Annotated in this window: 43 protein-coding genes and 2 pseudogenes (1 of these 45 only partly in view); 26 read left to right on the top strand and 19 right to left on the bottom strand. The window is 39.8% G+C overall.

Translation table 11 applies throughout. From position 1 onward, the window contains the following. The 4 genes and pseudogenes from AMD27_RS10995 to AMD27_RS10980 all read left to right on the top strand — a co-directional run. Window positions 1-7,543, top strand: partial view of a deaminase domain-containing protein gene (locus AMD27_RS10995; RefSeq protein WP_067660360.1) — the 3' portion only. 5,327 nt of this gene lie to the left of the window's left edge; only the last 7,543 of its 12,870 coding nucleotides appear in the window; its start codon lies beyond the left edge, outside the window; it ends in the stop codon at window positions 7,541-7,543. Window positions 7,544-7,546: 3 nt separating this feature from the next. Then, entirely contained in the window at window positions 7,547-7,921 is a 375-nt protein-coding gene (locus AMD27_RS10990; RefSeq protein ID WP_067660357.1) for a hypothetical protein, read from the top strand. An 80-nt stretch (window positions 7,922-8,001) separates the two neighbouring features. Beyond that, window positions 8,002-8,421, top strand: a complete 420-nt coding sequence (locus tag AMD27_RS10985; RefSeq protein WP_067660354.1) for a DUF6911 family protein — start codon at window positions 8,002-8,004, stop codon at window positions 8,419-8,421. Window positions 8,422-8,434: 13 nt separating this feature from the next. Beyond that, a pseudogene (locus tag AMD27_RS10980) lies at window positions 8,435-9,960 on the top strand (hemagglutinin); the annotation flags it as partial. Window positions 9,961-9,979: 19 nt separating this feature from the next. Here AMD27_RS10980 and AMD27_RS18165 read toward each other — a convergent pair. Further along, complete coding sequence (locus tag AMD27_RS18165) at window positions 9,980-10,528, bottom strand: IS630 family transposase (RefSeq protein ID WP_081405914.1); 549 nt, start codon at window positions 10,526-10,528, stop codon at window positions 9,980-9,982. Continuing rightward, window positions 10,525-10,899 (bottom strand): IS630 transposase-related protein, encoded by a 375-nt coding sequence (locus AMD27_RS10965; RefSeq protein WP_067655598.1) that lies wholly within the window; start codon window positions 10,897-10,899, stop codon window positions 10,525-10,527. Before AMD27_RS10965 ends, AMD27_RS18165 begins: the two co-directional genes overlap by 4 nt. 67 nt (window positions 10,900-10,966) lie before the next feature. On the opposite strand from AMD27_RS10965, the gene AMD27_RS10960 reads away from it, so the two are divergent. The 18 genes and pseudogenes from AMD27_RS10960 to AMD27_RS10875 all read left to right on the top strand — a co-directional run bounded on the left by AMD27_RS10960 (window position 10,967) and on the right by AMD27_RS10875 (window position 28,623). Beyond that, window positions 10,967-11,152 (top strand): hypothetical protein, encoded by a 186-nt coding sequence (locus tag AMD27_RS10960; protein ID WP_067660345.1) that lies wholly within the window; start codon window positions 10,967-10,969, stop codon window positions 11,150-11,152. Beyond that, window positions 11,149-12,006 (top strand): immunity 49 family protein, encoded by an 858-nt coding sequence (locus tag AMD27_RS10955; RefSeq protein ID WP_067660342.1) that lies wholly within the window; start codon window positions 11,149-11,151, stop codon window positions 12,004-12,006. The genes AMD27_RS10960 and AMD27_RS10955 overlap by 4 nt, the downstream gene beginning before the upstream one ends. A gap of 46 nt (window positions 12,007-12,052) precedes the next feature. Further along, a pseudogene (locus AMD27_RS10950) lies at window positions 12,053-13,676 on the top strand (hemagglutinin repeat-containing protein); the annotation flags it as partial. A 147-nt stretch (window positions 13,677-13,823) separates the two neighbouring features. Then, window positions 13,824-14,318, top strand: coding sequence for a hypothetical protein (locus AMD27_RS10945; RefSeq protein WP_067660335.1), 495 nt, complete (start codon window positions 13,824-13,826; stop codon window positions 14,316-14,318). A gap of 112 nt (window positions 14,319-14,430) precedes the next feature. Beyond that, window positions 14,431-15,288, top strand: coding sequence for a hypothetical protein (locus AMD27_RS10940; RefSeq protein WP_150115773.1), 858 nt, complete (start codon window positions 14,431-14,433; stop codon window positions 15,286-15,288). Window positions 15,289-16,377: 1,089 nt separating this feature from the next. Then, window positions 16,378-17,010, top strand: a complete 633-nt coding sequence (locus tag AMD27_RS10935; RefSeq protein ID WP_067660329.1) for a paraquat-inducible protein A — start codon at window positions 16,378-16,380, stop codon at window positions 17,008-17,010. After that, window positions 17,010-17,903, top strand: coding sequence for a paraquat-inducible protein A (locus tag AMD27_RS10930; RefSeq protein ID WP_150115811.1), 894 nt, complete (start codon window positions 17,010-17,012; stop codon window positions 17,901-17,903). Before AMD27_RS10935 ends, AMD27_RS10930 begins: the two co-directional genes overlap by 1 nt. Further along, window positions 17,900-19,567: an intermembrane transport protein PqiB gene (locus AMD27_RS10925; protein WP_228140656.1), complete on the top strand. Its 1,668-nt coding sequence runs from the start codon at window positions 17,900-17,902 to the stop codon at window positions 19,565-19,567. The genes AMD27_RS10930 and AMD27_RS10925 overlap by 4 nt, the downstream gene beginning before the upstream one ends. Further along, window positions 19,557-20,357, top strand: a complete 801-nt coding sequence (locus AMD27_RS10920; RefSeq protein WP_228140655.1) for a PqiC family protein — start codon at window positions 19,557-19,559, stop codon at window positions 20,355-20,357. The genes AMD27_RS10925 and AMD27_RS10920 overlap by 11 nt, the downstream gene beginning before the upstream one ends. A 209-nt stretch (window positions 20,358-20,566) precedes the next feature. Next, window positions 20,567-21,226: an amino acid ABC transporter permease gene (locus AMD27_RS10915; protein WP_067662967.1), complete on the top strand. Its 660-nt coding sequence runs from the start codon at window positions 20,567-20,569 to the stop codon at window positions 21,224-21,226. Beyond that, entirely contained in the window at window positions 21,216-21,881 is a 666-nt protein-coding gene (locus tag AMD27_RS10910; RefSeq protein ID WP_067660325.1) for an amino acid ABC transporter permease, read from the top strand. The genes AMD27_RS10915 and AMD27_RS10910 overlap by 11 nt, the downstream gene beginning before the upstream one ends. Before the next feature lie 11 nt (window positions 21,882-21,892). Next, the gene (locus tag AMD27_RS10905) at window positions 21,893-22,624 is read left to right on the top strand and encodes an amino acid ABC transporter ATP-binding protein (RefSeq protein WP_067660322.1); all 732 of its coding nucleotides are present in this window, start codon (window positions 21,893-21,895) and stop codon (window positions 22,622-22,624) included. A gap of 14 nt (window positions 22,625-22,638) precedes the next feature. Further along, the gene (locus AMD27_RS10900; RefSeq protein WP_067660319.1) at window positions 22,639-23,508 is read left to right on the top strand and encodes a transporter substrate-binding domain-containing protein; all 870 of its coding nucleotides are present in this window, start codon (window positions 22,639-22,641) and stop codon (window positions 23,506-23,508) included. 84 nt (window positions 23,509-23,592) lie between these two features. Further along, window positions 23,593-24,462, top strand: coding sequence for a cysteine ABC transporter substrate-binding protein (locus tag AMD27_RS10895; protein ID WP_067660316.1), 870 nt, complete (start codon window positions 23,593-23,595; stop codon window positions 24,460-24,462). Between the two features lie 142 nt (window positions 24,463-24,604). Continuing rightward, window positions 24,605-25,672, top strand: a complete 1,068-nt coding sequence (locus AMD27_RS10890; protein WP_067660313.1) for a 4-phosphoerythronate dehydrogenase — start codon at window positions 24,605-24,607, stop codon at window positions 25,670-25,672. A 5-nt stretch (window positions 25,673-25,677) separates the two neighbouring features. After that, a complete protein-coding gene (epmA, locus tag AMD27_RS10885; RefSeq protein WP_416202817.1) occupies window positions 25,678-26,655 on the top strand; it encodes an EF-P lysine aminoacylase EpmA in 978 nt (325 codons plus the stop codon). 237 nt (window positions 26,656-26,892) lie between these two features. Then, on the top strand, window positions 26,893-27,969 hold the full coding sequence (locus tag AMD27_RS10880; RefSeq protein WP_171254799.1) for a winged helix-turn-helix domain-containing protein: 1,077 nt from the start codon (window positions 26,893-26,895) through the stop codon (window positions 27,967-27,969). A gap of 21 nt (window positions 27,970-27,990) precedes the next feature. Beyond that, window positions 27,991-28,623: a LysE family translocator gene (locus AMD27_RS10875; protein ID WP_067660308.1), complete on the top strand. Its 633-nt coding sequence runs from the start codon at window positions 27,991-27,993 to the stop codon at window positions 28,621-28,623. Between the two features lie 2 nt (window positions 28,624-28,625). On the opposite strand, the gene AMD27_RS10870 is transcribed toward AMD27_RS10875, so the two are convergent. The 7 genes from AMD27_RS10870 to ahcY form a co-directional block, all read right to left on the bottom strand. Then, the gene (locus AMD27_RS10870) at window positions 28,626-29,471 is read right to left on the bottom strand and encodes a DMT family transporter (protein ID WP_150115809.1); all 846 of its coding nucleotides are present in this window, start codon (window positions 29,469-29,471) and stop codon (window positions 28,626-28,628) included. A 309-nt stretch (window positions 29,472-29,780) separates the two neighbouring features. Then, window positions 29,781-31,022: a multifunctional CCA addition/repair protein gene (locus AMD27_RS10865; RefSeq protein WP_067660305.1), complete on the bottom strand. Its 1,242-nt coding sequence runs from the start codon at window positions 31,020-31,022 to the stop codon at window positions 29,781-29,783. Window positions 31,023-31,102: 80 nt separating this feature from the next. Beyond that, on the bottom strand, window positions 31,103-33,382 hold the full coding sequence (locus AMD27_RS10860; protein ID WP_067660302.1) for an NADP-dependent malic enzyme: 2,280 nt from the start codon (window positions 33,380-33,382) through the stop codon (window positions 31,103-31,105). A gap of 134 nt (window positions 33,383-33,516) precedes the next feature. Continuing rightward, window positions 33,517-36,384 (bottom strand): putative bifunctional diguanylate cyclase/phosphodiesterase, encoded by a 2,868-nt coding sequence (locus AMD27_RS10855; protein ID WP_228140654.1) that lies wholly within the window; start codon window positions 36,382-36,384, stop codon window positions 33,517-33,519. 173 nt (window positions 36,385-36,557) lie between these two features. Continuing rightward, on the bottom strand, window positions 36,558-37,268 hold the full coding sequence (locus tag AMD27_RS10850; RefSeq protein ID WP_067660297.1) for a 16S rRNA (uracil(1498)-N(3))-methyltransferase: 711 nt from the start codon (window positions 37,266-37,268) through the stop codon (window positions 36,558-36,560). An 87-nt stretch (window positions 37,269-37,355) separates the two neighbouring features. Then, entirely contained in the window at window positions 37,356-38,192 is an 837-nt protein-coding gene (gene metF, locus AMD27_RS10845; protein WP_067660295.1) for a methylenetetrahydrofolate reductase [NAD(P)H], read from the bottom strand. Window positions 38,193-38,389: 197 nt separating this feature from the next. Next, window positions 38,390-39,772, bottom strand: coding sequence for an adenosylhomocysteinase (gene ahcY, locus AMD27_RS10840; protein WP_067660292.1), 1,383 nt, complete (start codon window positions 39,770-39,772; stop codon window positions 38,390-38,392). Window positions 39,773-40,429: 657 nt separating this feature from the next. Between ahcY and AMD27_RS10835 the strand changes: the two genes are divergently transcribed. Then, window positions 40,430-41,782: a hypothetical protein gene (locus AMD27_RS10835; RefSeq protein ID WP_067660289.1), complete on the top strand. Its 1,353-nt coding sequence runs from the start codon at window positions 40,430-40,432 to the stop codon at window positions 41,780-41,782. Between the two features lie 89 nt (window positions 41,783-41,871). Here AMD27_RS10835 and AMD27_RS10830 read toward each other — a convergent pair whose 3' ends face one another. The 8 genes from AMD27_RS10830 to lipA all read right to left on the bottom strand — a co-directional run bounded on the left by AMD27_RS10830 (window position 41,872) and on the right by lipA (window position 51,217). Then, a complete protein-coding gene (locus AMD27_RS10830) occupies window positions 41,872-42,390 on the bottom strand; it encodes a tetratricopeptide repeat protein (RefSeq protein ID WP_067660286.1) in 519 nt (172 codons plus the stop codon). A gap of 103 nt (window positions 42,391-42,493) precedes the next feature. Continuing rightward, the gene (locus AMD27_RS10825; protein ID WP_067660283.1) at window positions 42,494-42,832 is read right to left on the bottom strand and encodes a DUF3325 domain-containing protein; all 339 of its coding nucleotides are present in this window, start codon (window positions 42,830-42,832) and stop codon (window positions 42,494-42,496) included. Further along, the gene (locus AMD27_RS10820; protein WP_067660280.1) at window positions 42,832-44,586 is read right to left on the bottom strand and encodes a PepSY-associated TM helix domain-containing protein; all 1,755 of its coding nucleotides are present in this window, start codon (window positions 44,584-44,586) and stop codon (window positions 42,832-42,834) included. Before AMD27_RS10820 ends, AMD27_RS10825 begins: the two co-directional genes overlap by 1 nt. Before the next feature lies 1 nt (window position 44,587). Continuing rightward, window positions 44,588-44,947, bottom strand: a complete 360-nt coding sequence (locus AMD27_RS10815; protein WP_067660277.1) for a hypothetical protein — start codon at window positions 44,945-44,947, stop codon at window positions 44,588-44,590. 252 nt (window positions 44,948-45,199) lie between these two features. Beyond that, a complete protein-coding gene (locus tag AMD27_RS10810; RefSeq protein WP_067660274.1) occupies window positions 45,200-45,589 on the bottom strand; it encodes a carboxymuconolactone decarboxylase family protein in 390 nt (129 codons plus the stop codon). Window positions 45,590-45,641: 52 nt separating this feature from the next. Beyond that, window positions 45,642-46,823 (bottom strand): thiolase family protein, encoded by a 1,182-nt coding sequence (locus tag AMD27_RS10805; protein WP_067660271.1) that lies wholly within the window; start codon window positions 46,821-46,823, stop codon window positions 45,642-45,644. A 405-nt stretch (window positions 46,824-47,228) separates the two neighbouring features. Further along, window positions 47,229-49,853 (bottom strand): acyl-CoA dehydrogenase, encoded by a 2,625-nt coding sequence (locus AMD27_RS10800; protein ID WP_081405966.1) that lies wholly within the window; start codon window positions 49,851-49,853, stop codon window positions 47,229-47,231. Between the two features lie 350 nt (window positions 49,854-50,203). Beyond that, entirely contained in the window at window positions 50,204-51,217 is a 1,014-nt protein-coding gene (gene lipA, locus AMD27_RS10795; protein ID WP_067660269.1) for a lipoyl synthase, read from the bottom strand. Window positions 51,218-51,427: 210 nt separating this feature from the next. Here lipA and sthA point away from each other — a divergent pair, with 210 nt between their 5' ends. Beyond that, window positions 51,428-52,843 (top strand): Si-specific NAD(P)(+) transhydrogenase, encoded by a 1,416-nt coding sequence (gene sthA, locus AMD27_RS10790; RefSeq protein WP_067660266.1) that lies wholly within the window; start codon window positions 51,428-51,430, stop codon window positions 52,841-52,843. An 89-nt stretch (window positions 52,844-52,932) separates the two neighbouring features. On the opposite strand, the gene chrA is transcribed toward sthA, so the two are convergent. Further along, window positions 52,933-54,195 (bottom strand): chromate efflux transporter, encoded by a 1,263-nt coding sequence (chrA, locus tag AMD27_RS10785; RefSeq protein WP_067660263.1) that lies wholly within the window; start codon window positions 54,193-54,195, stop codon window positions 52,933-52,935. A 356-nt stretch (window positions 54,196-54,551) separates the two neighbouring features. On the opposite strand from chrA, the gene AMD27_RS10780 reads away from it, so the two are divergent. After that, the gene (locus tag AMD27_RS10780) at window positions 54,552-55,652 is read left to right on the top strand and encodes an AAA family ATPase (RefSeq protein ID WP_067660260.1); all 1,101 of its coding nucleotides are present in this window, start codon (window positions 54,552-54,554) and stop codon (window positions 55,650-55,652) included. Window positions 55,653-55,752: 100 nt separating this feature from the next. On the opposite strand, the gene AMD27_RS10775 is transcribed toward AMD27_RS10780, so the two are convergent. Continuing rightward, entirely contained in the window at window positions 55,753-56,616 is an 864-nt protein-coding gene (locus AMD27_RS10775) for a pirin family protein (RefSeq protein WP_067660257.1), read from the bottom strand. 102 nt (window positions 56,617-56,718) lie between these two features. Between AMD27_RS10775 and AMD27_RS10770 the strand changes: the two genes are divergently transcribed. Continuing rightward, the gene (locus tag AMD27_RS10770; protein WP_067660254.1) at window positions 56,719-57,642 is read left to right on the top strand and encodes a LysR substrate-binding domain-containing protein; all 924 of its coding nucleotides are present in this window, start codon (window positions 56,719-56,721) and stop codon (window positions 57,640-57,642) included. Window positions 57,643-57,671: the final 29 nt, after the last annotated feature.

Here is a 57,671-nt window from a genome sequence, read left to right as displayed (position 1 = left end):
TAACCAATCAGGTTCGATCAGCAGTTTAGATACCCTGAGTATTGGTATACCCAATAAAACTCTCAATGTAAATAATACTGGCGGTGAATTACTCGCTAAAAACCAACTCAATCTCAAAGCCAATGAACTGATCAATACAGGCAAGATTATCAGTGAAGGCAATGTTGATATAGATCTGAAGCAAAGTTATACCCACACCAAAGATGATCAAATTGCTGCCAATGGTACATTAAAGCTCAACACTGACAACGATTTGATTAATCAGTCAGAACTGACCGCTGGGCAAAAACTAGAACTCAGTGCAAAAAATATTAAAAATGAAACGGGTGCAAGCATTTCATCGAATGAAACGCATCTTACTGCTCAAGATACAGTACACAACCAAGGTTTAATCAACGGTGAGTTAACCCATATTGAAGCGGATCGTGTATGGAACGATGGTGCTCGTATTTATGGAACAAATGTTGCGATTCAAGCCAATACACTGGATAACAAGTCGAACTCTGCTGGCACAGGCGCTGTGATTGCATCACGTGGGGATATGGATTTAGGGATTAAAATCTTAAACAATCAGTCCGGTGGTACAGTGAAAGAAAGTGCTAGAGACAACGCTTGGATTTTCAGTGCAGGTAATTTAAATGTGGGTGGGAATTTAGATGCAGACCTAAAGGCTCAAGGTAGTGCGGATACAATTAATAACTTAAGTGCTCGTATTGAATCACTGGATGATATGACACTTTCGGCAAAAAATATTAACAATACCAATATGATATTTGAGGTTAAGGAGTTTCAAGTCGGTGGGGTTACAGACAAACTCTACATTCAACCTAAAGATAAAACCACCAAGATTCCCGTTGAAAATTTAATAAGACAAAATTGGAGCAGAACATATTTATATAAATATGATACGACTCCTTCAGTTCTACCCGAAAATGTCATTTTAGGTGAAACCCCTATTCCAAACGTTGAATCGATCAATTGTATCGGTACAGGAGATGCTCAGACTTGTAATGTAAATTATAAAAAATCTGATCCAGTTTGGGCCTATTTTAACATCACGCCACCTGCAAAAAATGCACCTGACGCACCCACATTATTGGAACCAGTTGTACCTACAGGACAAGCAAGCTGTGAAACTGGAGTAGGTTATGATGCTGTAGCGTGTTCAGCATATCAAGTAGCATTTTCACAATATGAAAATGATAAAAAAGCATATGATCAAGCTCAGAAAAAGTATGCTGATGATTTAACTGAATGGGCTGATAGTGATGAGACTGCATATCAGGAATTAGCAGATGCGATTCAAGAATATAATACACAATTTAATGATAATGAATTTAAAAAGTGGACTCAATATCAAGTTAAAGAAACCAAGCTTGAAAGTCAGGTCGTAAAATCATCTCCTGCAGAAATTATTGCAGGTGGCAATATGAATCTGTATGCAGACGTGTTTGCCAATAATCAAAGTCAGGTTCTTGCTGGAGGTGTACTTAAGACAGAGCTCACTGAAGATTTGGTGAATAATGAGGGGAAAGGTGTACAGATTTTAAAACAATCAGGAACCAGTCAATTCACTCAAGAGCGTTGGAGAGGAGGTTTTAAACGATACTATCAACGATCATGGGGTGATTTGGTAGATTACAATCCAGCGGATGAAATTACGCCGATCGATATAGTCGTAAACAAATGGTTAGGCAATGTTAAAAACCATACTTCTAATCAAAACATATCTCCAGTAACTTCAGGTGCTACAGCTGATATTAATGCAAGTGTTGTAGAGACGCCTGAGCAGCAAACGGATCGTCAGCAGCAAAGTCAGCAAGCCAATGTCAATGTGGACGCAGGTCAATCTGTTTCAGCCAGTGGACAGAAGGCTAATGTCGCATCTCCAGATCAGTTGACTGTGAAAAGCCAAGACAACAGTGATGTAAATACGCAACAACAACACATCGACAAAGTGGATGCAGCAAAAAACTTACAGGCGGGTGTGCATCAGGTTGCGGGCGTGAAGGGAGCTGATGATGTTGAAATTCGTTCGGTTTCTATAGATTTTATCAACGTACCAAGCAATGCCTTATTCAGTACCAATCAAGATAGTCAGGCAAAATACTTAGTCGAAACTGATCCTGCATTTAGTCACTATAAAAATTGGTTGTCTTCCGATTACATGATGGATGCGCTTGGAATTGATCCAGCGATGAAGCAAAAACGTATGGGGGATGGCTATTACGAGCAACGCTTGGTCCAGGATCAGATTGCACAATTGACAGGACAGCGCTTCTTACAAGGCTATGCCAATGATGAAAACCAATACAAAGCGCTCATGAATAATGGCTTAACATTTGCCAAACTTTATAATTTACGTCCAGGTATCGCTTTAACTGCTGCACAAATTGCACAGCTGACGACGGATATTGTTTGGTTGGAAGAAAAGACCGTCAAGCTTGCAGATGGTACAACGACAAAAGCCCTTGTACCACAAGTCTATGTCAAAGTTCGACAAGGAGACTTAAAAGGAGATGGAACCCTGATTAGCGGAGATCAGGTCAATCTGCAGGTCAAAGGAGATGTCCTGACCAGTGCAACTATAGCTGGACGTGAGGCTTTACAGATTTCAGCAGACTCGATCAATTTAATGGGTGGACGACTTCAAGCCAACCGTGTTGGATTGGATACAGTAAAAGATCTGAACAATATAGGGGGAAGCATTACAGCGATTGAATTTGCAAATCTGAATATTGGTGGGAATTTCAACCAGCACAGTACGACGGTATCTACTGAAAATAAAATAGGTGAGAGTGTCTTTACCCGTGAAGGGTTGGAACGCAAAGCGGGGATATATATTACAGGTACCCCCTTAAATCAGGCCAATAATAATACGGAAAATTTAAGCACCACACTGAGCATACGAGTGGGTGGCAATACATCATTGAAAGGTGCTGAAATCATTAACAATAATGGTTCAAGCAGTATAAAAACCGAGGGTGATCTGAATATTGAAGGTGTGAATACTTCGGTCAATAACCGTGGTTATGCCAATAAAGATAATTTCAATTACGAGAAAAAGCAGGAAGATATTGGGTCAGTCATACAAAGTAAAGGCGATACACGACTACAGGCTGAAAATATTACGGGGAAAGCGGTTAATTTAAATAGTCAACAGGGAGATGTTGTATTAATTGCCAAAAATAATATCACTTTGGAAAATGGTGAAAACTATCATGAAATAGATCAAGCAAGTTTTACCAAAAGTAAAAGTTTCCTAGGTTCAACAAGCGTAGCAACTAAAATAAAAAATAGTTCAGAACACTCAATTGCTAATCAAATACAGGCAGGTGGCAATATTATTGTTCAAAGTGAACAAGGCAATATTAATGCTACGCATCTCCTTGCAAATGCAGGAAAGTCGATAGAGATTAAAGCGAGTCAAGGTGATGTAAATCTTCGATCAGCTATAGATACAGAAACTCGTAGTATTGATCAGGCAAAAACCAGTGCGATTAAATACAGTAATAGTCAGAAGGGATATATCGATCAAGAAGTTGCCCAAACCAAGCTGATTGCCGGAAAAAATGTTGATATCAATGCAGGTAAAAATATAGAGCTAGAAGCCAATGATGTCAAAGCTGGGCAAAGTATCTTTGTAGGGAATACCCTAATGCAACGCCAAGCTGATGGTACATTGAAATCGGCTGACGGTTCATTGATGCCTGAAAATGTAAAACTGAGCACGTTGGAAACCCATGATCAGCAGTGGGATGAACAGCAGAAAGGTTATCGTGGTATTGCTAAAGAGTTGATGAAAATCACCGAAGTTGGTTTAGCGGGTGTTCAATCTTTATTTCCGGGTGTTAAAGTCGATACTAAACTCACGGTCGGGGAGTCCAACAGCAAACGTGAAGAGCAAATTAAGCAAACAGGTACAAATTTAACGGCCAACAATGCTTATGTAGGATCATCAGGTCAAACTACACTCACAAGTGCCGATATTAGGGCAAAGAACACAATACTTTCAGGTCAAAAAGTGACATTGAATGCTGCCGAAGAACAAAACATTTCAGTGACTTCGCACAGTAAAGAAACAATTGAAGGCTTAGGCGTTAAGCTGAATAAAGATAACGTGCGTTTAGGTGGTTTTGTGTCAGAAGATACAACACAAAGTACCAAGACGACAGAAACAACGCATAAAGCAGGTTCAATCAACACCGAAAATTTAAAAATCCAAAGTGCTGATGGTATTGATATTTTAGGTCAAAATATCAAAGCCACAGGAGATACGGTATTTGATCACGGACGTGGTGCACTTAATACTGGTGGTTATGAAAATAAAACGACAGTCGAAGAAAAAACACATACAGAAACGATCAGTGCAGAAGTGGGTGTGCGTAATGCATACCTAGATGCAGTTCTTGCAGTTGGTGCAGTCAAAGATGCAGCCGAGGCAGTCAAGCAAGCCAAAGATCAATATAGTCAAGCGCAACGTGATTATGCTTCAGGCAAGATAAGCAAAGAAGCCTTGGATGACACAAAAGCAAACGTTACGATGGCGACTGCTAACCTCGCAAATGCGCAGATTGCAGTTGGAGCAGCAGCGGCAACTGCTGCTGCAAGTTCAGCAACCTATGGCTTTACCATTGGAGCGAATGGTGAACGTATAGAAACAACCACGAGCACCAATACCACCCAAGGCAAATGGCAAGGAAGCCAACTTGACTTAAACAACCTGACCTTAAAATCAGAAGGTCAAGATGTAAACCTACAAGGGAGTCGATTAACTGCAACAGGCACAACGACTTTCGATGGGACAAAAGATTTTAATGTAAGTGCAGGAAAAGAACAGAGTCAACAAGAGACCAGCAGTAAGACCAATAACCAAAGTGTGAGTTACACCTACGGTGGTGGTGGAAGTGTATCGGTGGGCAAACAAACATCGAAATCACATGATGAAAGTCTGACAAATGTGAATAGTCAAGTTGAACTCAACAAAGTTTCAGGGTCACTGAATAAACTCAATATCCAAGGTGGAGAAGTGAGTATTGCGGATCGTGGTGATCTCAAAGTCAATGAGATCCATGTAGAAAGCTTACAAGATACAGCATCAGGCAATAACAACAGTAAAGGCGGTTCGGTGGGTGCTGGTTTTGGTTCTAGTGGTTTGAGTAATATCTCAGGCAGTTATAACCAAGGCAAAGGGCAAAATGACAAAGCGTGGGTGAATGAAACCAGTAAACTATTGATTGGTAATGCACAAAACGGTGCAGACCTAGATGCGATGGGCGTGCAAAAGATCAGTAATATTGGCGGAGTGATCGCCAATGCAAGCAAGAATGAAGATGGAACTCTGACTGATCACAAAAAGCTAAATTATACAGGTCAACTTGAGCTCAAAGATATCCAAGACCATAGTTCTGAAAGTAATCGTGGCTTTAATGTTTCAAGCAGTGTAGGCACATCGATTAAAGGTGAGAGCAAAGAAAGCGCATTCCATCCGAGCGGTAGTACAACAGTTGGCTTACAAAGTACAGGGAACGAAAAAGAGCAGTTGACCAAAGCCACGATGGGACAAGGCACGGTTAGTAATACAACCACAAGCACCAACCGAGATATCAACAATACGCAAGAAATCACCCGAGACCAAGTGACAGGATTATTGAATGGTTCAGTGACTGTAGACAATCGTTTACTGACGGAAAGTGGACGAGAGCAGATTATAAAAGAGCAGAAAGATTTACCGCAGAATGCTGAAATCATCGGGAAAATGACAGCAGCCGGTGTTACGAGTTTAGGTGTGGCGACGGCTTCTTTGGCAAGTGGAGATCAAAATGTAGGGCAAGCATTTAAAACATTAATGAACCCTGCTAATACATTTGATTTTATTCAAAAAAATCCAGAAGCGGCCGCAATTCTGAATAAGTTTGGTAATGGCGAATTTAATGATATTGAGTCAGCAAAAAATGCCATGAATCAACTTGCTTCCGCATTGGGTGTAGATGTTGATGTGTTGACCACGACTATTACAGATGTCTACGGGTTAAAAGGAACGACAGATAAAAATATCATTGCGATAGATGTCAATGGAGATAATCGTAAAACGAATATCGAAGTTCTTGAACACGAAATTAGTCATAATCAAGGGCTATCAAATGAATTGTTAAGTAACTTATCAGGTAAAGCAGGAGAATTAGGTTTTACATCTGGAATTGCCTATAACAAAGAAGCTGTTGATTATTACCAAAAACAAATCGGTGATGGCAATGATGCAAAAACACAATTCAATAATGAGGCAATATTAAATAAAGACAATCAAAGTTTCTTTGATAAGATTAATAATGATCCAAAATCATTTGAAAACTATACAACGACCAATATGGCAGTGGCTTTTTCAGAAAAGATCAATTCTGCATTAAAAGCTAATAATCCAAATGAAGCGAAAAAGTTATTAGGGATTTTTTCTAACTATATGACTTTACAATATAATCAATATCAAAAAGAAGATGCAAAAAGCAAATTTGCTGTACCCAATGTAAATATTGATGCAATGGCACAAAAAGCGAAATTGCCAACATTTTTAAATGGGGATCAGTTGAGTCAACTATTTAGTATGTTTCCAAAAGGGTCAAAAGAATACAACGAAGTACAAAAGTTAGCAGGAATGCAACAAGAGATTTATAAGAAAGTCGATTGGGATTTATATCGAGGGTATTATAATGGAAATGACAAGGATAAATGGTTGTATCCAGGAGATAAAAACTATGGCATGTTACCCGATTATTATAAAAAATTAGGCTTAGATGCTGCATCAGTTCCCAAGATTAAAGCAGATGAAAGTCGTGGAGCAAATGCGATATTAGCGACAGGAGGCAGTGCTTTAGCAGGACTTGCTTCAGCTTCAAGACTTGTCGGAGTAAGTGATAAAACAGCAGACAATTTAGCGATAGGAAGTGGCTTGATTAGTTCAGTGGTTGGTTCTGGTATGGCTACTAAATATGGCGCATTGAATGATACTCCTTTGGGGAAGAATGAAATAATTGTACCAATTAGAGATATTAACCCGACTATTTCAAATGGAAAATATGATGCTAATACAGTAAATATGTTTAAAGATCTAACAACTTCATTAAGATCTGAATTAAATTCAAAAATGAAAAATTCTGGAAATTTTGGTGTAGCTGTAATAGATATAAATGGTGTTCAACCGTTGATGGCATCATCTTCAAAATTGGAGTCTCCAAAACCACAATTAGTTGATAAAGGATTCGTTGGAAAGGTAGAAAAACCTATATTTGAAAGTATGACAATTAATAACTCAAAAGGAATTCCTATTAACCGTAGTACTGATACTGAGGCAAAAATTTTAAATAATATTGCAAATCAACTTGGTAATAATGTTAATGCGAAAGGTACAATTACTTTATTTACTGAGCGTGAACCATGTGCTAGTTGTACAATAAATATAGATCAATTTAGAAAGAAATATCCAAATATTAATTTGAATATTGTAGATAGTAATGGCTATTTGTATACACCTAATAAAAGGAAATAATTGATGGATAAAATAAGTTATGATGATCTAAGATTAGGCGTGTTGGATGATTTTTATCAAGAAATGCTTAATCATGGACATCAATGTAATATTCAATATGAAACAGTTTTAGGGCATCTAATTTATGAATATGAAGAGGGATTTTCCAATATTGAAATTATTATTATTGAATTTGTGATTTATGTAATAGCTGGAAAATTTGTTTCTGAAAAAGTATCCGATAAACTCAGGGGGGATTTAGCTGATAAATTAAATAAAGTGGAATTTAAATTACTTTTACAATTATTAGATTTTGATGAGAAAACAAATTTTTTACATGATTTATTTTTGCTGAAGTTTATTGATGAAGAAACTAGAGCTAAATTAACTAAAATTTAAGCAGTGTTATCAAATGAAGATTAACATTTTAGACAAACTTATGATACAGCTCAGGAGTAAAATCATTAAAAGAGGTAAAAATGAAGCGAATTGAGATGGGAGGGTATTACTCAGGTGCTATTAATCAAGGGAGACTGTATTTCCCTAAAATATTAGATCCAAATACTATAGATATTTTAATGATTCTAAACCTTATCGAAAATCAGAAATATGGCGTATTAGAATTAGAAAATACGTTAGCAAAGGATGAAGTTGAACCACAAAAATTAACTTTATATTTTGAAGATGACAACTATTTACTAATGTTATTAGATTTTGACGAAGAAGGTTATATTGATGTTAGAACACCATATAATCCTGATGCTCCAAAAGGTGTATTTCAAAATATATTAGGAGAGCCGTATGGTGCAACAACAATTGTGCAAGATATAGAATTAGTAAAAAAATGTTTTATTGAATTTAATCAAACAGGAAATGTATCAAGAGATTTATTAAATTGAAAAAAGTAGTACTACCCGAGACCAAGTGACAGGATTATTAAATGGTTCAGTGACTGTAGACAATCGTTTACTGACGGAAAGTGGACGAGAGCAGATTATAAAAGAGCAGAAAGATTTACCGCAGAATGCTGAAATCATCGGGAAAATGACAGCAGCCGGTGTTACGAGTTTAGGTGTGGCGACGGCTTCTTTGGCAAGTGGAGATCAAAATGTAGGGCAAGCATTTAAAACATTAATGAACCCTGCTAATACATTTGATTTTGTACAAAAACACCCAGAAGCCGCAACAGTTTTAGAGCAGTTTAAAAACGGCAATTACGATGGTATTTTAGCAACCAAAGGCAGCATTCAATTACTGGCACAAGCACTTGGGAAAGATGTAGATGTCCTCACAACTTCAATGACTACATTTCTGGGTATAAAAGGCGCTTATGACCATCAAACTGATACGATTATTTTAGATGTCAATAATGAAAATCGTAAAACAATTGTGGATACATTGGGACATGAAATAGCACATGGACAAGGGATTAAGAATGAAACTTCTGCTGATTTGATTGGTAAATCTGTAGATTGGGCTTTTGATTCAGGTGTTAAAAATAACCAAGACACGATTGAACAATATAAATCTCAATTGGGTGATGGTAAAGATGCAGTTACCCAAGCTCAAAATATAGCTGAATTAGAAAAAGACAATACAACTGTTGTTGATGCTATATCGGATCATGGAGATAAGATCGATGAAAAAACGTCATACTGGCAGGACATAAAGCACCTAGGTTGCTGGAGTGATGAATGTTTAACAGCATATAAGCAAATGGATGCAGCACAAGAGAAAGCTTATAGGCTAGGTCAATCAAAAGCGACAACAAAATTTATAAATGATATTAAGAATTTACCTAATGTTCCGAAAGAAGTTTATGAAGCATTGACGAAAGATCCAATAGGAACAATGTCAGCGATTTGGGCAGGTGTAAAAATGTTCCAGGCGAGTTATGGGACACAGGAAAGACTATAACAAAAGGTAATTTAGCTGGCAGCAGCCCAGCAGAATTTGAAAAGATGGGTAATGCTGAGATGACGACAGTGCTTAATGGTCTCTCAGTTGCGATAAGTGCAGGAACGGTAATGGTTGCGAAGAAAGGTGGTGGTATAGTTATTGAGGCTGCCAAAAGTACTAAACGTATTTTACAAAATGATCCTGCGAAATTGCCAACAATTACGACAAGTGCAGGCGGTTATATAAAGGCAAGCATAATTACAGAAAATGGAAAGATCATTGATCCACCGAAGGAGGTTTTAAATAAACAAAAAGAATTAATAGGCAATAAAGATAAGAATGCAACTGGTGTACTACGAGAGGAAATCGCAGATAGTTATTTTAAAAATAGTGGTTACACCAAACTTGAAAGTAAATGTGGAAGCAATTGCTTTGATGGTGTTTATATTAAAAATGGAGAACTTTATGTTGTGGAAGTTAAGCCTTTAAGTCGCAATGCTATTAATCTAAGTAGTAATAAAAATTCACCTAATGATATAGCTGGATTTAAATTTTAAGCTACATTGCCTTCAAGCCTAAATCGAGCGCTTCTTCTATGTTTTTGTCAAAACGGACAGCGATACTTTTAACTTTGGATTTTAGCACTGACCATGCTTTTTCAATTGGATTTAAATCTGGACTGTAAGCAGGCAAGTACATGATTCTACAGTTAAAGTCTTTGGCTAGTTTTTTGATATCTCCGTTCTTATGAATCGAAGCGTTATCTAGAATCAGCAGATGTCTTTTGGTCTTATCTTGATTATCTTTGGTTAAATTTTCAAGTAGATATCTCAACCATCCCGTGAACATTGCTCGATCGCATGAACCTTGAAAAATCAAAGGGTAAAGGAACTGATACGCTGAATTAGACCTCACAGCACTGATGATACTTAATCTTTTACCATGACCACCCAATTTTAAAGCAGCGCAACGACTGCCTAGTTTAGACCAACCATATTGCGCTGTATCTGTGGTGTTTATCCCAGACTCATCAATATAAAGAATCTGATCTTCCCCAAACGCCTCTTTCCATTGCGGAAGAAACCAGTTGAATACAGCCCTTGTTATTTTGTCGGCTTGCTTATAGAGAAAACTCTTTTTTTACGTGTCCAACCAAGTCTATGAATGGCTTTTAACAGGGTTGAGTAAAGGATTGGATACCCAAACTTTTGTTCAAATAAAGGGATGAGATCTTTCACTTGAGAAAATTCAGTAGTTTCAATAAAGTGTTTGAAAGCATCCATATCCTTGATTTTAGTGGGTCGACCTGCATTGATTTTAGGCTGTTTCAATTCTCCAGTGGTGTTTTGAAGAAGAATCCAATCATCCAAAGTGGTTCTAGATATTTTAAAGGTTTTACATGTATATGATTTGTGATTATTTTCTTCATAAAACTGCATGACTTTTTCACGTAAATCCACTGAATATACTTTAGGCATGATCTTGAACAAATTAATTTTTTATCATTGTATCCTAAAATAAGATTGCAGCTATATTGGCGTACAAATGTCAGATAAATGGATTAAAAGTAGAGTTTTAGCATTGAGTGATACAGGAAACATTGAAGCAATAAATACAGCAAAATTAATTGATCAAGCTGTTAAGCAAGGGAAGCCAATCAATAAAATTGTTGTTGGTGTTAGTGATAGTCGAGCTATTACATTGAATTTGGGAAATAAGGTTGCAAAATGATGAAAGATACTTTACTAACTAAATTTCAAGGTAGAGATTTGTTCTATGAAAATCAGGAAAAAGAGAATATAGACCTAATTGTTGAAAGGTTGAAGAAAAATCAGCCTCAAGCTGCTGTTTATGAATCTTTTGCTGTGTTGGCTACATTTAATGGCTTTAAAGAATGGTTATTTAATGCAAATTTAGATTGTCTAAAACAATGGTTTTATGTATCCAGTTTATTAAGAATAGAAAGTGCAAGATATTCTGGCGGTTTCTCTTATACAATGTCTACTCCTGATGAATTTATCTTTCCAATTTTATCTGATAATACAGAGGTAATTGAAAAGTTTGCTCATCTTGATACAGTTCATTTACTTTGGGGAGAGTATGAACCTAGTTATCAAGAGGCTAAATTCAAACCATCTAAAGATGATCCAAGATATCGTACACATGCTTTACAAGCAGTACTTCGACATGATTGGGAGGACTATCAAAAAATTAAAGAAGTTGCTAATAAGAAAATCAATAAATTAAGAGAAGTGGTGCAATTTGAATTTGGAATCTATGATGCAATTTATGAAAAGGATAAAGATAAAATCATAGAGATAGTACAAACTTTATTAAAACCAAAAGTACACAAAGCTTATAATAAAGATTTTAGTGAAGAATTTAATGGAGATATTTGGTCGCATCATCCAGTCATGTTTACTAAGCTTGCTTGGATGAATGGGTTAGAAATTGAAATTGATAATCCTTTAGTTCCTATGGAGCTAATGCCAGTAAAACCATTGGATCACTATGAATACCATTATGACTTTTTAGATCCGAACTGGAAGCCAAAAAGCTTTTGGTCAAAGTTATTTGGTAAATAGAGATATCAAAAATAATATTGATATTAATGGCTTATGGCTATCAGTATTAAGTGGCTTTGTATCAGAAGATACAACACAAAGTACCAAGACGACAGAAACAATGCATAAAGCAGGTTCAATCAACACCGAAAATTTAAAAATCCAAAGTGCTGATGGTATTGATATTTTAGGTCAAAATATCAAAGCCACAGGAGATACGGTATTTGATCACGGACGTGGTGCACTTAATACTGGTGGTTATGAAAATAAAACGACAGTCGAAGAAAAAACACATACAGAAACGATCAGTGCAGAAGTGGGTGTGCGTAATGCATACCTAGATGCAGTTCTTGCAGTTGGTGCAGTCAAAGATGCAGCCGAGGCAGTCAAGCAAGCCAAAGATCAATATAGTCAAGCGCAACGTGATTATGCTTCAGGCAAGATAAGCAAAGAAGCCTTGGATGACACAAAAGCAAACGTTACGATGGCGACTGCTAACCTCGCAAATGCGCAGATTGCAGTTGGAGCAGCAGCGGCAACTGCTGCTGCAAGTTCAGCAACCTATGGCTTTACCATTGGAGCGAATGGTGAACGTATAGAAACAACCACGAGCACCAATACCACCCAAGGCAAATGGCAAGGAAGCCAACTTGACTTAAACAACCTGACCTTAAAATCAGAAGGTCAAGATGTAAACCTACAAGGGAGTCGATTAACTGCAACAGGCACAACGACTTTCGATGGGACAAAAGATTTTAATGTAAGTGCAGGAAAAGAACAGAGTCAACAAGAGACCAGCAGTAAGACCAATAACCAAAGTGTGAGTTACACCTACGGTGGTGGTGGAAGTGTATCGGTGGGCAAACAAACATCGAAATCACATGATGAAAGTCTGACAAATGTGAATAGTCAAGTTGAACTCAACAAAGTTTCAGGGTCACTGAATAAACTCAATATCCAAGGTGGAGAAGTGAGTATTGCGGATCGTGGTGATCTCAAAGTCAATGAGATCCATGTAGAAAGCTTACAAGATACAGCATCAGGCAATAACAACAGTAAAGGCGGTTCGGTGGGTGCTGGTTTTGGTTCTAGTGGTTTGAGTAATATCTCAGGCAGTTATAACCAAGGCAAAGGGCAAAATGACAAAGCGTGGGTGAATGAAACCAGTAAACTATTGATTGGTAATGCACAAAACGGTGCAGACCTAGATGCGATGGGCGTGCAAAAGATCAGTAATATTGGCGGAGTGATCGCCAATGCAAGCAAGAATGAAGATGGAACTCTGACTGATCACAAAAAGCTAAATTATACAGGTCAACTTGAGCTCAAAGATATCCAAGACCATAGTTCTGAAAGTAATCGTGGCTTTAATGTTTCAAGCAGTGTAGGCACATCGATTAAAGGTGAGAGCAAAGAAAGCGCATTCCATCCGAGCGGTAGTACAACAGTTGGCTTACAAAGTACAGGGAACGAAAAAGAGCAGTTGACCAAAGCCACGATGGGACAAGGCACGGTTAGTAATACAACCACAAGCACCAACCGAGATATCAACAATACGCAAGAAATCACCCGAGACCAAGTGACAGGATTATTGAATGGTTCAGTGACTGTAGACAATCGTTTACTGACGGAAAGTGGACGAGAGCAGATTATAAAAGAGCAGAAAGATCTACCTGAGAATTTAAAGCAAGCAACAGAACAAATAAAAAATGATGTTGAAAAATTAGCTTTAAAATTACCTGATTCAAAAATTCAAAAATTCAAAAATTCAAAAATTCAAAAATTCAAAAATTCAAAATAAAATAATTACTTCTCTTAACCAGATGGTTGGAGGAGATATGATTGCTGATGCCTACAAAGAGTTTTTAAAGAATGGAGGATCAAAAGAAGAGTTTTTTGTTGTGGCGGATAATGCTTATGCACAGAATTATATTAAGGATTTAGCAGATGCAAATGAAAAAATACAAGAATTAGAGTCTAAGGGATATAGTTTAGAGCAAATATTAAATACGAGTATTGCTTCAGTTGGCGATACTAATGTTATTTCGGTAGAAGGTGAGCATAAGGTTAATTTGACAGCAGATACTACGATTGGTATGCAATTGTTAAAGGCATCCTATGGATTATCAAAAGGATATTCTGATTTTCAGCAGGAAATGAATGAGAAATATGGAGTAAAGATTGATCCTGAAACACTTTCTCTTGTTATTGGAACAATTTTAACTGGCCCAGCTAAAACAGTAGCGAATGTATTGGCCTCTAGTCAATATGGGCAATACATTCAAGAAGCCAAGGAAGCAGGTGTTAATCTTGTTTCAACAACTATAAGGTAGTGCATGAATACGACGTGATAAAAATAATAAGTTATTGATATTAAAATATATAAATGAATTATTACACGTTGGTTTTTAGCACTACCAATTTATTATATTGAAGGTCGGTATAGTGTTAAAAAAAATGATTGTTTTATCCCTGACGTGCATTATGTCAGTCACAAGCCATGCAATACAGTGGGGAGCGGAGAGTACTGGAGACAAGCTTGTGTTCAACTATATTCGTTCGACCGGTTATCATCTTGCTTCTACAATTGACGGAGGGAGTGTTGCATGGGCATATTTCTCTGAGGAGGATGAAAAAAGTATAGATATGTCTAGAAGCATGTTCAACATATTTTTTAAAACGAAGGAAGGATGGAAGCTTACGAATACGTGTCCTTTAGCGACTTCTGGCAATTCAGGAAGTTGTAAGCTATGGACCAGTACTGCAGATAAGCTCACGATGCAGAAGGCAGGATATATGAACTTAGAGATACGTTTAGTTATGAAAAATGCCGATAAGGACAAAGTTCATGTACGCCTAATTCAACGTCCCGCAAGTGGTTTTGATAATCGAACTATGGCGGATGACGACTTATATATAAGGGGCGCAAATTGTCTTGCTCAGACCAATCAGGTTTGGAATGTGGGGCATTTCACTGCGGGAGCTCAGGAGAAGAAAAGTTTCAATTTCAATATTGAAGGTATGGGTAATTCTGAGGGGTATCTTGAACTTGAAAGTAATGATTTGAGTGGCTCTACCATGACTTTAGGAGGGGGGAAGAAGGGACCAATATTAAAATTTGAGCAGTCGACAAACGACGATCAGGTCTCACCTGATAAATGTACAGTACCAGCATCTAATAACATGTGTGTTATATTGCCTAAAAAAGGAGGACAAATTATTGTAGCAGGAGAAGCAGACGCCTCATTAAGTGAACCAGGTTCATTTTCATCGACATTGAAAGCGACCTTGACATGTGATTGATGGAATTCATGGGATATCTAAATAACCCAAATCGTGGATGATAATTTTTCTTAAGATTATAAAATATATGTGATTTTATGATCTATTTGAATCAAATTTTAGTATTTTTAGATCAACTCATAGACTTATTTATGTTCAAAATCATAGATACGTCTTAGAATAGATGATCTCAACTTCTTAAGCTGGATTCGGGTTAAATAAGTATTTCGCCTTTAATGAAAGTATCTGGAACCAAATGTGTCAATATTAAAAATAGCTTTGTTGCACAAAAAATAAGAAGCAAAAACTCTCCTAAATCACCCAAATTCAAGTAACAACTTGGGGGGAAGGGCTACCCATTATCATTTTTTTTCTAAAATTAACATCATATGCATTATGCGAAAGTTGTTATATTTCACTTTTAAATTCAAATTTTTACCTTAATATTTATAGTCCAAACATCATTTCTGAACTTTTTTTTGTTAACATCTACGTTTTAGATCTGTTTTTTGATCAATACTCCCGGACTTGTGTAGTTCAGTTTAACCATGGAATAAGAAAAACCGACTGAAAAGACCTCTTCTAGGTTGTTCTGGTTCGGCATGCTCTGGTACAAAAATACGCTTACTCGCCAATCTCTAGAATACTAGGTAGTGTTATGCAAGGTTCCGTTATCTCTGGTTGAGAATCTGGGTATTATGTTTGAATCAATACATTAGATCTCTTGCGAAAGTCACGATTGCGAATTTATTCGGTTTAACAGTGCAGCGATTCAATTGATGCGTAAACCGAATCTCTTGCGTCTATTACGGTAGCACTCACCCAATACTCTTAATGTTTTTATCCCTGTCTTGTTCTCCACGATACTAAAACCCCCGTATCACAGAAGCTTAGGACGTGGCCAATGGAATTAACAAAAAACAAGCCCGATTGATTCAGACTCTAGAAAAATATAGAGAGTTGCATAAAAGCTGATTCACTTTGAACGCTAAAAATGCTATTAAAGTAAGTTGTATGAAAAGTTGATTAAATAACCAAATTCACACTGTTAAATACGACACAATTAAACACTCTCTAAAAATAAATAGATAAAAAAGGTATCAAGCTTCTATGCTTCAAAATGATCAGGCAGCACTTGTGGGTTGTGAAGAATGCGATACGGTTTACCGTAGAAGCAAGCTTGCATCGGGGGAACGTGCTTACTGCCAATGTTGTGGTGCAGAACTTTACCGAGACATCCAGTCTTTTCATACCTTACTGGCGCTGATTTCAACTGCACTGATTGTATTTACCATTGCCAATAGTTTTTCAATTGTGCAAGTCGAATTACAAGGCATCTATTCAGATACAACCTTATTGGGTGCGGTACAGGCTATGTTTCATGCGGATCGTGCTTTTGTCGGCATCTTGATTTTGATCACGACATTTATCGTGCCTTTGATGTATTTATTATTATTGGGCTATGTGCTGACTTCAATCGTGTTTTCTGACAAACATCAGGTTCCGCATAGAGATCGATTTATTCGGATGGCATTACGGGTATTGTTCGAACTGCGCATGTGGGGCATGGTAGAAGTGTTTCTGATTGGTGTGTTGGTGACACTGGTCAAATTGGTAGGGATGGTGGTGGTGATTCCGGGTATTGCACTGTGGGCATTTGCTATTTTAAGTGTATTACTGGTTTATATTGCCTCATTTAAAATCAAAGACATCTGGGATGCCATTGATCGGTATTCTTTATGATGAACGAACATCCTGTAGATCAAAGTCGATCTCTAAGCCAAAGCAATCAAACTCAGGCTTTAAATGAGCTGCAAGATCAACCCAAGTTGGCCCTCAGAGCCATCGATTTATCGATGCTGTTGTGTCATCGCTGCGGTATCTTAAATGCCGTCAAACAAACCCATGTCAATAAGACGGGCGATTCGCAACGGCATTTAGCTCAAAAGTGTTCACGATGCTCAAGTACATTGCATTTACGTAAGACAAGAAGTCTTGAACGAACCTTGGCTTTTCTGATCGCTGCCAGTATTTTATATATTCCAGCGAATATACTGCCAATGACGGTAACCCAATCCCTGTTGGGCAATCAACAAGACACCATCATGAGTGGTGTGATTTATTTTTGGCAAACGGGTGATTATTTTGTATCCAGTGTCATTTTTATTGCCAGTATTTTTATTCCCATGCTGAAATTGGTCATCTTGGCGATTTTACTGATGGCGGTGCATTTGCAGTCGTCGCGTCGCTTAAGATTTTCCCCTGAAAACTGTGCAACCCTATACCGCGTCGTTGAATTTATTGGTCGCTGGTCAATGATTGATGTATTCGTGGTGGCAATGTTAGCGGCGCTCATTCAGATCCATTCGATTGCCACCATTTTGGCTGGACCTGGCGCTGTAGCATTTGGTGCTGTCGTGGTATTGACCATGTTGGCGTCTTTTAGCTTCGATCCCAGAATAATTTGGGATAACTATGCTTTAGCACAACAAAAACAAAAGCCTCCTCCAGCTGCTCAACCTTTAGCCGCTCAGTCTGTAGGTTCAGAGCTTCACCTAGATCCGCAGGAGCAGGGTGGGACTGTAGATTCAGATTCAAATCCTCCTAATTTTAATTATTCAAATAAAGAACAATGAGTATGTCTGACAATACAACAAACAATCCAAATACAGATCATGAATCCGCCTCGATCAATGCGGGCAGCAATGAATTACCAGAGCCTGTCAAGAAGCGTAGCAAGTGGAAACCTTCCCTGATTTGGTTAATTCCGATGATTGCGCTCTTGATTGCTTTATCACTCGCGCTCAAAGTCTATTTGAACACAGGCCCCCTGATTGATGTTTCTTTTAGAACCGCTGAAGGTTTGGAAGCTGGGAAAACCACAGTACGTTATAAAAATGTCAATATTGGCTTGGTGCAACAAATTGATTTGGCAGAAGACCGCTCCCATGTGATTGCTAAAGTAGAACTGCGTAAAAGTGCCAGTAATTTTGCGGCCAAAGACACCCGATTTTGGGTGGTACGTCCGCGCATCGGCACAGGTGGAATATCGGGCATTGATACTTTATTGTCTGGTGCCTATATCGATGTCGATGGCGGTAAATCTCAGGAAAAAGAGCGGGTGTTTAAAGGTTTGGAGACACCACCGGTGATATCCTCCGATGTGCCGGGTAAAATCTTTTTCTTAAATGCCAAAGACTTAGGTTCGTTGGATTTTGGTTCACCGATTTATTATCGAAGAATGAATGTCGGTCAAGTGACAGCCTATAAAATCGCTCCAGATGGTCAAAGCATTGAATTGCAAACCTTTATCCGTGCGCCATTTGATAAGTTCGTGACCAAAGATGCACGCTTTTGGCAAGCCAGTGGGCTCGATGTCAGCTTGAATGCCTCAGGGTTCAGTTTAAATACCCAGTCTTTAGCGAGCATTGTGGCGGGCGGGATCGCATTTGGCTATCCTGAAGATTCAAAAGCCAGTAGCGCAGAAGATCATAGTCGCTTTAAGCTTTGGGATAATCGTACCGAGGCACTCAAAGCACCCGATGTAAATCCACGCAGAATTGTCATGTATTTTTCAGACTCGCTCAGAGGTCTGTCAGTGGATGCGCCAATTGACTTTATGGGCGTTGAAATCGGAAATGTACAGGCCATCAATACCGAATTTTTGCAAGACTATACTCAAATTCGGATGCGTGTAGATGCGATCGTGTATCCATCACGGATTGCCAACGGCAATGAATTAGACCCACAAGGCACAATTTTTAAGAACTTTGTTGAGCGCGGTTGGCGGGCTCAAATTCGTACCGGTAATTTGTTAACGGGTCAAAATTATATTGCTTTTGATGCCTTTCCAAAAGTCACATATGCCACATTAAATATACGACCTGATGGCGTGGTTGAAGTACCAACGACCCCAACAGACTTAAAAGGGCTGCAAACTCAAATTACTGAAATCACTGAAAAAGTGAATAAATTCCCGATTGTAGAAATCGGTCAAGATGTACGTAAAACTTTAAATACCCTTGAGACCACGGTGCAATCGACCAAAAAACTGGTGGATCAACTGGATGGAAAAGTGGCACCTAATCTGCAAGCCACGTTGGACGATGTACGAAAAACGGTTCGCTCTTCTGAAACGATACTCTCGAGTGACGCGCCTATGCAACAGGATTTACGTCGAGCTCTACAGCAAGTGACTCGTGCTGCTGCATCTCTACAACTTATGGCTGATCAAATTGAACAGCATCCTGAATCTTTGATTCGTGGTAAAACGTCTGAGCCTAAAAAAAATGACAATTAAATTGAATAGCAAAGGCATGCTCAAATCGAAGCATGCCATACAGCCGATACAGCAAAGCCATGTTGAGTTAAAGCACAGCAATGTTAAGTTAAAGTACAGCCCCGCTTTGAGCGCCGTTTGGATTGCAGTGGCGGTGATGGCGACAGGGTGTTCGGCATCGAAGTCACCTCATTATTATTCACTGACACCACAGGTGACACCCACTCTGAATGGGCAAGTCCGAGTCATTGAGGTGCTACCTGTGGGCTTGGCAGATAGGCTAAATCGCATTCCGCTGGTGGTACAGGAAGTCAATGGTAAGTCCAATGTGCTAAATGATGAACGCTGGACTTCTACACTTTCAGCGGAACTCCGAGATGGTTTATCCGCAGGGCTACAACAAAAACTTGGTGCAGTCGATCGTTACAACAGTGGTATGACGGGTGGAAAAGCTGCATATCGGATTGCGGCAGACTTTTCTCATTTTGACATTTTGGAGCGACCTCTGCCAAATGCCAATAAAGCTGAAAGACCGCGTGAAGTTGCAGTTGCGGTGGCATGGACCATTAAATACGATGATCCGAATCGGGCACTGACTACTGTCAATACCCCTCAACACAGCAAGGTTACAGGACAACTGAGCTGTAGGATGACCTTTAATCAAAGTGTCGTATCTAATAGCAACCCGATGGTCGATACTGTGAATACTTTGCGTCAATCTTTAAGTCGGGTGGTCGATGCTGTAGCGGCGTCTGTATTGGCAGTGGAGGGTAAATCGCGCGTCTCAGTTGCAGATGTAACCTGCGCTTAATCTGGTCAACCGACCGCTTCACAGGCCTCGCAGATTCAAATATTAATCCAGAATAATGAGCTTAGGTAGGCTAAGCTCATTTAAAAAACAGCAAAGCTTATACAATAAAAATAGTTCTCGGCGAATTTCAAAGTTCATAGACTTAGCGATCACTTCATAAAAAATTTAATTTTGATTTCTTTCATTTTTGTATGTTTTGGACGGCTGCTTTGAACTGGTTTTATATCCATAGCGTGTTGCCACAATTTTATCAGGCCACGCTTAGCACATTAAAAATTTCCTTTATCAGTATTCTGCTGTCGATTGTGGTTGGATTGCTGTGTAGTGTGATTTTGAACAATCGCATTTTTATACTCGATAAAATCGTCACGATCTACATCGAACTGTCCCGTAATACGCCTTTACTGATTCAGTTATTTTTCTTGTACTACGGTCTGCCCAAACTCGGTATCAAATTAGAAGGATTGACCTGCGGCATCATCGGCTTAACGTTCTTAGGCGGAAGTTATATGGCAGAAGTGTTTCGTGCAGGGTTACAGTCTGTATCGAAAGGGCAGATTGATTCAGCCAAGAGCGTAGGGTTAAGTTCATTTCAGGTCTTTCGTTATGTGACTTTGCCACAAGCTTTGGCGCTGTCTATTCCTGCCATTGGCGCAAATTGTTTGTTTTTGATTAAAGAAAGTTCAGTCTTGAGTGCCATTGCCATCGTTGAACTGTTATTTGTCACCAAAGACTTGATTGGTATGGATTATAAAACGACAGAGGCCTTATTTTTATTGATCTGTGCTTACCTCATTATTTTATTGCCTGTCTCTGCATTGACCCGTTATCTCGAATATCGAAGTAGGAGAATCAGTCATGGGGCTTGATTTCCTCTTCCAACCCAGCCACCTGTTCAGACTGCTTCATGGCTTATGGGTCACCATTCAAATTGCATTGATTTCAGTTGTTTTATCTGCAGTATTGGGTGTGATTTTTGGGGTGGTCATGACCTCTAAAAATCGGATGATCAAAGTTTTAAGTGGACTGTATCTAGAAGTCATTCGGGTGATTCCGATTTTGGTTTTACTGTTTGTTTTTTACTTTGGGTTTGCAACGTGGTTGAACTGGCAGTTTTCGGCTTTTTGGGTGTGTGTGTTTGTGTTTGTCCTCTGGGGCACGGCAGAAATGGGCGATTTGGTTCGTGCAGGCATCACCTCCATTGATCAGCATCAACGTGATTCGGCTGCTGCTGTTGGACTGAGTGCATTGCAAGTGTTGATATTTGTGGTGTTTCCACAAAGTCTAAAACGAATTACGCCAGGTGCGATCAATTTGTTTACTCGAATGGTGAAAACCAGTTCTTTGGCGGTATTAATTGGCGTGGTTGAGGTCTTAAAAGTTGGGCAGCAAATCATTGAAAATTCGTTATTGATTGTGCCGAATGCCTCACTTTGGATGTATGGACTGATTTTCTTTTTGTACTTCGTCATTTGTTATCCATTGTCATTGTTATCACGTCATTTAGAAAAAATCTGGGAATAGGTAGCGAAGCGATGGCATTACTTAAAATTGAACAGTTAAAAAAATCATTTGGCGATAAACCAATACTGAATGGCATTGACCTAGAGCTGAGTCAAGGCGAAGTCGTGGTGATTCTTGGCCCATCGGGTTGTGGCAAAAGTACATTATTACGTTGTATCAATGGATTGGAATCCATTCAAGAAGGACACATCATTTTAGACAAGGTAGGTGTGCTAGGTCAGGATTTAGGGTGGAGTGCTGTCCGTCAAGACATTGGGATGGTATTTCAAAATTATGAATTATTTGGTCATATGAATGTCATTGATAACATTTTATTGGGGCCTATCAAAGCGCAAAAACGCACACGTATCGAGGCTGAACACGTGGCAGACGTACTGTTGAAACGTGTTGGGCTATTTGATCGAAAGCTTGACTATCCGCGTCAGCTCTCAGGGGGGCAAAAGCAGCGCATTGCGATCGTGCGCTCTTTGGTGATGCAGCCCAAAGTTATGCTGATGGATGAAATCACCGCAGCACTAGATCCTGAAATGGTGCGTGAAGTTTTAGATGTGGTTTTGGGTCTCGCGCAAGAGGGCATGACCATGTTGATTGTGACCCATGAAATGGGCTTTGCACAAAAAGTGGCAGATCGGATTATTTTCATGGATCAGGGCAATATCATTGAAGAATCCACGCCAGATACCTTTTTTAGTCAGCCAAAAACAGAACGTGCCCGATCATTTTTAAATATTTTAAGCTACTAAGAACAAGGATAAATATGAAAACCATTCCATTTTTGAGTTTTAGCACTGCGCTTTTGATCAGTGCATTTTCACTGACTGCATGTCATAAAAACACAGAGGGTAAAGCCCATCAGGCGGCTTCCTCGGAATCAGTCTCTACTATTGATCAAATCAAAAAAAATGATGTGATTCGAGTCGGGGTTTTTGCCGACAATCCACCGTTCGGTTATGTCGATAGTCAGGGCAAGCATCAAGGGTTTGATGTTGCTTTGGCAAAGCAGGTTGCAAAAGACGTATTGGGCGATGAAAACAAAATTGAATATGTGGTGACTGAAGCTGCAAATCGGGTGGAATTTTTAAAATCAGATAAAGTGGATGTGGTGTTTGCCAGTTTTTCAGTGACTCCAGAACGAAAAGAAGTGGTTGATTTTGCAGAACCTTATTTAAAAGCGTCACTTGGCATCACGTCTCCAAAAGCGAAACCGATTAATGACATCAAACAACTGGAAAATCGCACCTTGATTGTCAACAAAGGCTCGAGTTCAGACAGCTTCTTCACTAAAAATTATCCCACTATAAAACTACTTAAGTTTGAACAAAATACCGATGCATTTAATGCACTCAAAGATGGTCGAGGCGATGCGATTTCGCAAGACAGCACCTATGCGTTCGCGTGGGCTGCGCAAAATCCTGACTATGTGGTCGGTATTGCAAAGATAGGCAATGAGGACTTTATCGCGCCTGCCGTGAAAAAGGGCAATACCGAACTGCTGCATTGGCTGAATAGCGAAATCAAGCAGTTAAGAGCTTCAGGCGAAATACAGAACATTTATAACCAAACTTTAAAACCAATTTATGGCGATAGTATCGATGCCAAAATTTTCTTAGAGGTCAATTCGAAATAGGATCTTCAAATGAATACTGAGTCACCTGAACTTAATAATTTAAAAAAATGATTTAAAAATTATGAAACACAAGAGGAATATTTTATGAACATTGCAGTTAATTTAAAACATGCACTACTGACCTCTCTCATAGCTTTAGGCAGTTTAGGTTTGGCCGCATGTAATCCAAGTAGCACCCCCAAAGATCAGCTTGATCAAGATACAGCAGCTTCATCAAGTATTGAACAAATTAAAAAAAATGGAGTGGTACGTATCGGGGTGTTTAGTGATAAACCGCCGTTTGGATATCTGGATGCACAAGGCAAGAATCAGGGCTTTGATGTGGAAATCGCTAAACATGTGGCCAAAGACTTATTGGGAGATGAAAACAAAGTCGAATTTATACTGACTGAAGCGGCAAATCGGGTGGAATACTTAAAGGCCAATAAAGTCGATATCATCTTTGCTAATTTTACCGTGACACCTGAACGTAAAGAAGTCGTGGATTTTGCTCAGCCTTATCTTAAGGTGGCTTTGGGTGTAGTTTCACCTTCAAGCCATGTGATTACAGATATTACTCAGCTCAAAGGTCAGACCCTATTGGTCAATAAGGGCACAACCGCGGATTCCTTTTTCACCAAACAGCATCCTGAAATTAAATTACAAAAATATGAACAAAATACAGAAACCTTTGATGCCTTAAAAGACAAGCGTGGCGTCGCTTTGGCGCATGATAATTTATTGGTTCTGGCTTGGGCGAAAGAGAATCCTGATTACACTGTGGGGATCACCAATTTAGGTGAGCAAGACTTCATTGCACCTGCCGTTCAAAAAGGTAATAAAGAATTGCTGGATTGGTTGAATAAAGATTTGCAGAAACTTTCTCAAGAGGGTGTGATTCAACAGGCCTATGAGAAAACGTTGAAGCCTGTTTATGGAAATGGGATTTCTGAAAAAGATCTGTTGGTTGAATAATGGTTGCATTGCATTAATTAAACCGTCTTATGGCGGTTTTTTATTTGTTGAGTGTTAATACTATATTGATATCATAAGGCACAACATAGTCAGCTCCATGTCAAAGCGCTATCATAGTGTGAATTGGCATTTGGGTTGAACTATGAAAATCGTTGCAGATGAAAATCTAGCATTTACCGACTACTTTTTTTCTGAATTTGGGCAGATCAATCACACAGCAGGGCGTACGCTTAGCCATGCAGATGTGAAAGATGCACAAGCACTTTTGGTTCGTTCAGTCACTCAAGTCAATGAAGCATTAATTCAAAAAACAGCCTTAAAGTTTGTGGGGAGTGCAACGATTGGCACGGATCATCTCGATATTCAAGCTTTAGAAAAGCAGAAGATTACTTGGTCAAACGCAGCAGGCTGTAATGCACAAGCGGTTGCAGAATATGTGATTAGCGCATTACTTTATTTAAAACCTGAACTGATTGATGCGAATGAAAGCTTTAGTTTAGGCATTATTGGTTTGGGCAATGTAGGCACTAGACTCGCCTATATGGCTGAGCTTTTGGGCTGGAAGGTCATCGGAACTGATCCATTTACACAGCATGAAAACATGATACAAGTTGATTTTGAACAGTTGCTAGAGCAAGCCGATGCGATTTCGATTCATGTGCCATTGACCCATTCAGATGAACATGCGACGTACCATTTAATGGATGCTGAGGCGTTGGCAAAAATGAAGCCGCAAAGTATTTTAATCAATTCAGCACGTGGTCCTGTGGTTGAAGAATCAGCGCTCATTGCTGATATTCAGAATACGCAGCGCCAAGTGGTGCTTGATGTTTTTGAACATGAACCTGAAATTTCAGAACAACTGCTTAACCTCACCTCACTCGTCACACCGCACATTGCAGGCTATAGCCTTGAAGGTAAAGCACGCGGTACGCAAATGATTTATGAGGCTTTCTGCAACACTTTTAATCATGAAGCAAATAAACAGTTTGAAACCCAACTGCCTGTCTGTGAGTCTTTGTTTAAAGATCAAGATTTAAAAGATGTACTGAAATTAAAACTCGCAGAAATTTATGATATTCAACGGGATGATCAAAACTTAAGAGCATGTTTAAAGCATGGAAAAGTGGATCAAAAAGCATTTGATCACTTAAGAAAAACCTATCCGCTACGCCGTGAATGGGCGGCTCATGGAGGGCCTAAAGCGTGAGTAACATAGATGAAATTCAATACCAACCCACTTGTGACCTAAAAGCCATTCAAGCACGTGCCGAAATGTATGCGCAATTGCGTCAGTTTTTTGCTGAACGTGATGTGATGGAAGTCGAAACACCCGTTTTGTCTCAAGCGGGTGTCACTGATGTACATCTGGCATCGGTTCAAGCTTTGCGCCATATCGGTGGGCGTAAGCAAACCCATTATTTACAAACCTCACCTGAATTCGCCATGAAGCGCTTACTCGCGAGTGGTAGTGGGCCAATTTATCAAATTTGTAAAGTCTTTCGGGATGATGAACATGGGCGTAAACATAACAGTGAATTTACCATGTTGGAATGGTATCGTCCTTCATTCACCCTTAAGGATTTAATGTTTGAGGTAAGTGACTTACTTAATGTAACTATAGCGCACCGTTTTGGTGAAATCCGTCCTACAGTTTTAAGCTATAAGCATGCGTTTATGGATCGCTTGGATCTTAATCCTTTGCAGGCATCTTTGAAGAATTTAAAAGATACTTGTCATCGAGTAGGATTAAACCTTGATTTGGGTGAAGATCGATTGGGCTATATGGATTTATTATTTTCACATATGGTTGAACCGAGTCTTGGATTTGATACGCCAGTCTTTTTAACTGATTTTCCACCTGAAATGGCATCACTTGCCAAAACCAGAATTGATGAAGATGGAGAGCTGGTTGCTGCGCGTTTTGAGCTTTACATCGAGGGCTTGGAGCTGGCGAATGCATACGATGAATTGATAGATGCAGAGGTTTTACGTTCACGCTTTGAAGCAGACAATGCAGAGCGTAAAAAGTTGGGTTTACATGTGATGCCTTTAGACGAATACCTTTTGGCGGCATTGCCCGACATGCCTGAATGTTCTGGAATTGCTTTGGGGATTGATCGGTTACTCATGGTTGTGACAGAGAAAATGAAACTTGAGCAAGTGGTAACTTTTCCGGCTGAACGATCTTAAATCAATTTTCAAAGGCAGCCCAAATTCGACCTTATCGTTGTATTCGGGCTATGATCAAAACGTATATAATCAGATCGCGTATAATGAGATCACGATCTTAAAATAATCTAAGAATAATAAGGGCAGAGTATGGATGTTCAATTAAGAAAAATAGCGATATATCGATCACTGCACTGCTCTCAAATATCAAATCTCTCAAATCAACTTTCTAAATCTGAATTTATACACTCAGGATCAATGGCAACCTTAGATGTTATTCAACATTTGGGATATGTCCAGATTGATACCATTTCAGTGGTTGAGCGTGCCCATCATCACGTACTTTGGAATCGTGTACATGACTACCAAAAAGATCATATAAATACATTACTGGAAAATAAACAGATCTTTGAGTATTGGTTTCACGCAGCGTCATATATTCCCGTACGTGATTATCGATTTGCGCTAAGACAGATGAATTCGGTAAGACGGGGTGAAAGTAAATATTTTAATCGAGGTAATGAATCTCTGATGCAAGAGATTTTAGCAAGAGCAAAATCAGAAGGGGAGATAAAATCACGGGATTTTGTAGCTAAAAATGAAAAGTCAGCCCACACATGGTGGAAATCAAGTTTGGTTAGAAACTCTATAGAGCAACTCTATATGCAAGGGGATTTAATGGTCTTTAAGCGTTCAGGGAGTGAAAAGCATTATGCACTGACTGAAGATTTTTTGCCTTCAGATGTGGATCTGACAAAGCCTTCCTTAGATGAGTATGCACGTTATTTATATGACACCGTCAAAAGGTCGCATGGCGTATTTACTTGGAAACAATTGGTCCATTTAAAAACCGGCGCTGAGCTTAAAAAGACCATGCAAAAAGTCATCGATGAGCAAATCGATGCGAACTTGATTCAACAGATGAATCTCGCTTCAGGTGAATCAGTGTATGTGGATGTGGAAGGAATCGAACAAATCCCTAATATTCAAAAAGTGGTAAAAGTCCTTTCTCCTTTTGATAATCTCGTGATCCATCGTGATCGTTTAATGGTATTATTCAATTTTGACTATCGTTTAGAATGTTACGTCAAACCAGAAAAACGTAAATATGGCTACTTCAGTTTGCCTATTCTTTATGGCACAGATTTTGTTGCAAAAATAGATTGTAAGGCGCATCGCGCGCAAGGTATTTTGGAGATTCTTAATTTTCATTTGCAAACAGTAATTCAGCATAAAGCTGATTTTATTGAGCTACTCACTGTGGAGCTTCAGCGCTTTGCGGAGTTTAATCATTGTCAGCTCGATCCAGATTTTCATCAAAAGTTAAAACTATAAAATTTCGGTGTAAATATTCTTATGTCTTTTAGTGTTTTTCTTTCATTTGTGCTTTATTCATTCGTCACTTCAGTCACGCCTGGACCCAATAATATTATGCTCGCTGCATCTGGGGTGAATTTTGGCTTTAAACGGTCGATTCCTCATATTTTAGGCATTGGTTGTGGCTTTGGTTTTATGGTTGCAGTCGTAGGCTTGGGCATAGGATCATTACTGAGTTCAAATGTCATTCTCTATGAGTGCTTGAAAATTATTGGCATCACATACTTACTTTACTTGGCTTATAAGATTTATAGTTCAGGTGGGATGGATACAAATGCCAAGCAGCCTAAACCGTTGACTTTTATACAGGCTGCCATGTTTCAATGGGTGAATCCAAAGGCATGGGTGATGGCTTTAGGAGCGGTGACGACTTATTTGGCAGCAGATAGCGCAGCGTATTGGTATTTGATACTTGGTTTGACCTATGGTCTAGTGGGCATACCGAGTACAGGTGTGTGGGTACTTATCGGTGAAAAATTGCAGAGCGTAATTCATGATGCTAAGCGCCTAAAAGTATTTAATACGACGATGGCACTTTTATTGATCGCATCTGTCATGAAGCCAATGTGGGATTCTTTATTTTTTATTGTCGCGTTAGTCAGTGAGCTTTGAGTTTAATGATTCATTTTAAATATATTCCAATGTAATTTAATGCCTAAAACACTAATCAAAATGAATGTACTTCCAATGAACTGCAAGCTTGTGAGTCGATGATCAAAGAATAAGTAGTCGATGAGTATGGTTGAGATAGGATAAATAAATGACAATATGGCAATGTTATTTAAAGGGATTTTTTTAATCGCAGAATACATGAGGAAATAGAGTAAAGCTGTGTGAACGACACCAAGACAAATGATAAATATCCACTGATTTTCAGTAGGCGATAAATCAATAAGGTTTGCAAATGGAAAAAGTGCAATTGCACCACTTATTGTTTGAATCAGAACAAGTAATAAAGGAGGTGTATTGTTTAATTTTTTAGTGATTAATACAGATATTGAGTAAAGTGTTGTCGCAATGAGGACTAAAACTAAACCAAAGAGTTGATTGTCGTCAAATTTAAAATTTCCTAACCCAATAATAATGATTAATCCAATGAATGCTAAAACTGTCCAAGCTATATCATTTTTCTTTATATTGTCCTTAAAGAGGATTGCACCCAAGAATAAGATAATAAAAGGGTTAACATGATAGACAATTGTTGCTAAAGAAATAGAGGTTTTAGGAAAGGCTGCAAATAGTAAGGCCCAATTGAAAACAATGAGTAGTCCTGAGATGACCATGAACATAAGATCTTTAATATTGAAATATTTTTTACTAAAGTGACCGTAAAAATAGCAAAGAGGAATTAAACAAAGTGCAGCAATGAGACAGCGGAAAAAAACAATATTGATCGGTGACTGTCCTGACTTGATGACAAATAGTCCAATACTTCCTGATAGAAGCATTGCGATGACCATTTCTATCGTTCCAATCCTTTTTGTTAATTCTTTTTCACTCAAAATGATCACCAATTGGGTGTTTGCTCTTTAATTAACTAATAATTTTCATCGGATATTGAATTAGATGATTTAATAACTTAGCAAGAGCTTTATAAAAGATTTGAAATCATTTTAGATTAAAGATCATAGTACTCAATTTTAAAATTATTGAGGTATCGAAAAGGTTAAATCAAAAGAAGGATTTTTGCTTTGTTTATATTAAAACATTCATAAAATTAAGTTAGGCAATCAAAAAAACCCCACACAATGTGAGGCTATTGGCTTTGATTAACTGTGATGGATATGTGCTGAAAACTCTTGTTTTAGCTTACCTAAAGCTTCAATACGCTTTTGGATCAACATTTCCCCAATGTCAGGTCCTTTAATCTCAGGTGGCAGATCAGATGCTTTAATATCACGCACCAATTGCATGGCTTCTGTCAAATAACGCGCTTGTGGATAATCTCGGTCTTCTAAACCCAAACGACCTTTGGCATCACATTCACAGGCTTGAATAAATGCTTCAACGCGTTCAGGACGACGAAGTACATCCAAGCGTTGCAGTAAACGCCACAATGTTCCTGCTTTTAAGGTGAAGGCTTGATGGCTTTTTAAATGTTCTTTACATACGGCCAAAGCCAGCTGCTTGGTTATTGTCGGGACTTTCAAACGATCACAAACTTCAGTGACTGGTTGTACGCCGCGCTCTTCATGCATGATATGGCGCGGTAATTGATCTGCAGGCGTTAAGGCTTTGCCTAAGTCATGAACCAATACCGCAAAACGTACGTCTAATGAATAGTTGGCCTTACATGCTTGTTGGAGTGACATCATGGTATGAATACCACAGTCAATTTCTGGGTGATATTCAGGACGTTGTGGTACGCCGTAAAGCGCATCGATTTCAGGAAATAACACCTTCAAAGCACCACACGCTCGCAGGACGTCAAAATACACATCTGCATGCGGTTCCATCAGGGCACGCGAAGTTTCTTTCCAGACCCGTTCAGGAGTCAGTGCTGTTAACTCACCCGAATCTGCAAGTTGTTGCATTAGGGCTAAGGTTTCCTCAGCGACGGTAAAGCCATACTGGGCGTATCGTGCAGCAAAACGCGCAACACGCAGTACGCGTAAAGGATCTTCTGCAAAAGCCTCTGAGACATGACGCAGGATTTTATGATCTAAATCTTTTTGCCCATGATAGGGATCATAGATTTTGCCATCTTCATCCATCGCGATGGCATTGATGGTCAGGTCACGACGGATTAAGTCATCTTCAAGCGAAACGCTGATATCGGTATAAAATTCAAAGCCATGATAACCTTGACCAGATTTGCGTTCTGTACGGGCAAGTGCATATTCATCTTTAGTTTCGGGATGTAAAAAAACAGGAAAATCTTTGCCCACAGGTTGGAAACCTTGAGCCAAAAGCTGATCTGGCGTTGCACCGACCACCACATAATCTTTTTCGTGATAGGGGTGTCCGAGCAACTGATCTCTGACTGCACCACCGACTAAATAAACTTGCATGAAAAAACCTCTATTCTTCAAGCAATCATGCTACAGAATAGAGGTTTTCTCAAGTCACAACAGCAAAGTTAAAGCGTTATTTAAAGCGCCTCTTTCTCATTTTCTTGAATTTCAGCAACTGTCAAAGCCGTCATATTGACTAAACGACGCGTGGTGGCTGTTGGGGTTAAGATATGAACTGGTTTTGCCGCACCGAGTAAAATAGGACCAATGGTTACATTATTACCTGAGGTCGATTTCAACAAGTTGAACGAAATATTTGCCGCATCTAGATTTGGCATAATCAGTAAGTTTGCAGGCCCTTTAAAACGTGAATTCGGGAATGCAAAATGACGGATATTTTCATCCAGAGCAGCATCGGCATGCATCTCACCTTCGACTTCAAGTTCAGGTGTAATCTTACTTAAGATTTCATACACCTTACGCATTTTTTGTGCACTTGGGTCGGTTTGATCTGAACCAAAACTTGAATGAGATAGTAGGGCAATACGGGGGGTAATACCGAAACGGCGCACTTCTTCAGCCGCTAAAATGGTCATTTCTGCCAAGTGCTCAGCGGTTGGATTGGTGTTCACGTAGGTATCCGCAATAAATAAGTTACGGTCATCTAGCATTAAGGCATTTAGGGTAAAGAAGTTGGTCATGCCTTCTTTTTGACCAATAACATTACGTACAAACTCTAAATGAATGTCATAACTTGAATACGTACCACAAAGCATACCATCGGCTTTGCCAAATTTAACCAGCATCGCAGCAATGAGCGTAGAGCGACGACGTGATTCGCGCTGTGCATATTCTTCAGTCACGCCTTTGCGTTGCATGGTCTTGTGGTAGTCTTTCCAAATCAGTTCATAATCAGGATTGTTTTCCTGATCCACAATTTGAATGTTCTCGCCATTTTGCAGACGCAAACCGAGTTTCTTAATATTGGCTTCAATGACCGCAGTACGACCCACCAAGATTGGGAAAGCTAAACCTTCGTCCACCGCAATTTGCACCGCACGAAGCACACGCAAATCTTCGCCTTCTGCATAAGCAATACGTTTAGGGTCAGATTTTGCTTGTGCAAAAATAGGTTTCATAATGAAGGCTGAGTTATATACAAACTCAGACAAACGTTGACGATACGCCGAGAAATCTAAAATCGGACGCGTCGCAACACCAGAGTCCATTGCTGCTTGTGCAATTGCAGGCGCAATTTCAAGAATCAAGCGTTGATCAAGTGGGCGTGGAATTAAATAATCACGACCAAATGATGCCGATTTTTCACCATAAGATGCAGCATCTGCTTCAACATGCGCCATACGAGCGATTGCATATACACAAGCAATTTTCATTTCTTCATTGATCGTGGTCGCACCGACATCGAGTGCACCACGGAAGATGTATGGGAAGCAAAGTGCGTTGTTTACTTGGTTTGGATAGTCCGAGCGGCCTGTCGCCATGATCACATCATCACGAACTTCGTGTGCATGTTCAGGCAGAATTTCTGGATCTGGATTTGCCAGTGCAAAAATGATCGGATCCGCTGCCATTTTCTTCACCATTTCTTTGGTGAGAATACCTGCTGCAGAAAGACCCAAGAACATATCTGCGCCTTCAATTACATCCGCAAGCTGAGACAGCTCAATATCTTGTACATAACGCTTTTTAGAATCATCTAAGCCTTCACGTTTGGTGGTGAGCAACCCACGTGAATCCGCAACGACGATATTTTCTTTTTTAGCACCCAATGCACAAAGCAAATCTAAACATGACAGTGCTGCTGCACCTGCACCTGATGCAACAATTTTAATTTGATCAATTTTTTTGCCATTGAGCTGTAAAGCATTGAGTAATGCAGAACCGACAATGATCGAAGTACCGTGTTGATCGTCATGGAATACAGGAATATTCATGCGTTCACGGAGCTTTTTCTCAATATAGAAGCATTCTGGTGCTTTAATATCTTCTAAATTGATACCACCAAACGTTGGCTCAAGAGAGGCGATGATATCGACAATTTTGTCGGGATCGTTCTCTGCAATTTCAATGTCAAAAACATCGACACCTGCAAACTTTTTAAAGAGAACGCCTTTACCTTCCATAACCGGTTTAGATGCCAAAGGGCCAATATTACCTAAACCCAAAACAGCCGTACCGTTGGTAATGACTGCAACCAAGTTGCCACGTGCTGTATACAATGCCGCTTTTGAAGGGTCTTTTTCAATTTCTAAGCAGGGTGCTGCAACACCTGGAGAATACGCCAGTGCCAAGTCGTGCTGATTAATCAGTTGCTTGCTTGGTGTAACGCTAATTTTTCCTGGCGTTGGAAATTCATGGTAATAAAGTGCTTGCTCTTTTAAAGATTGATCGTCCATCAGAATCCCAATTATTACAGTGATCCAGCGAAGCTGGTTTTTTGGCTAGTTTCGCTCGAATATACCATTAGTTCAGTCGTGCGCCCAGCCTAAAAGTCGATTAATTGCACTATTCTGGCAGTTTTAAGGGGTAATTAATGCGATGGAATGATGGTTTTTTGTTGGGCAATATATAAAGTGGTGTCTGCTGCGTTTAAGGGTTTAGAGAAATAATAACCTTGGAAATAATCACAGCCTTGCTCGCGTAAATAGCGAATTTGTTCTACATTCTCGACCCCTTCGGCGACCAATGTCATGCCCATGGCTTTACCCATTGCAATGATGGCATACACGATCGCATTGTCCTTGGTTTGACCAATTTTTGAGATAAAAGCACGATCAATTTTTAAAGTGTCGATTGGATAATCTGCCAAATAAGCCAATGAGGAATAGCCCGTGCCAAAATCATCGAGTGCTATTTTAATATTCTTTTGTTGAATTTGATGTAACAGCTCGATGACATAGTCTGATTTATCAAGCAATGAGGATTCTGTAAGCTCAAGTTCAATCGACTCAGATTTTAGCTGGTAAATTGCCAACGCATTATCGATATGGTTGAGCAGTTCCCCACGCAAAATTTGTTGGGCCACAACATTGATCGAAACTTTAATCTCTGTATAACCCAGTTGTTGCCATGTTTGAATTTGCTTACAAGTCTGAAAAATAACAAATCGACCAATATCTGAAATTAAACTGGTCACTTCAGCAATCGGCAGAAAACGATCTGGCATGATAATGCCGTATTTAGGGTGATTCCATCGAATAAGTGCTTCAAAACCATACAGTTCCATGCTGGGGTTTGAAATCTTGGCTTGATAATATATCTCTAACTCATTTCTTTTCAGGGCTTGCCTTAAATCACGCTCAAGCTCGATGTTGCTTTCAAAAATCGAATCTTGTTTGTTGTCATAGAAATAAGTGGTGTTTCCACCGAGTTTCTTGGCTTCAGCCAAAGCAATTTCAGCATGACTGTTTAAACTGCCGATTTGGCGACCATGTTCAGGGTAAATTGCAATTCCCATCGAAACTGAAATGTTGTGTTCTTGAGATTGAATAATAAATGGATCTTTAAACGCTTTTAGGATGAGATCAACAGTGTGATGAATCGGGGGACGCGACAGGCTTAAATTATAAATCAGGGCAAAATCATTGTTGTTTAAATAGGCAATCAGTAAAGCATCGGAACACACAGATTTTAACCGTTTAGAAACTTGTCTAAGTACATCATCACCCGCTTGATGGTTTAAAAACTCATTAAAATGTCTAAAGCGGTCGATGTTTAGTCTGATAATTGCAAAGTGACTTAAGGGCTTAGATTTATTCATTAAATATTGTTGTAATTGTAAATTAAAATAAACCCGGTTTGGTAAGTCGGTCAGCAGATCATAGTTTTCCAAATAGGCAACGCGCTGCTCGTTCTCTTTACGCTCTGTCAGGTCAGAAATTACACCGACATAGTTTAATACTCGATTATTATCATCTTTAAGCGCATTGATATGCAGCCACAGTGTAAGCGTTTTACCTGAAATAAAATCTTCAGTGACTTCTGCATCATATGTGCCGTCGATCAGTACTTTCTGGGTAATATCTTTATGACGTTCACGTATATCAAACAGGGTATTGACGGTGATTTCAAACACGTGCTTCGACAGAATTTGCTCGGCAGGCATGTCGACCAGCTGACAAAAGTAAGGATTGACTTGAAGAAAACAAAAATTGTTGTCCAATACAAAGACGCCTTGGGCGACTTGTTGAAATACATTGGCGGCGAGTTTTAGTTTTTCTTGGTCTTTCTTTTCTTGTTCAATATCACGGTGTATACCGACCATTCTCAGGGGTTTGTGCGTGTCGGGATCACGTGAAATAACTTTTCCGATGTCTTTAATCCAAGACCATTCGCCATTTTTTTTTGTACGATAGGTGGCTTCAAAGCGTTCAGTTTCGCCTCTTAAATGCCGTCTGAGCAAACGATTATAGAGTAGCTGATCGTCAGGGTGAATAAACAGATTCAGCTGATCATTGGCATTTTCGTATTGTAAAACCTGAATGCCAGATTTAAGACAAGATAGTTCAACCGTCCTTTTTTCAATATTCCAAAGCCATGAATGAATCCCCGCCGTTTCATGAGCAAAATCTAAATTGGCTTGATGATTTTCCAGTCGATTCTTAATTTTATTAATGTCATAGGTGCGTTCTTTAACTTTTTGTTCGAGCAATTGATTATTGAGTTGTAATTGATTTTCAATGTTTTTTGATTTTTCTATTTCACTTTGAAGCTGGCTTTGTAAGCGAGAAGACTCTTCAAGATGCTGATTGGATTTGGCCAAATAGGCTTTATTGTGCTGATTAAGCAGGTTTAATCTTAAAAAGATTCTGTGTAATAAAATGGCGCAAATAAAAATGACCGCAAACCAAACATCAAAAATAATATTATATACATCAGGTGTTTGGTTTGAAAATACAAGATTTGAAAATATGACTGGAAATACCGACGGAATAAAAATAAATAAAAAATAGCGCAAGCGCTTGGCAAGATAAACAATAGCGATGAGATGAATAATCGAGAGCATTAAGCCTGACAAGACAATCTTATGACTATCATTAATTTGCGTATTTTCAATGGGAAGTAATTGATTAATCACATAAACACCGATCGATAAACCCACCCCAACAATCAGACAAATAAGCTGAAGCAAAGTGTCTAAATTAAAGGTGCTCATGCTTTTAGATTTACTGATGATATAGGAGCCAGCCAAGCAAATGAATAGAATTGAGCTAAATATCAACAGCCAATTGTTATAATAGGTAGATAATGTTCTAAAATAAAAATAATACACAACGGTATTATAAAAACAGGCGAATAAAACCCACACAAGAAAATAACGTATGTGGTATGCCGCTTTTTTGACTTGGATCGCAGACACACCACGAGAAAGATGCTCTTCCTGAACGTCATTCATCATGGGGCATTACCTATTTAAAACTTGATTATCATTATTAGCGTAAATTTTCGCTAACTATACTCGAGTTGGTATTCATATTATTCACTGCATCTTTAAATTAAGTTACTGTTAATTGAAATAAAAATCAATGAAAATGTGATGTTGTATACATTATTATTAAATCCTCATTTAAATTATAAGTTGTAATTTAAAATAGACAGCGCGACAACGGGTGCAGTTTCAGTACGGAGTACTCGCTCGCCTATACACCAGTTCATAAATCCGACTTGATTGGCAGACTCAATTTCAGCTTCACTCAGCCCACCTTCAGGACCAATGAGTAGAACCACATCTTTTGTGGCATGTTCAAGTACGTTCACTTGATCTTTATTGGGTGCAAGAACCAGTTTGGTTGCAGGAAGTTGCATTTTTAGCCATTGCTCTAAAGACAGAGGAGCTAAAACTTGAGGAACGCGGTTTAGACCACATTGTTCACAGGCTGCAACTGCAATGCCTTGCCAGTGATCAATTTTCTTTTGATCACGATCATATTTAAGGCGCATTTCACAGCGTTCAGAAGTGAGCAGCTGAATTTGGGAGACACCCAATTCAACCGCTTTTTGAATGGCATAATCCATACGATCACCTTTACTCATGACTTGTCCAAGTAAGGTGGTAAAAGTAGGAGTACGGTCATCTACATTAAAGGAGTCGATTGAGACTTGCGCTGTTTTTTTATTGATTTGGGTGAGTGAGGCTTGGTATTCGCCGCCTTGACCATTAAACAAAGTAGCAGTTTCACCGACTTGAGCGCGCAGCACTTTTACCCAGTGGTGAAATACAGTGTCGGTCAATTCAACATGCGTCGCTACAGCGAGATCAGCTTCAATAAAAAAACGGGGCATGTGCTCTTACTCTTTCAATCGATGACATAAAATAAGATTTGACCTCATCGTGACGAAGCAAAACCTTATCGGATCATACTTAAAATATTATGCTAAACCTAAGTCCAAGACCAATTGACGGTTCGGCTCAATGTGGTTCATGGTATAGAAATGCAAACTTGGTGCACCACCTGCAATCAGGCGCTCGCATAGTTTAACCACAACTTCATGACCAAAGGCTTTAATACTGGCAGAATCATCGCCATAGGTTGCCAACTGCTTACGAATCCAGCGTGGAATCTCAGCACCTGTACCATCTGCGAAGCGAATCAAATTACTTGCATTGGTAATCGGCATAATGCCCGGCGCAACTGGAATATCAATCCCTTCTTTTTGAATGCGATCGACAAAATAGAAATACGCATCTGGATTAAAGAAAAATTGAGTAATCGCAGCATTTGCACCCGCTTTGGCTTTAGTTACAAAGTTCTGAATGTCTTTGTTAAAGCTGTCTGCTTGCGGATGCATTTCTGGATACGCAGCTACTTCTATATGAAAGTGATCGCCTGAATGTTGACGAATAAATGCAACCAAGTCCGATGCATATGCCAATTCACCTAAGCCGACTTGACCCGAAGGTAAGTCACCCCGTAGTGCCACTATGCGGTCAATACCCTGCGATTTATAAAAATCTAATAACTCAGCAATACGGGCTTTGTCATCACCAATACAAGACAGGTGAGGGGCAACGGGTGTGCCTTTACCATTAAAGTCATGAATAGCAGATAAGGTGCGCTCACGTGTTGAACCACCTGCACCATAGGTCACAGAGAAGAATTCTGGATTAAGCAGTTGTAATTCTTGATGAACAACTTTTAATTTTTCTGCACCCACGTCAGTTTTGGTTGGGAAAAATTCAAAAGAAATAGGAACACGTTTGGTCATTTTAAATCCTTTTTTATAAGTCCTTTTTTATTTTAAAAATCCCTCATCCTAGCCTTCTCCCTGAGCCATATATGGCGCAAGAGAAGGGACTTCATTGTGCAAGTTAAGTATATTTGATTGATGCCTTTGCCTGCTTTTCACAATGAAAGATACCCGCTCCTTTTAGGAGAGGGCTAGGGAGAGGTTTCTATGAAAACTTAGTATTTATAAGTGTCAGACTTAAACGGGCCTTCAACAGGTACGCCTAAATAATCTGCTTGAACTTGAGTCAATTGTGTCAATACACCACCGAAACCTGCAACCATTGCAGCAGCTACTTCTTCGTCTAATTTCTTAGGAAGAAGTTCTACACGGATCGCCGCTTTCTTTTGATCTTCAGGAAGATCAGCAAATTTTTCAGCAAATAAATGCATTTGAGCCAATACTTGGTTGGCAAATGAACCATCCATAACACGTGATGGGTGACCTGTCGCATTACCCAAATTCACTAAACGACCTTCTGATAAAAGGATCAGGTAATCGCTTTCATTTTCTGAACGATACACTTGGTGTACTTGCGGTTTCACTTCAACCCATTTGTAACCACGTAAGTAGTTGGTATCAATTTCAGTGTCAAAGTGACCGATGTTACATACCACCGCACCCGCTTTTAAAGTATCAAGCATCGCAGAGTCACAAACGTGGTAATTACCCGTTGTTGTTACGATCAGATCTGTATTTTTAAGAAGATCAGTATTTACATCTTCTTTCTGACCAGTCTGCACGCCATTTTTGTATGGAGAAACAACTTCATAACCGTCCATACACGCTTGCATTGCACAGATGGGATCGGCTTCAGTTACACGTACAATCATGCCTTCTTGACGAAGTGATTGTGCTGAACCTTTACCTACGTCACCATAACCAATCACAAGCGCACGACGACCAGACATTAACATGTCGGTACCGCGTTTAATAGCATCGTTTAGAGAGTGACGGCAACCGTATTTGTTGTCGTTTTTAGATTTGGTTACTGAGTCGTTGACGTTGATTGCAGGAACTTTAAGTGAATCGTCTTTCCACATCTCTAATAAACGTTGAACACCTGTCGTGGTTTCTTCAGTAATACCGTGAATTTTAGCAATTAGTTCAGGGTATTTTTCATGAACAACAGCAGTTAAGTCACCACCATCATCCAAAATCATGTTGGCATCCCAAGGTGTGCCATTCACATTGATTTGTTGTTCAAGACACCACATATATTCTTCTTCAGTTTCACCTTTCCAAGCAAAAACTGGAACACCTGATGCAGCAATTGCAGCAGCAGCATGATCTTGAGTCGAGAAGATATTACAAGACGTCCAGCGAACTTCAGCGCCCAATTCAACCAAAGTTTCAATCAAAACCGCAGTTTGAATGGTCATGTGGATACAGCCGAGAATTTTCGCGCCTGCAAGGGGTTTAGCCGCTGAATAGCGTTTACGCAAACCCATGAGTGCTGGCATTTCTGCTTCAGCAAGTTTAATTTCTTTACGGCCGTAGTCAGCTAACGTGATATCGGCAACTTTGTAATCTGTAAATGAAGCATTAACCGCGTTCATTAGGATCTCCTTGCTATAAAATAACAATATATTGAATTGGATCATATGTTCGCGGATGCCGTTTTTAGTTCTTCAGACATGAATGAACCGATGGTCGAGCCTAGCGATTTCATAACAATCGGTTATGAAAAAGTCGCAGCATCCCTCGACTGAGCAATATTCTACTTGGAAATTGATTTTGTTCCAATCTGAAATTGGTTAATATCTAGATGAACGTTATCGGTTGCTATGGATAATAATTAAATAATCTATAAGAAAAACTTATGAATAAAGATCAAAATAGTCCAAAGAATCTTAAATTTGTTGGGTTCTCACGATACCAAGAGTGCAAGTAGAGTCAAATATTTGAAAGGCTGAAATAATTGGTAGTGCTAAAAACCAACGTGTAATAATTCATTTATATATTTTAATATCAATAACTTATTATTTTTATCACGTCGTATTCATGCACTACCAAATAATTTATGTTGGTTTTATTAGGGTATGTCCTCAAATTTTAGAGCTTGTTAAATTTTAAGCCAAATTGATCCGTGGTGATCTTGCTTTAAAGATTTGAAAACTTAGTTTGCGATATGGAGATAAAACTGTTTAATTAAAAATGAGATCGAGCTGAAATTCATAGATTCTAATCGGCATAATTATAAGAGGAAATAAGAAATGAGCGTTAGCCATTGGTGTAAGGGATTCATTATTTTTTTATGTGTAGCGGTTACAGCAAGTTGCGGAAATAATGATGAAAATGAAAATTCATTAGATAAACCAGAAATTAAACAAAGTTTTACTTCAAGTTTTAAAAGTAGTCTCAAAATTGCTGATTTAAATGGTGATACTGCTGAATTTACTTCAAGTAGTCAACAGTTATTGCAAAGTTCTGATCAACAGCCTTATACAATAAAGACCATATTCCCATTTGAGAATTTAATATTTGTATTTCAAGATGATAAATCGATCATTGAGGTAGGGTATGATTCTTTTAAAGATATATTTACCTCTGTGACGGTTCAAGATAAGAATGACGAGAAAAATAAATATTATTGCGCGAGTCAACACTATGGGCACTCAATATTCAATGCGGTTCATTGTGAAAATTTTAATTTTAATTTTAATAAGGAAACTGGTGATTTAACATTGATCTTTGAACAAATGAAAGTTTTTAAAGATCAATTTTCTGATGTTAATGAGTTCAGAGTTTTGGATGGGGCGCTGAATGGTCATTTGTCTAACTCCTATCAAAAAGCGAATAATCATCCTGAACTAAAAGCAAAAACAATCAAAATAAATGGTAAAAATACGCCCTATGCGTTTAGTTTTTTTGATGGCGAGTCATCGAATTATAGTTTAGCGCTACAGAATCCATTTGAAGGTTTAATTGTGTTAGATACGATCATTGATATTCCTGCAGAAGATAGTCCAATTCAATTTTTCCAAGCCATTTTTTCTTACCCACCTGAGGCTGAAAACAGATGTGCAGGTAAAATATATCAATCAAATATTGAAGATAAAACGATAACCAAGGAGATTACTCAAAGTTGGGTGTCAGTTCATTTCAATCATAGTCTATTGTATAAATCAGAGGGGAGTGATTGCCTAAAATCCCCCAATCAGATTGAATTTGATGGAAAAATAGAATTTCCAGTTGAATCCAATGTATATACGATCACGAATGTATTCAAACATCAACCTGATTCAATCATTGAACGTAGCAAAGCCTATCTACAATTGATTAATCATGATTCTCAACAATTAGACAATAACCAGTTATATGTATATTTAACTGATCAAAAAATTAGTAAAATTGAATATAAAACGACATTTCAGTTGCCAAATTCAAATCAGAATTATGAAATATTTTATCAATGCCTTACTGAAAAATGTAAAAACATAGATCTTGATTTTAAAAATTATATTGTGAATTTTAACGATACAGAATTAAAGCAGGTTAGCATTGCAGATGAAATGTTAAATGAATCAATAAAATTGAACGGCAAGTTTGGATATAGATTGAATTAGTCCAATTGATTTAAATAAATAATTATGCAATTTGTAGAATGAATTAAGTTCATATTTAAGCCCATCACTTGATGGGCTTAAATAGCATATTATTCTTTGTTAGCGGCTTCAGCTTTAGTATTCCATTCATCCGCTTTGGCTTCATCTACATCAACACCTAAACCATGTTCATAGATACAGGCTAAATCACGCATGGCCTGAACTTCACCCATTTCAGCAGCTTGCTGTACCAACTCAATAGACTTCGCAACATCTTTGTCAACCACATAACCACGGCGGTAAAAACTTGCTAACTCTAAAGTTGCAGATGCATGTTTAAGTTCAGCGGCTTGCTTCAACCAATTCAGTGCATGTTCAAAGTAAGTGTTCGCTTCTTCGGGATCTTCTTCAAGCAGCTCTTTGGCATAAACCGCATAACCTTCGCCTAACCAGTACATCGCTTCAACGTAGCCTAAGCCAGCAGCTTTGAGTGCCCATTCTTCAGCAAGTTCGATATCCTCTTCATTTTCACTTTGCATATACAGCTCAGCCAAAGCGAATTGAGCTTCCGCGTTGCCAGCAGTGGCGCGGTTTAAAAGTTCTGGAGAAATTTCAGGAGATTCAGACATAATAGATCCAACATAAAGACTGTCTATAGCCTAAAGCTTTGATGTAAAAAAGCCAATCCGAAGATTGGCTTTTTAAATTTAAAATGAAGATTTAAGCCATTATTTAGATCAAGCACATGATTAAGCTCAGCGCAAAAATCACGACACTGATAATCGTGATTTTCTTAATATACGTATTTAAATAACTTAAACACAAGCCAACAAATAAAGCAGAGAAGGTGAGCACCCCAATCCAATAACTGATCATATTGCTCAGCTGTGCGCTCATCATGCAGATGATTAACGCGATAGTAAGCAGTACCCAACCGCTAAGGGCAGCGTAACGTGTTTTTGCAGCATCCAATTCATGCCCAAATATTTGCTTTTGATGTTTAGACATTGAGCTTGCTAAGGCAAAAAAAGCAATAGAACAAAGCGACCAAATCAGCAAGAAGAAAATCATTATTCAGTCTCCTGTGCGACAGGCGCGCGTGCTTTTTTGCTCGGGAGGCCTTTGTGGTTCTTCACTTTAAGATATGAATAGAAGAACAGCAGGGCAAGTGCCCACATTGCCAAATCAAAAGTGGCAATGACCCATTGACCATTTGGAATGGTTGACCAAAGTCCTTGACCACCAGTGATTGGGTTAATAATTGGCAACAATGCAAAAGCGATCGTGGCAAAGATTAACAATTCTAACCATGCTTGACGATGACTACGGAAAATCGCGTAAATCAAGGTCAACAGCCATACGATAAAAAAGGTTCGAATTTCCCAATTTAAACGCATGTTCATTTCCGCAGGGATGAAGCGGTTGGCATAGAAATATGCAGCACTGGCAATCGGTAAACCAATAATGGCAGCAATGTTGGTGACTTCAACAACACGGTAACCCAAAGATTTATAGCCTTGTTTTTGCTGCTGAGGTGCACGTTTTACACACCATAAAATCAAGCCAGTCGCGATCATAATTGTGCCGATCACACCGGATAGGAATAAGATCCAACGAAGCGCTAAATCAACACCGCGGGCTTCATGCAAAACCGTCACCACATTATAAATACCATTCGGAATCGATGGATTTTTTAACTTCGCTGATTCATCCGTGATGTTTTTACCTGTTACACCATTAAAGTCCAGTGTTTCATAGACGCCACGATGCGCCACACTGGCTGCATTTAGCGCACGTAATTCAATTTTGGCTTTAGTGGTATTCGGCGCAGTGATACTGATGCTCGAAACAGGATTATTGTGCCACGCTTTATTCGCTTCAACTAAAATAGGGGCTAAATCTGCAAGCGGAGCAGCTTGAACAGGTTCACGTTTTTTGCGTCCTTCACCGCGATTGCCTCGACCTTCACGTACTTGCTGACCCTCACCGCGTGCTTGCTGTGCTTCGGACATTTCACTGCGCTGACCACGTTGAGCATTTTCACCACGCGCTGCTGGTGTGTTGCTACTGTCCTCAGGTGCTGTTTGAATCAGTGATTTACGCTGATCTTGCAGGAATGCCCCGCGACCTTCGTAGACCTGATTAATACCCCACGGCATGATGGTGAAGAGTAATAAAAGCAAGCCACTCAAAGTAATCATGATATGAAAGGGAAGTGCAAACACTGCCGTTGCATTATGTGCATCGAGCCATGAGCGTTGACCTTTACCTGATCTAAAGGTGAAGAAATCTTTAAATATTTTCTTATGAGTAATGATGCCACTAATAATCGCCACCAGCATGAACATGGTGGCAATGCCGACGATCCAACGCGACCAAATACGCGGCATACCATACAGTTCAAAATGGAAACGATAGAGGAAGCTGCCACCGCGCGTTTCGCGTGCTTCAAGCACTTCACCTGTTGCACTGTCTATAGTCACACGTTCACCACCACGTCTGGCGCGTGGATCTTCACCTGGTTTACGAATATTCAGGGTGGTGGTGTTTTGGCGTGAATTTGGCAGTTGAATGGTCCAACTACCCGCATTCGGGTGATTTTGCTGTAAATAATTTAAAGCGACTTGGGTCTGTTTAAGCTGTGATTCATTTGGCACAGACTGATGAAACTCAGGTTTCATCCAGTTGGTGATTTCTGTTTGGAAAAAGCTGAGCGTGCCCGTTAAGAAAATAGCATATAACAACCAACCCAAAATTAAGCTTGCCCAAGTATGTAGCCAAGCCATGGATTGGCGCGGACCTTCAACTTTTTGATCAACTCTCATGTCAATTTCCCATGCCTTTATACAGAATAAATAGAATCAGGCAGGGAATAAAAATACCAAGACTGGCTTTTAAGGTTTTATTGACCATAAACACCCAAATAAAAGCAGAGGTATGCACGGTAAAGGCAATAAGCGTGGCTGCCATCGCGGCACTTGAACGATATTCAATAAAATATTGTGCAATCACAATCGCACAGAGCGACGCCAATAAGTAGCCACCGAACGTCGCCAACACAAACCGATAGGCAATCATGATGCGATAGCCAATCAATGCGGCTTGATCGAATGATTTCTTTTTAGGACGAGCATTGTGGGTGCTCATGGAGGCAGAAGCCTGCATCTCAAGTTCAGTGCTAGACATAGTGGAAGGTTCAATATGTAAGAGAATGTTATTAATGTAAATGATAACAATTATTATTACAGTTTGAAATATGGGCACACTGAAAATGGTGAAAATATCCAACAAAATTTTTATAGTGATAAAAAATAGACAGATATCGCTTTATTACAAGAACATGGATTTGAGTAATTTGGCAAAAATATTAATTTTAATAAAAAGCGTCGTTCTTTTCATTTCGCCGAGGACGTGATTTGGCGTCTCTCGGCGCAGAACTTATGAATTACCTTGTTGATATTCCGTGATCACTTCAAGTGCAGCGCGAAAGGCCTCTTGGGTGGCAGGTGCACCGCAGTAGGGAAGGCTATGAAGTAACACTTCCTGAATTTCTTCAACCGTTGCGCCATTATTGAGTGCACCGCGCACATGTCCTTTGAGTTCAGTTGGACTTTTTTGCGCAACCAAAAAAGCAATCGTAATCAGCGAGCGATATTTACGGGACAGAACACCTTCACGTTGCCACGTTGAGCCCCATGCATGCTCATTGATCCAATCTTGTAAGGGTTGGGTAAAAGGAACGGTATTGTCTTGAGCGCGTTTGACAAAAGATTCGCCCATCACTTCAGTACGCACTTTTAAACCATTTTCATAATCTTGTTGTGACATTTTAAGCTCTCTCAAAAAACGCATCCGAAGATGCGTTGTGTTGAATCAAAAATTAGGCTGGGATTTCAATCGCAATCGCAGTGGCTTCACCGCCACCAATGCATAGTACTGCAATGCCTTTAGTTTTACCTAAACGTTTTAATGCATAAATTAAAGTTAAGATAATGCGCGAACCTGAAGAACCGAGGGGATGACCCAGTGCACAAGCACCGCCATGAATATTGACTTTTCCGCTATCCAATTTAAATGCATCAATCGCTGCCATGGTCACCATAGCAAAAGCTTCATTGATTTCCCAAAGATCAACCTCGTCTACTGCCCAGCCCGTTTGTTTAAGCACTTTTTCAATTGCACCCACTGGCGCAATGGTAAATTCAGACGGGTGCTGTGAATGGCTCGCATAGGCTTGAATGCTGGCTAAAGTGCTTAAACCTTGTGCTTGAGCATAGTCAGCAGAAGTCACCACAAATGCAGATGATCCATCACTGATTGAGCTGGCATTGGCCGCAGTAATGGTGCCGTCTTTAGCAAAAGCAGGTTTGAGTGTCGGAATTTTATCAATCTTGGCATTGAACGGATTTTCATCCTGTTCAACTACCACATCACCTTTACGGCTTGACACGATCACTGGGGCGATTTCAGCTTTTAGATAACCCTGTTCAATCGCCGTTTGTGCGCGAGTCAGTGAGCGAATGGCAAATTCATCTTGTTGTGCGCGGGTATATGATTTTTTATTGGCCATTTCCTGTGCCAGTACACCCATAGAGAAACCTGTTTCAGCATCTTCCAAACCTTCTTGAAACATATGGTCGGTGACTTTGCCGTGACCCATACGAAAGCCTGCGCGTGCTTTGTCCATGAGGTACGGTGCATTACTCATCGACTCCATACCGCCAGCAACCACAACCTGTGCTGAGCCTGCTTTGATCGCATCTGCTGCTTGCATGACCGCTTTCATGCCTGAGCCACAAATTTTATTGATGGTGGTTGCACCCACAAAATCCGGTACGCCAGCCAAACGCATGGCTTGACGAGCAGGGCCTTGCTTTAAACCTGCTGGCAATACGCAGCCCATAATCACTTCATCGACTTGATCAGCAGCAATATGGGCACGTTTAAGAGATTCTTCAATCACCACAGCGCCTAATTGTGGTGCAGATAAGCTCGATAAGCCGCCTTGAAAACTCCCCATCGCGGTCCGGCTTCCAGCAACAATTACGATATCCTGACTCATTCTTATCTCCATGTAGGTGAGTGTTGCAGATTGTTGTATTGATGGTATTTTTTGATTTTAACTTATCGCTGAGTGAATCTGTCCATTTTATCTCAGCCTTAAATAGACTGCTCTCTCGTTCCAATTCAAACGTGAGTTAAACATTTTGCACAGATAAAATAGCATTAGATTTAAGACGGTTTCAAATGACAGATTCAATTTTTGATTGGGTTGCAACTTCATTCATTTTGTCAAATCTTGTACGGCTGTCTATTCCACCTTTGTCCATAGTCATAGGGAGAGATCAAAGTTAGCAACACTAGAACTATGGGATGATACTTGAGATGCGTGCGACCTTTTAAGTTCAATAAAAAAGAAGGCTGTGATCAGCCTTCTTGATGGGCAAAGAAACAAATTTTCTACCCGCTATTTGTCCGAGGACCTTGAAGAATCGCCGTCCGCATTCTGTGCAGTTTGAGGGCCCGTAGATGCTGTGTTGCTGAATTGAGTGTTGCTGTGTAAATCTGATGTTACACCTGTTTCTAACTCAGACTGTTTTTGAAGCTGTGCATCTGATTGCAGGTTATGCGGCTGATGATGTGGCGGACGATGAGGATTATGCAGATCCAAACTTTGATTGAGTTCGATATCAAAAATATCCGTCAACATACTGTCAAAACGTTTTTCATTGTAGATGGCAAGTTTTTCAGCTTGAGCCTCATCAATGAACTGAGTGGCCACCGCATCTGCAAGGTGTTCTTCAAAGCTTAAGCCTTTGAATTTTCCTTTCGATTCTGCCTTTTTGAAAGTATCCCAAAGGTCTTCAATCTCAAGTAACATTAAGAAAGTGGATTCCATACGACCTGTGACGTCATTGGCATCGGTATTATAAAATACATGCTGTTTGAGTTGATCGCGGAACGCATTTTCTTGCATAAACCATTCGCCGACTTGGAGTTTCAGTTTGTCGCTTGGTTGATGTAACGGACGACCGAGTGGGAAGCAAATAAATTTAACCAAGCCTGCCGCAGCTCCCATAGGGAAATTATCAAACAGTCCAAAAAAGGCATTCTGAGCACTAAAAAGGGCTTTATCTAAAGCCAGCTTTGCATGCGCCTGTTCAGCTTCGGTACGTTTTCCTTGCTGATAAAATTTTAACAGCGCAGTTGAGATAAACAATTGCGCATGAATATCAGCCAAACGACCAGAGAGCATTTCTTTACGTTTAATATCACCTGCCAGTAAGCCCAAACACATATCAGCGACCAAAGCGAAGTTGGCACTGAGTCGGTTAATTACCTTGTAATAAGGTTTACTAAAAGCATCTGCATTATTGGATGCCTGACTTGACCCACCGAAATAACCATAGGCAAATGAACGCGCAGTACGGTTAAAGGTATAACCCAAGTGCTTAAACAGCATCTCATTAAATGTGTTCAGCGCCGCGTCTTTATCTTCGGCTTGTAAAAGCTGTAACTCTTCAAATAGATACGGGTGACAACGCATTGAACCTTGACCAAAAATCATTAAAGAGCGACTTAAAATATTGGCGCCTTCGACCGTAATAGACACTGGAATGGCTTGATACTGAAGTGCCAAGAAGTTACGGGGTCCCATTTGAATGGCACGACCACCGACCACGTCCATACTATGGTTCACCACTTTACGCATAGTTTCTGTAGCGTAGTATTTGGCCATGGCAGTCATGACTGCGGGTTTACCGCCTTGATTGAGTCCACATGTCACTAAATAACGGAACGCTTCGAGCATATAAGTGTCCGAGGCAATATCACTGGTGGCTTCTTGTACGCCTTCAAATTTACCCACTGATATTTTAAATTGTTGACGGATTTTGGCAAAAGCGCCGACAGTTAAGTAGCTCATTTCACCTGCGGCAGTAGAGAGCGCTGGAAGTGAAATCCCACGACCGACCGCCAAACACTCCATCAGCATGCGCCAGCCTTTTCCGGCATTTTCAACCCCACCAATAATCCAATCCAATGGAATAAATACATCCTTGCCGTCTACTGTACCATTCATGAAGGGCGAGCCGGGATTGTGTCTTGCACCGACTATGACGCCTTCATGTTTCGCCGGTAGTAGCGCACAGGTAATGCCATATTCTGTTTTCGTTTTGTCGCCCAGTAAACCATCTGGGTCATAAAGTTTAAAGGCCAAACCCACAACGGTCGCGATCGGCGCAAGCGTAATCCAACGTTTTGAAAAATTCATGCGTAGTCCGAGCACTTGCTTTCCTTCGAACTGTCCGTAACAGACCACACCCGTATCAGGGATTGCACCTGCGTCCGATCCTGCTTCAGGACTGGTTAAACCAAAACAAGGAATTTCTTCACCCTTAGCGAGTCCCGGTAAGTAACGATTTTTTTGTTCTTCTGTACCATAATGAAGTAGTAGTTCACCCGGTCCCAGTGAGTTGGGCACCATACAGCTTACTGCTGTGGTGAGTGAGCGTGAGGCAATTTTACTCATAATGCGACTTTGCGCGAAGGAGCTAAACGCTTTACCGCCGTATTCTTTGGGAATGATCAGTCCTAAAAAGCCTTTGTCCTTAATAAATTGCCAAACCTCGGGCGGAAGATCTTTTAAATGATGGTGAATTTCCCATTCATTCAGCATCGCACAAAGCTGCTGCACTTCATTGTCGAGAAAAGACTGTTCTTCGCTGGAAAGAGTGGGATAAGGGTAGGCATCAAATTTTGTCCAGTCGGGCGCCCCCATAAATAGCTCTTTTTCCCACCAACTGGTGCCCGCATCTAAGGCTTCTCGTTCCGTGGTGCTCATGCTTGGCATGGCATTGGCCAACGTTTTATAGGCGGGTTTGGTGATCAGTGCCATTCTGAGTGGATCAATCAAAACGATGAGACTGATGAGGATAAGCGGTAGTCCAATAATTAAAGACCACGGACTGAGAAATGCCACAGCAGCCGATACCACCATCAAGATCATGGCGCCGATAGATCGGCTCGCTTCAAAAAAGAAAATTGCCCATAGCGTAAAAAGTAGAATGAGCGCACTGAGAACAAACAACATTTTTTTCTCCAGTTTATTTAGTTTTATTGAGATCAAAATCTAAGCTTTATGATTCCATTTTAAATTTATGCTTCAGATCAGCTGTTTTAATAAAGTATTCAGATGTATTATCCAGATAAAAAGGTGAACCTTAACGTTAATATTGATATGTTTGGCTACACATTAAAGCCAATTGATGAAATTAAGTTGTCGGTATTTATGACTAAAATGATTGAAAAATAATCATTTTTCAAGGCTTGCTTGGCAAAGAAATGTCAGCAAAAGTAATTTATAAATGTATTATTTAGATGGTATAAGCCATAAAAAGCCCTCCAGAGAGGGCTTTTAGAAATCAAAATAACTTTGACAGATTAAGCTTCGATTGCTTGTACCGCAATTTTCTTGGCAGGATCTACTTTACGACGTACCGCAGGGACCGGCTCGCCATAGTATTGACGATCTGCAAAATAGCTTGAACGCACCATTGGTGCCGCCCAAATATTGCGGAAGCCCAGTTTTTGACCATGAGCTGTATAGCGCTCGAATTCTTCAGGGGTAACAAAGCGATCAAGAGGTGCATGTTCTTTCGAAGGCTGCAAATACTGACCAATAGTGATGTAATCCACGCCATGCGCGTGAAGATCATCAAGTAGCGCAAGTACTTCTTCTTCAGTTTCCCCTAAACCCACCATCAAACCACATTTGGTTGGAATCTCTGGGCAATATTCTTTAAACATTTTAAGTAAGTTTAATGAATGCTGATAATCTGAACCTGGACGCATCGCTTTGTACAAACGCGGCACTGTTTCAATATTGTGGTTGAATACATCGGGTGGACATTCGGTCATGATGCGTAAAGCAATATCCATACGACCACGGAAGTCTGGTACCAAAATCTCAAGCAATGTTTTTGGACTTAATGCACGCGCTTCTTTAATACAGTCCACAAAATGCTGCGCACCACCATCGAGTAGGTCATCACGGTCAACCGATGTGATCACCGCATATTTCAAACCTAAATTTGAAATGGTTTCTGCCATATGGCGCGGTTCATCTGCATCAAGTGCATTCGGACGACCATGTGCCACATCACAAAATGGGCAGCGACGTGTACAAATGTCGCCCATAATCATGAAAGTTGCTGTACCCCCACCAAAACATTCAGGAAGGTTCGGACAGGCAGCTTCTTCACATACAGTATGCAATTTCTGCGCGCGTAAAGTTGTCTTAATACGTTGAACTTCATCTGGCGCAGCCATTTTCACCCGAATCCAGTCTGGCTTTCGTGGTGTTTCAACCGTAGGAATAACTTTTACAGGTATACGCGCTACTTTCTCTGCGCCACGGAGCTTTTCACCCTGTACTGGTTTACGGTTATCAGACATATTCAACTTATCCACTGTTTTTTGACGGGGGAGATACTCAATCATAGCCCTTTTATTATAACGACTTTGAGCTTAAATGGGGGCAAAAACGCTATTCATTTACTAAATGTGGTCATCATGCAATATATGATAGGGAAATACAGCAAAGTCCCCTTATTTACGTCATAATAGGCACAGATCAATGAATATATGAATGAAGAGGAGCATTGAATGCCACGTAAGAAAGAGGTCGTGAGTGGAACCTTTGTCAAATATGATGCTGTTGTTTTAGGTTCTGGCCCTGCTGGTGAAGGCGCAGCAATGAAGCTTGCAAAATCAGGCAAGCGTGTTGCAGTGGTCGATATGCGTGAACAATTGGGCGGGAACTGTACGCATGTAGGCACTATTCCAAGTAAAGCACTACGTCAAACGGTATCAAGCATTATTCGTTACCAACGTGATCCAATGTTCCAAAAAGTCGGGAATTGGAAACAATTTACGATGAAGCAAGTGCTTCGCAATGCGCATAAAGTGATTCAACAACAAGTCGATACGCATACACGTTTTTATGATCGTAATCGCATTGATATCTATAATGGTCGTGCGTATATCCAAGATCAAAATACCGCGGTGATCTTTACCCCAGATGGCGTGAAAGAAACCATTATTTTCAAACAATTGGTTGTGGCAACGGGTAGCCGTCCATACCGCCCAAGTATTTTAGATTTTAATCATCCACGTGTATTTGATTCGGATAAAATTTTAGATCTCGATTTTACCATCCAAAAAATCATCATTTATGGCGCAGGGGTGATTGGCTGTGAATATGCATCCATTTTTATTGGTTTAGATCATAAAGTAGACTTGATCAATACTCAGCACAAATTACTGAGCTATCTAGATGACGAAATTGCAGATGCATTGTCATATCACTTACGTGAACAAGGTGTGTTGATTCGCCACAATGAGCAAATTGATCATTTAGAAACGTTTGATGATCATGTGGTGTTGCATTTAGAAAGTGGTAAAAAGATTAAAGCAGACGCAATTCTTTGGTGTAATGGTCGTTCAGGCAATACCGATGGTCTAGGTTTAGAAAACGTAGGCATCAAGCCAAACGGTCGTGGTCAACTTTCTGTCAATGAGCAATATCAAACTGAAGCTGAAAATATCTATGCAGCGGGTGATGTGATTGGCTGGCCATCGCTGGCTTCGGCTGCCTATGACCAAGGTCGCTGTGCCGGTGCGAATATGAGTGGCGAGCAAAATGTTGCGCCTGTCACTGATATTCCAACGGGTATTTATACCATTCCTGAAATTTCATCCATTGGAAAGAATGAGCAGCAATTGACCGAAGAGAAAATTCCATATGAAGTGGGACAAGCCTCTTTTCGTCATTTGGCGCGCGCACAGATTACAGGGGATACTGTGGGGGAGCTTAAAATCTTATTCCACCGCGATACTTTAGAAATCTTGGGTGTCCATTGCTTTGGCAATAACGCCGCTGAAATTATTCACATTGGTCAAGCGGTCATGAATAGTCCGAATAATACGATTAAATACTTCGTGGAAACGACATTCAACTATCCAACCATGGCAGAAGCGTATCGTGTAGCAACATTGAATGGTATGAACCGTTTGTTCTAAATCGAGCCATTGCTGTAGAAAAACCCGTGAGATTGATCTGACGGGTTTTTTGTTCTAGCCATCTTGAGACGCGTCCTAAACTCAGGTTACTAAAGCGTGTTCAAGTAAGTTAAAAGGCTGTAATAACTTATGCTGCTTCCTAATAGAATAACGATGATGGACATTTGAGTGCGTAACAATAAAACGAGTAGTCCAACAAATATTAAATCTGTTCCGCTGAGCACACTTTTTTCTGACATCTGAATCACTAAACTCAGCAACAGCCCAATGACTGCGGCATTGATGCCTGCTAAAGCTTGACGGATTTTTTCTTGACGCATTAACCATGACCAATACGGCAATGTGCCCCAAATGAGCAAGAAGGAAGGGATAAAAATCAGGAGGGTGGCTATCAAGGCATTCACGACAGGGAATTGAGTAAAGTGCAGTAAAGCCCCCAAATAACTGGCAAAACTGAATAAAGGACCTGGCATAAGCTGGGCTAAAGCGTAGCCTAAATCAAATTGCTGATTTGGAATAAGGCCAGTGGTGACAAACTCTTGATGTAACAGAGGTAAAATAATATGCCCACCGCCAAAGACCATGGAAGCACTCAAATATAAACCTCGAATACTTTGAATCATAGGCGATGAATTCGAATAATCAGTCAATGAAAAAAATAAAAAAGGCAGGATAAAAAGCACCAGCCAAATATATGTTTTTTGGTGTGTTTTATATAAATCATCTGGTTTAGCTAGATCGCTCTTTTTATTTTTTTTGCTTAAATCGCTTTTGAGAGCTGGTGGGCGAGGTTTTGTGCTTTTGCTGCGCTGAGAAAAAATAAGGCCGAGCAGGGCTGCGAATAAAATCACAATGAATTGACTATAACTTAGCGCACTGGAATAGATAAATAATGCGCTGAGCAACATGAACAAATATTGCCATATTTCTTTACAGAAGCTTTGCAACATTTGCCAAAAGGCCCCGATCACGATAGCAAGAACCACAAGTTGAATAACATGAAAAAAAATAGGAGATATTTGATCAAAATAATACTGTCCTAACATCGCAGCAAGCGTCATAAGAACACATGAAGGCAAGCTGAAACCGAGCCATGCGCAGATTGAACCAAGGTAACCCTTTTTTAAATAACCAATCGCTATTCCGACTTGACTGCTACTCGGACCGGGCAAGATCTGACTAAATGCCACGATTTGTGTGTATTCAGCTTCAGTGAACCATTTTAATTGCTGAACAAATTTTCGATGAAACAGAACCAAATGTGCAGCAGGGCCCCCAAAAGAGATACAACCCAATTGAAGAAAAAAAAGAAATATTTGCCCATTGGTTGGTGCGAGTTGAGGTTCTTTCATGAGACACATGGCTGGTTGCTATTTAGGCATTCTAATGTGGCAATATGACAATGCTTTGAATAAATTGAGCTATCTATAGTATTAAGAGAGCAACGGTTGAGAAGAAGGATGAATATAAATAAAGTAAATATAAAAAGAGTGACATGAAAATCCAGATTTCGATCGGTGGTAGATTCAAACCCAATGATTGATTGAGTAGCTTGTATTCAAGATCGTGGCTTGGCTGATTTGAGTTTGAAGCTTACAACATCACTCTAGATTCATTTTTTAATTTTGATTTACTTATTTAAAAATTTTATGTTCTTAATATTTTATTTAATAACAAGCTTATTGAATACCCAGAGTCAGGAAGAGTGATGAGCATTCGATCAATTAATATTCAAGGTTTTCGCTCTATTCGTAATATGAAACTGGAGTTAACACAACTGAATATTGTCAGTGGTGCAAATGGCTGTGGTAAATCAAATCTATATAAGGCCATCCGTTTGCTTCACGAGGCTGCGCATGGAAGGCTGTCACAAGCCATTGCAGAAGAAGGCGGTATACAAAAAGTCATGTGGGCAGGCGGACATCGGGCGGGTGATCGTGCTAAAGATCCTAAACGTATGATTTTAGCTGTAGAAATGGAACATTATGAATATCAATTAGAGATTGGCTTTCCTGAGCCATTAATCAGCCTGTTTGGGCTAGACCCTTTGGTTAAAAAAGAAGGGATTTGGTTAAGTGGTTATCAGCGCAGAAAAATGAGTGAGCTGATGGAAAGGGTCAATCAGGCTACATTTCTAAAAAATATAGACGGTGAGCGACTGAGCTATCCGATGAGTCTGAGTCAAGAAGATTCTGTATTTGGACAATTGTCTGATCCTCATCTTTATCCTGAAGTGTCACAAGTACGTGAAAGCATGAAAAACTGGCGTTTTTACCATGAGTTTTCAGTCAGTGCTAGCTCACCCATAAGAGTGCCACAAGTCGGTATTCGTTCACCTATTTTGGCGCATGATGGGGTAAATTTGGCGGCAGCATTTGAAACCTTACGAGAGCGCGGGCAAACTGAAACCCTCTATGCTGTATTAAATAAGGCTTTTCCTCACAGCCATTTTTCAGTCGAGGCGCTCGGTGGACGCTTTCAAATGCTGATGCAGCGTGAGGGAATATTACGGCCTTTAGAGAGTGCCGAATTTTCAGATGGGACGCTACGTTTTTTATGTCTCACTGTGGCATTGTTGAGTCCTAGACCGCCTTTATTCATGGCATTAAATGAGCCTGAAAATAGTCTTCACCCTGAATTATTACCAGCTTTAGCCATGCTGATTGCAGAGGCCAGTCGTTATACCCAGCTTTGGGTGACCAGTCATTCGACCGTATTGGTAGAAATGATCAAATCTTATTGTGACGTTTCGCATTTTCAACTGGATCAAAAGCAGGGAGAAACAGTCCTTGTTTCAGTATCAAACTGATTCCTGTGTCAGACACTCAGACCCATCGTTAGTGACCTTTGATGGACGTAACAATTGATCCGAATGATCGGAACACAATGAATCTAAGATGTTGAACGTATTAACTGAACTTGCCACTTTGAAAATCCACAAAAGCCTGACGAATTTCTGCCTCGGTGTTCATCACAAATGGACCATGAGCAACAATCGGTTCATTCAAGGGTTGGCCACTCAAAATCAAAAGCTTAGTGTCAGTATTCGCTTTGATCTGAATGGATTCTGTGTGTTCATTGATGTAAAGCGTATGCATCGCTGAAAACTGCTGCTGATCCACTTCAACCTTACCTTTTAAAACAAAGATCATGTTGTTCCATGCAGGATTCAGTTGAAAGTCTTGAACAGCGTGAGCATTTAAACGCACATCCAAAATGTTCATTGCGCTAAAGGTCTGAGCAGGACCTGTGGCTGTGCCATGGATATCCGTGTACTCACCCGCAATCACACGCACGATGCCTTGATCATCCGCAAGCCTGACTTCTGGGATATTCGCTTCAGTCAACTCTTGATAACGCGGTTCGGTCATTTTTGCATGACTAGGCAGATTCACCCAAAGCTGAACCATATCAAGGGTTCCACCTGTTTTGGTAAAACCTTTAGAATGATGCTCTTCATGCATAATGCCCCGACCTGCTGTCATCCATTGCACTTCATTTTCAGCGATTTTACCGTGGTTACCTTTAGAGTCATGGTGTTCGAGTTCGCCCTCATAGACAATCGTTACAGTTTCAAAACCACGATGCGGATGCATGCCGACACCACGTTGATGATGACTTGGTGCAAAAGCATATTCGCCGGTATAACCCATCACTAAAAATGGACTGGTGGCGTTGCCCATTTCATGCATCGGAAGCATAGAATTTGTCGGAAAGCCATCGCCCACCCAAGTGCTGCGGTCACTACGGTAAACTTTTTGTATAACGTTCATGTCAAATTCCTTAATATATTTCGTTCTATGTTTATTATTGAGGTATAATTGCAGAATGACAGGACGATAAACTCAACAGATAATTCTAAAAATGCAACAATTATGCAAAATTTAAATGACTACTATTACTTTGTGCAGGTGGTTAAGTTTCAAGGCTTCACCAAAGCCAGTGAAGCACTTGGCATCACCAAATCAAAACTTTCACGGCATATCTCTGACCTTGAAGCACGTTTGAATGTACGTCTAATTCAGCGTAATACCCGCAAATTTACCGTCACTGAAATGGGGCAGCGTTTTTATACCTATTGCCTGAAAATTTTAGAAGAGGTCAATGCGGCAGAAAGCTTTATTCAGAGCACCTTGTCTAATGAACCATCAGGTGTGATTAAATTATCCTGTCCAGTGGCCTTGGTTGAAATGCCAGTAGGGGAAATGATCGCCAATTTTATGTATAAATACCCTGAAGTACAGGTCCATTTAATGGCGAGTAACCATCGAGTTGATTTGATTGAGGAAGGTATTGATCTTGCGATTCGGGTACGAAACAACAGCCTAGAAGACAGTGACTTAATCGTGCGGCATTTAGATGCATGGGAACATGTATTGGTTGCGATTCCTGAACTCATCCAATCGAAGGGAGCACCACAAACCTTTGAAGATCTGGCTTATTTTCCGAGTGTGGGTTTTCGTACTCCACAGCATACTTGGCATTTTAAGCATAAACAGCATGAGCAAGAAGAAGTCGAAATTGCCTTTGAGCCGAGATTACGCACAGACAACTTTTCAGCGATGAAAGCCGCGGTGCTCAAAGGCGTCGGCATTGCCTCATTACCACGCGTATTGGTGTTTGAAGAATTACGAGCGGGACAGCTGGTTGAACTTTTACCTGAGTGGAGTTTGCCTCAAGGGGTAATTCATATTGCCTATGCGTCGCGTCAAGGCATGTTGCCTGCAATGCGTTTATTGTTAGATGATTTAATTGAGCAGTTTAAAGTGCGTAATTGTGCTGGAAAGACGCAGGCTTAACCCAGCTTGATGCATATTGTTTTTCTCAT

The organism is Acinetobacter sp. TGL-Y2 (assembly GCF_001612555.1).
Taxonomy (GTDB): Bacteria; Pseudomonadota; Gammaproteobacteria; order Pseudomonadales; family Moraxellaceae; genus Acinetobacter.
This window is presented reverse-complemented; position numbering and strand designations above follow the sequence as displayed.

Bases quoted from the DNA above. Each gene is read 5' to 3' on its own strand.
- AMD27_RS10830 (WP_067660286.1), bottom strand. From the start codon at position 42,390: ATGTCTGAATCTCCTGAAATTTCTCCAGAACTTTTAAACCGCGCCACT.
- AMD27_RS10835 (WP_067660289.1), top strand. From the start codon at position 40,430: ATGAGCGTTAGCCATTGGTGTAAGGGATTCATTATTTTTTTATGTGTA.
- AMD27_RS10875 (WP_067660308.1), top strand. From the start codon at position 27,991: ATGTCTTTTAGTGTTTTTCTTTCATTTGTGCTTTATTCATTCGTCACT.
- AMD27_RS10800 (WP_081405966.1), bottom strand. From the start codon at position 49,853: ATGTTGTTTGTTCTCAGTGCGCTCATTCTACTTTTTACGCTATGGGCA.
- AMD27_RS10930 (WP_150115811.1), top strand. From the start codon at position 17,010: ATGAACGAACATCCTGTAGATCAAAGTCGATCTCTAAGCCAAAGCAAT.
- AMD27_RS10805 (WP_067660271.1), bottom strand. From the start codon at position 46,823: ATGAGTCAGGATATCGTAATTGTTGCTGGAAGCCGGACCGCGATGGGG.
- AMD27_RS10820 (WP_067660280.1), bottom strand. From the start codon at position 44,586: ATGAGAGTTGATCAAAAAGTTGAAGGTCCGCGCCAATCCATGGCTTGG.
- AMD27_RS10815 (WP_067660277.1), bottom strand. From the start codon at position 44,947: ATGTCTAGCACTGAACTTGAGATGCAGGCTTCTGCCTCCATGAGCACC.
- AMD27_RS10770 (WP_067660254.1), top strand. From the start codon at position 56,719: ATGCAAAATTTAAATGACTACTATTACTTTGTGCAGGTGGTTAAGTTT.
- AMD27_RS10890 (WP_067660313.1), top strand. From the start codon at position 24,605: ATGAAAATCGTTGCAGATGAAAATCTAGCATTTACCGACTACTTTTTT.
- AMD27_RS10860 (WP_067660302.1), bottom strand. From the start codon at position 33,382: ATGGACGATCAATCTTTAAAAGAGCAAGCACTTTATTACCATGAATTT.
- AMD27_RS10910 (WP_067660325.1), top strand. From the start codon at position 21,216: ATGGGGCTTGATTTCCTCTTCCAACCCAGCCACCTGTTCAGACTGCTT.
- AMD27_RS10920 (WP_228140655.1), top strand. From the start codon at position 19,557: ATGACAATTAAATTGAATAGCAAAGGCATGCTCAAATCGAAGCATGCC.
- AMD27_RS10775 (WP_067660257.1), bottom strand. From the start codon at position 56,616: ATGAACGTTATACAAAAAGTTTACCGTAGTGACCGCAGCACTTGGGTG.
- AMD27_RS10810 (WP_067660274.1), bottom strand. From the start codon at position 45,589: ATGTCACAACAAGATTATGAAAATGGTTTAAAAGTGCGTACTGAAGTG.
- metF (WP_067660295.1), bottom strand. From the start codon at position 38,192: ATGACCAAACGTGTTCCTATTTCTTTTGAATTTTTCCCAACCAAAACT.
- ahcY (WP_067660292.1), bottom strand. From the start codon at position 39,772: ATGAACGCGGTTAATGCTTCATTTACAGATTACAAAGTTGCCGATATC.
- sthA (WP_067660266.1), top strand. From the start codon at position 51,428: ATGCCACGTAAGAAAGAGGTCGTGAGTGGAACCTTTGTCAAATATGAT.
- AMD27_RS10935 (WP_067660329.1), top strand. From the start codon at position 16,378: ATGCTTCAAAATGATCAGGCAGCACTTGTGGGTTGTGAAGAATGCGAT.
- AMD27_RS10925 (WP_228140656.1), top strand. From the start codon at position 17,900: ATGAGTATGTCTGACAATACAACAAACAATCCAAATACAGATCATGAA.
- AMD27_RS10960 (WP_067660345.1), top strand. From the start codon at position 10,967: ATGTCAGATAAATGGATTAAAAGTAGAGTTTTAGCATTGAGTGATACA.
- AMD27_RS10825 (WP_067660283.1), bottom strand. From the start codon at position 42,832: ATGATTTTCTTCTTGCTGATTTGGTCGCTTTGTTCTATTGCTTTTTTT.
- AMD27_RS10895 (WP_067660316.1), top strand. From the start codon at position 23,593: ATGAACATTGCAGTTAATTTAAAACATGCACTACTGACCTCTCTCATA.
- AMD27_RS10850 (WP_067660297.1), bottom strand. From the start codon at position 37,268: ATGCCCCGTTTTTTTATTGAAGCTGATCTCGCTGTAGCGACGCATGTT.
- AMD27_RS10985 (WP_067660354.1), top strand. From the start codon at position 8,002: ATGAAGCGAATTGAGATGGGAGGGTATTACTCAGGTGCTATTAATCAA.
- AMD27_RS10955 (WP_067660342.1), top strand. From the start codon at position 11,149: ATGATGAAAGATACTTTACTAACTAAATTTCAAGGTAGAGATTTGTTC.
- AMD27_RS10855 (WP_228140654.1), bottom strand. From the start codon at position 36,384: ATGATGAATGACGTTCAGGAAGAGCATCTTTCTCGTGGTGTGTCTGCG.
- AMD27_RS10870 (WP_150115809.1), bottom strand. From the start codon at position 29,471: ATGGTCATCGCAATGCTTCTATCAGGAAGTATTGGACTATTTGTCATC.
- AMD27_RS10880 (WP_171254799.1), top strand. From the start codon at position 26,893: ATGGCAACCTTAGATGTTATTCAACATTTGGGATATGTCCAGATTGAT.
- AMD27_RS10905 (WP_067660322.1), top strand. From the start codon at position 21,893: ATGGCATTACTTAAAATTGAACAGTTAAAAAAATCATTTGGCGATAAA.
- AMD27_RS10780 (WP_067660260.1), top strand. From the start codon at position 54,552: ATGAGCATTCGATCAATTAATATTCAAGGTTTTCGCTCTATTCGTAAT.
- chrA (WP_067660263.1), bottom strand. From the start codon at position 54,195: ATGAAAGAACCTCAACTCGCACCAACCAATGGGCAAATATTTCTTTTT.
- AMD27_RS10900 (WP_067660319.1), top strand. From the start codon at position 22,639: ATGAAAACCATTCCATTTTTGAGTTTTAGCACTGCGCTTTTGATCAGT.
- AMD27_RS10865 (WP_067660305.1), bottom strand. From the start codon at position 31,022: ATGCAAGTTTATTTAGTCGGTGGTGCAGTCAGAGATCAGTTGCTCGGA.
- AMD27_RS10990 (WP_067660357.1), top strand. From the start codon at position 7,547: ATGGATAAAATAAGTTATGATGATCTAAGATTAGGCGTGTTGGATGAT.
- AMD27_RS10945 (WP_067660335.1), top strand. From the start codon at position 13,824: ATGATTGCTGATGCCTACAAAGAGTTTTTAAAGAATGGAGGATCAAAA.
- AMD27_RS10965 (WP_067655598.1), bottom strand. From the start codon at position 10,899: ATGCCTAAAGTATATTCAGTGGATTTACGTGAAAAAGTCATGCAGTTT.
- lipA (WP_067660269.1), bottom strand. From the start codon at position 51,217: ATGTCTGATAACCGTAAACCAGTACAGGGTGAAAAGCTCCGTGGCGCA.